Annotated in this window: 55 protein-coding genes (2 of these 55 running past the window's edge); 43 read left to right on the forward strand and 12 right to left on the reverse strand. The window is 63.3% G+C overall.

What is annotated here, in order from left to right; all coding sequences use genetic code 11:
- Positions 1 to 181, reverse strand: the 5' end (the start) of a protein-coding gene (locus B5V02_RS21490; RefSeq protein ID WP_111546115.1) for a hypothetical protein. 245 nt of this gene lie to the left of the window's left edge; 181 of the gene's 426 nt are visible here — the first part of the coding sequence; it begins with the start codon at positions 179 to 181; the stop codon falls past the left edge of the window.
- Between the two features lie 100 nt (positions 182 to 281).
- On the opposite strand from B5V02_RS21490, the gene B5V02_RS21495 reads away from it, so the two are divergent.
- From B5V02_RS21495 to B5V02_RS21530, 8 genes are all read left to right on the forward strand, one after another.
- A complete protein-coding gene (locus B5V02_RS21495; protein WP_111546116.1) occupies positions 282 to 1310 on the forward strand; it encodes a putative B6 ABC transporter substrate-binding protein in 1029 nt (342 codons plus the stop codon).
- 77 nt (positions 1311 to 1387) lie between these two features.
- A complete protein-coding gene (locus B5V02_RS21500; RefSeq protein WP_111546117.1) occupies positions 1388 to 2956 on the forward strand; it encodes a putative B6 ABC transporter ATP-binding protein in 1569 nt (522 codons plus the stop codon).
- Positions 2953 to 4050, forward strand: coding sequence for a putative B6 ABC transporter permease subunit 2 (locus B5V02_RS21505; RefSeq protein ID WP_111546118.1), 1098 nt, complete (start codon positions 2953 to 2955; stop codon positions 4048 to 4050). Before B5V02_RS21500 ends, B5V02_RS21505 begins: the two co-directional genes overlap by 4 nt.
- Positions 4051 to 4053: 3 nt before the next feature.
- Positions 4054 to 4989 (forward strand): putative B6 ABC transporter permease subunit 1, encoded by a 936-nt coding sequence (locus tag B5V02_RS21510; protein ID WP_111546119.1) that lies wholly within the window; start codon positions 4054 to 4056, stop codon positions 4987 to 4989.
- A gap of 45 nt (positions 4990 to 5034) precedes the next feature.
- Positions 5035 to 5841: a 4-pyridoxolactonase gene (gene pldA, locus B5V02_RS21515; protein WP_111546120.1), complete on the forward strand. Its 807-nt coding sequence runs from the start codon at positions 5035 to 5037 to the stop codon at positions 5839 to 5841.
- Between the two features lie 25 nt (positions 5842 to 5866).
- A complete protein-coding gene (gene ppaT / locus B5V02_RS21520; protein ID WP_111546121.1) occupies positions 5867 to 7045 on the forward strand; it encodes a pyridoxamine--pyruvate transaminase in 1179 nt (392 codons plus the stop codon).
- A 38-nt stretch (positions 7046 to 7083) separates the two neighbouring features.
- Complete coding sequence (gene pldH, locus B5V02_RS21525; protein ID WP_111546122.1) at positions 7084 to 7830, forward strand: pyridoxal 4-dehydrogenase, SDR-type; 747 nt, start codon at positions 7084 to 7086, stop codon at positions 7828 to 7830.
- A 207-nt stretch (positions 7831 to 8037) separates the two neighbouring features.
- Positions 8038 to 8877, forward strand: coding sequence for a sulfite exporter TauE/SafE family protein (locus B5V02_RS21530; RefSeq protein ID WP_208647120.1), 840 nt, complete (start codon positions 8038 to 8040; stop codon positions 8875 to 8877).
- Positions 8878 to 8989: 112 nt separating this feature from the next.
- Here B5V02_RS21530 and B5V02_RS21535 read toward each other — a convergent pair whose 3' ends face one another.
- Entirely contained in the window at positions 8990 to 9736 is a 747-nt protein-coding gene (locus B5V02_RS21535) for an SDR family NAD(P)-dependent oxidoreductase (RefSeq protein WP_111546123.1), read from the reverse strand.
- 57 nt (positions 9737 to 9793) lie between these two features.
- Between B5V02_RS21535 and B5V02_RS21540 the strand changes: the two genes are divergently transcribed.
- The 3 genes from B5V02_RS21540 to B5V02_RS21550 all read left to right on the forward strand — a co-directional run bounded on the left by B5V02_RS21540 (position 9794) and on the right by B5V02_RS21550 (position 11793).
- A complete protein-coding gene (locus tag B5V02_RS21540; protein ID WP_146606122.1) occupies positions 9794 to 10003 on the forward strand; it encodes a hypothetical protein in 210 nt (69 codons plus the stop codon).
- Positions 10004 to 10246: 243 nt separating this feature from the next.
- Complete coding sequence (locus B5V02_RS21545; protein WP_146606123.1) at positions 10247 to 10480, forward strand: hypothetical protein; 234 nt, start codon at positions 10247 to 10249, stop codon at positions 10478 to 10480.
- 50 nt (positions 10481 to 10530) lie between these two features.
- Positions 10531 to 11793, forward strand: a complete 1263-nt coding sequence (locus B5V02_RS21550) for a DUF763 domain-containing protein (protein ID WP_111546126.1) — start codon at positions 10531 to 10533, stop codon at positions 11791 to 11793.
- A gap of 424 nt (positions 11794 to 12217) precedes the next feature.
- Here the strand turns inward: B5V02_RS21550 and B5V02_RS21560 are convergent, their stop codons facing one another.
- The gene (locus B5V02_RS21560) at positions 12218 to 13291 is read right to left on the reverse strand and encodes a branched-chain amino acid ABC transporter substrate-binding protein (protein ID WP_245446094.1); all 1074 of its coding nucleotides are present in this window, start codon (positions 13289 to 13291) and stop codon (positions 12218 to 12220) included.
- Positions 13292 to 13354: 63 nt separating this feature from the next.
- On the opposite strand from B5V02_RS21560, the gene B5V02_RS21565 reads away from it, so the two are divergent.
- Positions 13355 to 13591 (forward strand): hypothetical protein, encoded by a 237-nt coding sequence (locus B5V02_RS21565; RefSeq protein ID WP_245446095.1) that lies wholly within the window; start codon positions 13355 to 13357, stop codon positions 13589 to 13591.
- Between the two features lie 52 nt (positions 13592 to 13643).
- Here the strand turns inward: B5V02_RS21565 and B5V02_RS21570 are convergent, their stop codons facing one another.
- Genes B5V02_RS21570 through B5V02_RS21585 form a run of 4 tightly spaced genes read right to left on the reverse strand, consistent with a single transcriptional unit; the run spans position 13644 to position 16974 of the window.
- Positions 13644 to 14339 (reverse strand): RraA family protein, encoded by a 696-nt coding sequence (locus B5V02_RS21570; RefSeq protein ID WP_111546128.1) that lies wholly within the window; start codon positions 14337 to 14339, stop codon positions 13644 to 13646.
- Complete coding sequence (locus B5V02_RS21575; protein ID WP_111546129.1) at positions 14336 to 15454, reverse strand: mannonate dehydratase; 1119 nt, start codon at positions 15452 to 15454, stop codon at positions 14336 to 14338. The genes B5V02_RS21570 and B5V02_RS21575 overlap by 4 nt, the downstream gene beginning before the upstream one ends.
- Positions 15455 to 15458: 4 nt before the next feature.
- Positions 15459 to 16244: an SDR family NAD(P)-dependent oxidoreductase gene (locus B5V02_RS21580; RefSeq protein WP_111546130.1), complete on the reverse strand. Its 786-nt coding sequence runs from the start codon at positions 16242 to 16244 to the stop codon at positions 15459 to 15461.
- 13 nt (positions 16245 to 16257) lie between these two features.
- Positions 16258 to 16974: a FadR/GntR family transcriptional regulator gene (locus tag B5V02_RS21585; protein ID WP_111546131.1), complete on the reverse strand. Its 717-nt coding sequence runs from the start codon at positions 16972 to 16974 to the stop codon at positions 16258 to 16260.
- A 222-nt stretch (positions 16975 to 17196) separates the two neighbouring features.
- On the opposite strand from B5V02_RS21585, the gene uxuA reads away from it, so the two are divergent.
- The 24 genes from uxuA (at position 17197) to B5V02_RS21710 (ending at position 44493) form a co-directional block, all read left to right on the forward strand.
- Complete coding sequence (gene uxuA / locus B5V02_RS21590; protein ID WP_111546132.1) at positions 17197 to 18381, forward strand: mannonate dehydratase; 1185 nt, start codon at positions 17197 to 17199, stop codon at positions 18379 to 18381.
- A 112-nt stretch (positions 18382 to 18493) separates the two neighbouring features.
- Positions 18494 to 19642 carry an ABC transporter substrate-binding protein gene (locus tag B5V02_RS21595; RefSeq protein WP_111546133.1) on the forward strand — a complete coding sequence of 383 codons (1149 nt, stop codon included), beginning with the start codon at positions 18494 to 18496 and terminating at the stop codon, positions 19640 to 19642.
- Positions 19642 to 20493: an IclR family transcriptional regulator gene (locus tag B5V02_RS21600; protein ID WP_111546134.1), complete on the forward strand. Its 852-nt coding sequence runs from the start codon at positions 19642 to 19644 to the stop codon at positions 20491 to 20493. Before B5V02_RS21595 ends, B5V02_RS21600 begins: the two co-directional genes overlap by 1 nt.
- 28 nt (positions 20494 to 20521) lie before the next feature.
- Entirely contained in the window at positions 20522 to 21553 is a 1032-nt protein-coding gene (locus B5V02_RS21605; RefSeq protein WP_111546135.1) for a sugar ABC transporter substrate-binding protein, read from the forward strand.
- Positions 21554 to 21667: 114 nt separating this feature from the next.
- Complete coding sequence (locus tag B5V02_RS21610) at positions 21668 to 22651, forward strand: ABC transporter permease (protein ID WP_111546171.1); 984 nt, start codon at positions 21668 to 21670, stop codon at positions 22649 to 22651.
- A complete protein-coding gene (locus B5V02_RS21615; protein ID WP_111546136.1) occupies positions 22641 to 24173 on the forward strand; it encodes a sugar ABC transporter ATP-binding protein in 1533 nt (510 codons plus the stop codon). The genes B5V02_RS21610 and B5V02_RS21615 overlap by 11 nt, the downstream gene beginning before the upstream one ends.
- A gap of 63 nt (positions 24174 to 24236) precedes the next feature.
- Positions 24237 to 25232, forward strand: a complete 996-nt coding sequence (locus tag B5V02_RS21620) for an ABC transporter permease (protein WP_111546137.1) — start codon at positions 24237 to 24239, stop codon at positions 25230 to 25232.
- 1 nt (position 25233) lies between these two features.
- Complete coding sequence (locus B5V02_RS21625) at positions 25234 to 26019, forward strand: SDR family NAD(P)-dependent oxidoreductase (protein WP_111546138.1); 786 nt, start codon at positions 25234 to 25236, stop codon at positions 26017 to 26019.
- Positions 26020 to 26040: 21 nt separating this feature from the next.
- Positions 26041 to 27246, forward strand: a complete 1206-nt coding sequence (locus B5V02_RS21630) for a CaiB/BaiF CoA transferase family protein (protein ID WP_111546139.1) — start codon at positions 26041 to 26043, stop codon at positions 27244 to 27246.
- Positions 27247 to 27248: 2 nt separating this feature from the next.
- Positions 27249 to 28037, forward strand: coding sequence for an enoyl-CoA hydratase/isomerase family protein (locus B5V02_RS21635; protein WP_111546140.1), 789 nt, complete (start codon positions 27249 to 27251; stop codon positions 28035 to 28037).
- Complete coding sequence (locus B5V02_RS21640) at positions 28034 to 29050, forward strand: aldose epimerase family protein (RefSeq protein WP_111546141.1); 1017 nt, start codon at positions 28034 to 28036, stop codon at positions 29048 to 29050. Before B5V02_RS21635 ends, B5V02_RS21640 begins: the two co-directional genes overlap by 4 nt.
- Positions 29051 to 29064: 14 nt before the next feature.
- On the forward strand, positions 29065 to 30834 hold the full coding sequence (locus B5V02_RS21645) for a CoA-transferase (RefSeq protein ID WP_111546142.1): 1770 nt from the start codon (positions 29065 to 29067) through the stop codon (positions 30832 to 30834).
- A gap of 3 nt (positions 30835 to 30837) precedes the next feature.
- Positions 30838 to 31683, forward strand: a complete 846-nt coding sequence (locus tag B5V02_RS21650; RefSeq protein WP_111546143.1) for an SMP-30/gluconolactonase/LRE family protein — start codon at positions 30838 to 30840, stop codon at positions 31681 to 31683.
- A 114-nt stretch (positions 31684 to 31797) separates the two neighbouring features.
- Positions 31798 to 32805: a LacI family DNA-binding transcriptional regulator gene (locus B5V02_RS21655; RefSeq protein ID WP_167458599.1), complete on the forward strand. Its 1008-nt coding sequence runs from the start codon at positions 31798 to 31800 to the stop codon at positions 32803 to 32805.
- Between the two features lie 32 nt (positions 32806 to 32837).
- A complete protein-coding gene (locus tag B5V02_RS21660; RefSeq protein ID WP_111546145.1) occupies positions 32838 to 34157 on the forward strand; it encodes an ABC transporter substrate-binding protein in 1320 nt (439 codons plus the stop codon).
- Positions 34158 to 34241: 84 nt separating this feature from the next.
- Positions 34242 to 35087 (forward strand): carbohydrate ABC transporter permease, encoded by an 846-nt coding sequence (locus B5V02_RS21665; protein ID WP_111546146.1) that lies wholly within the window; start codon positions 34242 to 34244, stop codon positions 35085 to 35087.
- A complete protein-coding gene (locus B5V02_RS21670) occupies positions 35084 to 35917 on the forward strand; it encodes a carbohydrate ABC transporter permease (protein WP_111546147.1) in 834 nt (277 codons plus the stop codon). The genes B5V02_RS21665 and B5V02_RS21670 overlap by 4 nt, the downstream gene beginning before the upstream one ends.
- Before the next feature lie 26 nt (positions 35918 to 35943).
- Entirely contained in the window at positions 35944 to 38052 is a 2109-nt protein-coding gene (locus tag B5V02_RS21675) for an ADP-ribosylglycohydrolase family protein (protein ID WP_111546172.1), read from the forward strand.
- Positions 38053 to 38086: 34 nt separating this feature from the next.
- Positions 38087 to 39163 (forward strand): ABC transporter ATP-binding protein, encoded by a 1077-nt coding sequence (locus B5V02_RS21680; protein WP_111546148.1) that lies wholly within the window; start codon positions 38087 to 38089, stop codon positions 39161 to 39163.
- Positions 39164 to 39223: 60 nt separating this feature from the next.
- Positions 39224 to 40210: a methyltransferase gene (locus B5V02_RS21685; protein ID WP_111546149.1), complete on the forward strand. Its 987-nt coding sequence runs from the start codon at positions 39224 to 39226 to the stop codon at positions 40208 to 40210.
- Between the two features lie 67 nt (positions 40211 to 40277).
- The gene (locus tag B5V02_RS21690; RefSeq protein ID WP_208647121.1) at positions 40278 to 40442 is read left to right on the forward strand and encodes a hypothetical protein; all 165 of its coding nucleotides are present in this window, start codon (positions 40278 to 40280) and stop codon (positions 40440 to 40442) included.
- Between the two features lie 250 nt (positions 40443 to 40692).
- Positions 40693 to 41712, forward strand: a complete 1020-nt coding sequence (locus B5V02_RS21695; RefSeq protein WP_111546150.1) for an isopenicillin N synthase family dioxygenase — start codon at positions 40693 to 40695, stop codon at positions 41710 to 41712.
- A gap of 407 nt (positions 41713 to 42119) precedes the next feature.
- Positions 42120 to 43442, forward strand: coding sequence for an LLM class flavin-dependent oxidoreductase (locus B5V02_RS21705; RefSeq protein ID WP_111546151.1), 1323 nt, complete (start codon positions 42120 to 42122; stop codon positions 43440 to 43442).
- 25 nt (positions 43443 to 43467) lie between these two features.
- Positions 43468 to 44493 (forward strand): NADP-dependent oxidoreductase, encoded by a 1026-nt coding sequence (locus B5V02_RS21710; RefSeq protein ID WP_111546152.1) that lies wholly within the window; start codon positions 43468 to 43470, stop codon positions 44491 to 44493.
- Between the two features lie 53 nt (positions 44494 to 44546).
- On the opposite strand, the gene B5V02_RS21715 is transcribed toward B5V02_RS21710, so the two are convergent.
- From B5V02_RS21715 to B5V02_RS21735, 5 genes are all read right to left on the reverse strand, one after another.
- Positions 44547 to 45212, reverse strand: coding sequence for a YjbE family putative metal transport protein (locus tag B5V02_RS21715; protein ID WP_111546153.1), 666 nt, complete (start codon positions 45210 to 45212; stop codon positions 44547 to 44549).
- 208 nt (positions 45213 to 45420) lie between these two features.
- Complete coding sequence (locus B5V02_RS21720) at positions 45421 to 46542, reverse strand: alcohol dehydrogenase family protein (RefSeq protein ID WP_111546154.1); 1122 nt, start codon at positions 46540 to 46542, stop codon at positions 45421 to 45423.
- Positions 46543 to 46550: 8 nt separating this feature from the next.
- Positions 46551 to 47930 carry an aspartate aminotransferase family protein gene (locus B5V02_RS21725; RefSeq protein ID WP_111546155.1) on the reverse strand — a complete coding sequence of 460 codons (1380 nt, stop codon included), beginning with the start codon at positions 47928 to 47930 and terminating at the stop codon, positions 46551 to 46553.
- A gap of 86 nt (positions 47931 to 48016) precedes the next feature.
- A complete protein-coding gene (locus tag B5V02_RS21730) occupies positions 48017 to 49510 on the reverse strand; it encodes an NAD-dependent succinate-semialdehyde dehydrogenase (protein WP_111546156.1) in 1494 nt (497 codons plus the stop codon).
- A 130-nt stretch (positions 49511 to 49640) separates the two neighbouring features.
- Positions 49641 to 50132 carry an Lrp/AsnC family transcriptional regulator gene (locus B5V02_RS21735; protein ID WP_111546173.1) on the reverse strand — a complete coding sequence of 164 codons (492 nt, stop codon included), beginning with the start codon at positions 50130 to 50132 and terminating at the stop codon, positions 49641 to 49643.
- Between the two features lie 83 nt (positions 50133 to 50215).
- Between B5V02_RS21735 and ehuR the strand changes: the two genes are divergently transcribed.
- The 7 genes from ehuR to eutB form a co-directional block, all read left to right on the forward strand.
- Positions 50216 to 51601, forward strand: coding sequence for a MocR-like ectoine utilization transcription factor EhuR (gene ehuR / locus B5V02_RS21740; protein ID WP_111546157.1), 1386 nt, complete (start codon positions 50216 to 50218; stop codon positions 51599 to 51601).
- Between the two features lie 181 nt (positions 51602 to 51782).
- Positions 51783 to 52574, forward strand: coding sequence for an ectoine/hydroxyectoine ABC transporter ATP-binding protein EhuA (ehuA, locus tag B5V02_RS21745; RefSeq protein ID WP_111546158.1), 792 nt, complete (start codon positions 51783 to 51785; stop codon positions 52572 to 52574).
- A 160-nt stretch (positions 52575 to 52734) separates the two neighbouring features.
- Positions 52735 to 53586: an ectoine/hydroxyectoine ABC transporter substrate-binding protein EhuB gene (ehuB, locus tag B5V02_RS21750; RefSeq protein ID WP_111546174.1), complete on the forward strand. Its 852-nt coding sequence runs from the start codon at positions 52735 to 52737 to the stop codon at positions 53584 to 53586.
- 169 nt (positions 53587 to 53755) lie between these two features.
- Positions 53756 to 54415 (forward strand): ectoine/hydroxyectoine ABC transporter permease subunit EhuC, encoded by a 660-nt coding sequence (gene ehuC, locus B5V02_RS21755; RefSeq protein WP_111546159.1) that lies wholly within the window; start codon positions 53756 to 53758, stop codon positions 54413 to 54415.
- A gap of 16 nt (positions 54416 to 54431) precedes the next feature.
- Positions 54432 to 55091: an ectoine/hydroxyectoine ABC transporter permease subunit EhuD gene (gene ehuD, locus B5V02_RS21760; protein WP_111546160.1), complete on the forward strand. Its 660-nt coding sequence runs from the start codon at positions 54432 to 54434 to the stop codon at positions 55089 to 55091.
- A 3-nt stretch (positions 55092 to 55094) separates the two neighbouring features.
- Entirely contained in the window at positions 55095 to 55874 is a 780-nt protein-coding gene (gene eutA / locus B5V02_RS21765) for an ectoine utilization protein EutA (RefSeq protein WP_111546161.1), read from the forward strand.
- Positions 55874 to 56661 carry the 5' portion of a hydroxyectoine utilization dehydratase EutB gene (gene eutB, locus B5V02_RS21770; protein WP_111546162.1) on the forward strand. Its footprint extends 211 nt past the window's final position, so only the first 788 of its 999 coding nucleotides appear in the window; its start codon is at positions 55874 to 55876; its stop codon lies beyond the right edge, outside the window. Before eutA ends, eutB begins: the two co-directional genes overlap by 1 nt.

Genomic DNA, 56661 nt, shown 5'->3' on the forward strand with positions numbered 1-56661 from the left:
CTGAATACCAGTGGGCGAAGTCGGCGTTGCAGGACAGGCCTTCGCTGCCCGCATTCGAAATCGTCAGCGGCACCATGTCGAGCCCGTCGGTGCCGGTGCGGACAGTGACATGGTGCAACTCAACCGCGTTGGCGAAGGAGGAGAACGCCAGCGCCACTGGAAGGACATAACGGATCTTCACTCTGCCTGAACTCCATATGTAATTTGCCTACGCAGTCTATCTCGCTTTCGCGCAATAACAATAAGAATATTGATTGGTAAATCAAAACAGAGAGGGTAACATGTTAAAGGTTCTGAAGAGCAGTGTAAGTGCAGCTATATTAAGTGGCCTCCTGATGAGCGGCGCGCTTGCCGCCGAGGTCAAGTCGATTGCCATTCTGACGCCCGAAGAAGGCACGGATTATGGCTGGAACCAGCAAGGCATCGATGCCGCCAAGGCGGCAGGCAAAGCCGCCGGCGTCGAAGTGGTCGTGGCCCAGGGCCTCGGCTATGGCGACGTCCGTCCGACATTGCGGGAACTTGCGTCCGACGGCGCCAGCCTGCTGATCGCCCACGCCAGCGGCTACAACACCTCGGCTCCCGAGATCGCCAAGGAATTGAAAGTTCCGGTGGCGATCGTCGACACGCCGAACGGCCTGGAGAAGGGCCTCGTCGCCGACTACACGCTGAGCGGCCACCAGGGCGCCTATCTCGCCGGCCGCCTCGCCGCCAAGATGTCACGCGCGAAGTCGGTCGGCATCGTGGTATCGGGCGAACCGCCATCGTGGAATTCGCAGTCGGCGGCGTTCGCGCAAGGTGTGAAGGCGGAGAACGCTGACGTCAAGATCACCTATGCGGTGATCGGCCCGGCCGCCTATAGCGATGCGGCCGGCGGCAAGCGCGTCACCGAAAGCGTGATCGCGTCGGGCGCGGACATCATCTTCGGCCAGGGCAACGGCTCAAGCTTCGGCATGCTGCAGGCGGTCGAGACGACCAAGGCCGCCGATGGTGGCAAGGTCTATTTCATCGACGTCATCGGCGACAAATCGCCGATCGACAAGGGCTTCCTGCTGTCGTCGGTGGTGTGGAACATCGAGCCGGTCTATGCGGCGATGATTGCCGACCTGAAGGCCGACACGTTCGGCACCAAACACTATACGATCGGCCTCCAGGACGACTCGGTCAAGCTGTTGAAAACCGCGGCGATCCCGGACAATGTCTGGGCTGAAATCCAGGCGCTGCGCGAAGACGTCATTTCCGGCAAGATCAAGGTTGATCCGGTCTATGACGCGGCCGCCGTCAGGGCGCTGATGACAAGCGTCGCCCAGTAAGGCGATCAAGGTCGGCTGCCGGAGGGGTGATCCATTCACCCCTCCGGACGATTTCCATTTTCTGGTGCTGGGCTTTCATGAGCAGTCTTTCTTCATCGTCTGTTGCCGAGCGCGACATCGTCGCGCTGGAAGGCGTGACCAAACGGTTCCCCGGCATCGTCGCCAATGACGGCATCGACCTGGCGATCCGTCCGGGCGAGGTGCATGTGCTGCTCGGCGAGAACGGCGCCGGAAAGTCCACATTGATCGGCATGCTTTCCGGCCTGCAGCAGCCGGACGAGGGACGCATATTGGTCGACGGCAAACCGACCCCGATCACCTCGCCGCGCCATGCCTTGTCGCTCGGCATTGGCACCGTATTCCAGCACATGATGTTGGTGCCGACGCTGACCGTGGCCGAGAACCTGTTGCTTGGCGGGCCCTGGTGGCAGCGGCCCAGGATCGACGAACTGGCGGCGCGCGTCGCCGAGATCACCAGCACGCTTGGTATCACGGTGAAGCTGCATGCCAAGGTGTCGGAGCTTTCCCTTGGCGAACAGCAACAGGTCGAAATCCTGCGCGCGATGGTCCGCAACAGCCGGTTGCTCATTCTTGACGAGTCCACCTCCATGCTGACGCCGAAAGGCATCGACGAACTGGGCGCGCTGATGCGTCGCCTCGTCGAGCAGGGCCTGGCAATCGTCTTCATCACCCACAAGCTCAAGGAGGCGGCAGCCTTCGGCGACCGCATCTCGGTGCTAAAGCTCGGCCGCAAGGTCGGCGAGATCCCGCCCGAGCGGTTTCGCGCGCTTGGCGAACAGGAGATCATCTCGGAGATCGTGGAATTGATGTTCGGCAAGCAGAAGGACGATCCGGAAGCTGTCGAACGTCCGGTCCGCACTGTTCGCGCCGACGCGGCCCCGCTGCTTCAGGTCGCGGATCTGGCGGTCGCGCCGACGGACAACGCGCCGGGCCTGTCGTCGATCTCCTTCGACATCCGCCCTGGCGAGATCCTGGGCATAGCCGGCATCGACGGCAACGGCCAGAAGCAGTTGGCGGAGGCACTGGCCGGCCAGCGCGCGGCGACTGGCGGTTCGGTGAGGCTGGACGGCGTTGCCATCGAGACGCTGAGCGTCGGCGAACGCCGCCAGCGCGGTCTACGCTACCTGACCGACGACCGGCTGGGCGAGGGCACTGTCGGAACCTTCCCGGTTTCGATCAACTTCTTTCTCAAGCAGGTCGGCGCGGCCCCGTTCTGGCGCAACGGCATCGAGCAGCGCGCGGAGATCGACAGGCGCGCCGCCCAGCTCGTGCGCGACTACGATGTGCGTACGCCAAGCCTGAAGACGCCCGTCGCGCGGCTGTCCGGCGGCAACATCCAGAAGGTGCTTCTGGCGCGGGAACTGGCGGAAGGCGCCAAGGTGGTGATCTTCAACAAGCCGACCTATGGGCTCGATCTCGCCAACACACTGGCGTCGCGCCAGCGCATCCGCGACACGGCGGCGCGTGGCCTTGCCGTGCTGCTGATCTCCACCGACCTCGAGGAATTGCTGAGCATGTGCGACCGCATCGCCGTCATCGCAAACGGAGCGCTGGTCGGCACCGTCGGGAACGCCGACGATGCCCGCACCAAGGTCGGTCGCCTGATGATCGGACTTGCCGCATGAGCATCGACACCGCACCCACGGTCAGTGCTACCGCGCTCGATGCCACGAGCGGGGCGGCGACGCGCCATGACATCCTGCATCGGCTGCTGATGACGCTCGGCCCGATCCTCGCCGCTCTCGTCATAGCCGGATGTATCCTGCTTGCCGTCGGTGTCGATCCACTCGCCTATTATGGCTACGTGCTGGAGAAAGGTCTGTTCTCGCCGCTCGGCATCCAGCAGACGCTGACGCGCATGGCGCCGCTGCTTTTTCTTGCCGCCGGCCTGATCGTGGCCTTTCGCGCGGGCATGTGGAATCTCGGCGGCGACGGCCAGTTCCTGCTCGGCGCGGTGACGGCGGCGGCCAGCGCTCCCGTGTTCATTCAGATCATGCCGTCCTGGCTGGCGCTGATCTGCTCGTTCCTCATTGCCATGGTGGTGGCGATGATCTGGTCGCTGGTGCCGGCCCTGCTGCGTGCTTATCAGGGCGTCAACGAGATCATCACCACGCTGATGATGACGTTCCTCGGGACGTCGCTTGCCAATGTGCTGGTCAAGCTGGTGTTTCGCGATCCAGGCACGACCGTGCCGCAGACCCGTACGCTGCCGGTGGAAGACCGGCTGCCGCGCCTGTTCGAAACGACCATCACCAGCGGCCTGCTGCTTGGGCTGGCGGCGATCATCATCGTGCATCTGGTGATGACGCGCACGGCGTTCGGGCTGAAGCTGAGGATCGTCGGCGCCAATCCGCGCGCGGCTGTTCACTCGGGGCTCGGCGTGCCCGGCCTGACCATCGCCGTCTTCGCCATTTCGGCCGGGCTGGCCGGCCTTGCCGGCGCCGTCGACATCATCGGCGTCCAGGGCAATGTCCGCGCCGACTGGAATCCCGCCTACGGGCTTGCCGTAATTCCCGCGGTGTTTCTTGCCCGCATGAACGGCTTTGCAGCCATCGGTTTCGTGTTCCTGCTTTCGGTGCTTTCGATCGGTGGCGAGAGTGCGGCACGGCGGCTCGGCGTACCCAATCATTTCACGCTGGTGCTGGTCTCCATCGTGCTGATCGTGCTGGCGCTCGCTGAATATTTCGATCACCGCTACAGCCAGTCGCGGAGGGCTTAGGGCATGACCGGGCTCTTCAGCGAAGTCTTTCTCAGCGCGCTCCTGTTCGGCGCCGTCACCGCGGCGATCCCCCTGCTGCTTGCCGGGCTCGGCGAGCAGATGTCCGAGAAGGCGGGCGTGCTCAATATCGGCATCGAAGGCATGATGCTGGCCGGCGCCTATCTCGGCTTTGTCGGCGCCTTCTATTCCGGGTCGCTGTGGCTGGGCTTTCTCACCGGTGCCGCCGGCGGCGTCGCGGTGGCGCTTGTCATGGCCCTGCTTTGCGTGCGCATCGGGCTGAACCAGATCGTCATTGGTATCGCGCTGACCCTGGGACTGGAAGGTCTGACGGCACTGCTCCACCATTTCCAGTTTTCGCGCAGCTATCCGCGCCTGCCGGCGGCGGACGCGACGGTCATTCCGCTGCTTTCGGACATTCCGGTCATCGGCCCTGCATTCTTCAAACAGCATCTGATCGTCTATCTGGCGGTCGCGCTGGTTTTCGGCATGGGCTACGTCTACCGGCGCACGCAGCTTGGCCTCAACCTGCAGGCTGCGGGCGACAAGCCGGCAGCGCTCGATGTCGCCGGCATCGACGTGGTGCGAACCCGCACTATCGCCGTGTTGACGACCGGAGCGCTGGCCGGGCTTGGCGGCGCCTATCTCGCCAATGTCGGGGCCGGGCTGTTCATTCCTTTCATCACCAATGGCGCGGGCTTTCTCGGCATCGTGCTGGCCATGCTGGCGCGCGGTCGTCCGATCTGGGTGCTGTTCGGCGCGTTGCTGTTCGGTATCTGCCTGTCGCTGACCACGGCCATGCAGGTGGCCGGCATCAACATACCGACCGACATCATCCAGATGCTGCCGTTCCTGGCGGTGATGATCATGCTGGTGCTGTTCGGCCGGCGCGCCAGTCTGCCGGCAGCGCTCGGCATTCCATACGAGCGCGGCGCGCGCTGATCACAATCAAGCGCGGACGGGACCCGCGCCAAACAGGAGGCAAGAATGTCGGATACCAAGGTCTACCTGCTCGACGGCGGCTCGCTCGTTCTCGACGGATATCATGTGTTCTGGAACCGAGGCCCTGGCGGCGAAGTGCGCTTCCCCGTCTATTCGATCCTGATCGAGCATGCCGAGGGCCGGTTTCTCATCGACACCGGCTACGACTACGATCACGTGATGAAGGTGCTGCCGTTCGAAAAGCCGATCCAGGAAAAGCACCAGACCATCCCCGGCGCCCTGGCGCTACTCGGCCTCGAGCCGAAGGACATCGACGTCGTCGTCAATTCGCATTTCCATTTCGACCATTGTGGCGGCAACAAGTATTTTCCGCATGCCAAGAAGATCTGTCACCGGACCGAGGTTCCGCAGGCATGCAATCCCCAGCCTTTCGAACAACTCGGCTATTCCGATCTGAGCTTCTCGGCGGAAGCGGCGGAGGCGCGCGGCGCGACCGCGCAGTTGCTGGAGGGGACGACGCGCGCCAACTCGACCTTCGAGGGCATCGACGGCGACGTCGACCTTGCAAGGGGCGTCAAGCTGATCGCGACGCCTGGCCACTCGATCGGCCACTACAGCCTCCTGGTGGAGTTCCCCAAGCGCAAGCCTATCATGTTCACGATCGATGCCGCCTATACGCAGAAGAGCCTTGAAACATTGTGTCAGGCGGCCTTTCACATCGATCCGGTGGCGGGCGTCAATTCGATGCGCAAGGTGAAGAAGCTGGCCGAGGACCATGGCGCCGATTTGATGTATTCGCACGACATGGACAACTTCAAGACCTACAGGACCGGCACGCAATTCTACAGCTGACCGTCACCAATGCGGAGACAAGACCATGCGCTATTTTGACCATGCCGAACCGGTCATCACACTCACCGCGGGGCCGGTGAACGCCTATCCTGATGTGCTGCGCGGCCTCGGCCGCACGGTGCTCTACGACTACGACCCGGCGTTCCAGCTCTTTTACGAGAAGGTGGTCGACAAGGCGCAGAAGGCGATGCGGCTGTCGAACAAGCCGGTCATTCTGCATGGCGAGCCGGTGCTGGGCCTCGAGGCCGCCGCGGCCTCCCTGATCGCGCCCGACGATGTCGTGCTCAACCTTGCCTCCGGCGTTTACGGCAAGGGGTTTGGCTATTGGGCGAAGCGCTATTCGCCCCATCTGCTCGAGATCGAGGTGCCTTACAACGAGGCGATCGACCCGCAGGCGGTTGCGGCGATGCTGAAAGCGCATCCGGAAATCACCATCGTTTCCGTCTGCCACCACGACACGCCGTCTGGCACCATCAATCCCATCGACGCCATCGGCGCGCTGGTTTCGACGCATGGCGGTTATCTCATCGTCGACGCTGTCTCCTCCTTTGGCGGCATGAAGACGCATCCGCAGGATTGCAAGGCCGATATCTATGTCACCGGCCCGAACAAATGCTTGGGCGCGCCTCCCGGGCTCACGATGATGGGTGTCAGCGAGCGGGCCTGGGCCAAGATGAAGGCAAATCCCCTGGCGCCGCGCGCTTCGATGCTGAGCATCGTCGACTGGGAAAATGCGTGGTCGCGGGACGAGCCGTTTCCGTTCACGCCGTCCGTCTCCGAGATGAGCGGGCTCGACGTCGCGCTCGACCTCTACCTTGGTGAGGGACCGGAGGCGGTGTGGGCGCGCCACGCGCTCACGGCCAAGGCCATGCGCGCCGGCGTCGCCGCGATGGGCCTGTCGATCTGGGCCGCCAGCGACAAGATCGCATCGCCGACCACGACCGCTGTCCGCACGCCCGAAGGCGTCGACGAGAAGGCGCTTCGCCAGGCCGCGCGCGCCCGCTACGGTGTGGTGTTTTCGTCGGGCCGCGGTGAAACATTAGGGAAGCTGACACGTATCGGCCACATGGGTCCGACCGCCCAGCCGATCTACGCGATCGCGGCGCTGACGGCACTTGGCGGTGCCATGAACGCGGCCGGCCAGAAGCTGATGGTCGGCAAGGGTATCGACGCGGCGCTGGCCGTGATCGATGCCGATGCATGAACAGACATCACCAGATCACGGATTGAGGGAGCATTTTCATGACTGAACGGCTTGCAGGAAAAACGGCATTGGTTACGGGCGCCGCGCAGGGTATCGGCAAGGCGATCGCAGTGCGGTTGGCCGTCGACGGCGCGACCGTCATCGTCAGCGACATCAACGCGGAAGGCGCCAAGCTGGTGGCGGCGTCGATCGGTGGAAAGGCGAAGGCGATTGCCGCCGACATTTCCGATCCGGCATCCGTCAAGGCGCTCTTCGCTGAAATCCAGGCCCTGACCGGGGGCATCGATATCCTGGTCAACAATGCCAGCATCGTGCCGTTCGTCGCCTGGGATGATGTCGATCTCGACCATTGGCGCAAGATCATCGACGTCAATCTGACAGGTACCTTCATCGTCAGCCGCGCCGGCACGGACCAGATGCGTGCCGCAGGCAAGGCCGGACGGGTGATCAGCATCGCATCCAACACCTTCTTTGCCGGCACACCGAACATGGCGGCCTATGTCGCCGCCAAGGGCGGCGTCATCGGCTTCACCAGGGCGCTCGCCACGGAGCTCGGCAAATACAACATCACCGCCAATGCGGTAACGCCTGGCCTGATCGAGAGCGACGGCGTCAAGTCGAGCCCGCATAACGAGGCGTTCGGCTTCGTCGAGATGCTTCAGGCGATGAAAGGCAAGGGTCAGCCGGAACATATCGCCGATGTGGTTTCGTTCCTGGCCTCCGACGATGCGCGCTGGATCACCGGCCAGACGCTCAATGTCGACGCCGGAATGGTGCGCCACTAGAGCAATTCCAGGAAAAGTGTGAAACGGTTTTCCCGGGAAAAGCGCATAGCGCTTTCCCTTGGGGAATTGCGTCAAAACAAAGAAATAGCCCGTCGCGTCCCAAAACCACTGCACACTTGGGCGCCTTGCATCGGGTCGCAACAGCGGACGGGCGCGGCCAAAAGTGCCCGCCAGGCTGTGTCATGGACGGCCATTCAAGGGGAAATCATGGTGAACTTCGGATTCGACACGTCGATATTCGACGGGCTGACGGTTGCAATGCTGGTCGCCGGTCTGGCCATCACCGGCGTGGCGTCCGGTGTGCTGGCCGGCCTGCTGGGGGTCGGCGGTGGAATCGTCATCGTCCCGGTGCTGTTCTGGGTGCTTGCGCTGTTTCACTTTTCGCCGGCCGTGACCAGCCATCTGGCAGTCGCGACGTCGCTTGCGGTCATTATTCCGACCTCGATCTCATCGATGCGGTCGCACAACAAGCGCGGCAATGTCGATCGATCCCTGCTCAATCTCTGGGGACCGGCTATTTTCGTCAGTGCCCTGATCGGCGGCATCATGTCGAAATTCATTCCGGGCGCCGGCTTGCGGCTGGTTTTCGGCGTCGTCGGCCTGCTGGTGGCCGTCAACATGGCGATGCCCAGGAATCTCGTGATCTCCGATCACCTACCGCGAAGCGGCTGGATCAACCGTGCGATTGCCGCTGTCATCGGCTTTGTCTCTTCGCTCATGGGAATTGGCGGCGGCACGCTGTCGGTACCGACGCTTTCCAGCTTTTCCTTTCCGGTCCATCGGGCCGTCGGCACGTCGTCGGCGCTTGGCCTTCTTATCGCGCTTCCGGCGGTGGCAGGCTTCATCTGGTCGGGTCTCGAGGTTGCTGGCAGGCCTCCGCTTAGTCTGGGTTACGTCAGCCTGCCGGCCGTTGCCGTCATAGCGCCCATAAGCTTTCTGTTCGCACCCTTGGGCGCAAGGCTCGCACACGCGCTCAACCCGCGTTATCTGAAACTTGCCTTTGCGTTCTTCCTGGCGATCACTGCCGGGAGAATGTTGCTTTCCTGAATCCCGGCTGTCGATCAACTCGTTCACCAACCGAAGAATATTGCGGTGGCCGCATTCGCCCCATAACCGCCGTGAGCCCGGCGCGGGTTTGGCGAATTCTCGTGGTTTGGGATCAGTAGGTGGCGCGGCCGCCGGAGAGATCGAACACCGACGCGGTGGTGAAGCTGTTTTCCTTCGAGACCAGCCAGGCGACCATGTTTGCCGCCTCGTCGACTTCCAGGAACCGCGCGCGCGGGATCTTGGCCAGCATGTAGTCGATATGTTCCTGTTTCATCTGGTCGAAGATCGGCGTGCGCGCCGCGGCCGGCGTGATGCAGTTGACCGCTATGTCGTAGCCGGCAAGCTCCTTGCCCAGCGACTTTGTCAGCCCGATGACGCCTGCCTTGGAAGCTGAGTAGGCCGAAGCGTTGGGATTGCCTTCCTTGCCGGCAATCGAGGCGATGTTGACAATGCGGCCATAGTTGCGCGCCTTCATGGCAGGCACGACAGCGCGGTTGACGTGAAAGGTACCGTTGAGATTGATATCGATGACGCGCCGCCAGGCATCGAGCGGATACTCGTCGAGCGTATGATTGGGGCCGGCTATCCCCGCCGAATTGACCAGGATCGAGACGGCCCCGCTCTCGTTTTCGGTGCGGGCATGCGCTGCAAGCACCGCCTCGGCATCGGTGATGTCGACCAAGACTCCCTTGGCTGCATTACCGAGGCCGGCAACCGCCGCCTCCAGCCCTGCCTCGTTCATGTCCCACAGGCTCACCCTTGCGCCCGATGCGATCATCCGCTTGGCAAAGGCCAGGCCCAGTCCTTGCGCTCCGCCAGTAACGACGGCGACCTGTCCTTCAAGATCGATTTTGTTCATTCCGTTCAATCCTTGGCGATAGCTATGCAGCCACACGGCGGCACGACTGGTCTCGGCATGGAAATCGCCGATCGGGCACTGCTGAAACCCGTCGTCTGGCGTTGCGGCCTGACGCTTGTTTTGTGCGGGCGGGCAGTATCGACATCTTCAGGCAGCCGAGCCCAGCGTCAATGGTGTCGGCGAGAGGAATTGCAGGAATTCGATGCGTTGATCGCTGTCGCAGCCGACGGGGCGAAGCGGAAAATACAGCGGCTGCGCGAGACCTAATTTATCTCTGCGCCGATCGCGCCCATCAGCTGAGCGTACTCCGACTCGGCTTTGCCATAGCCCCGTCGGCCATTCCAATCAGTCCATCGCGATCGCGAATGGTGATTTCGCCGCGTCTCGATTTGATCAATCCACGCCCTTCGAGACGCGACCAATGTACAAAATCGTACATCCACGAGATCGATCTCGACTCTGAGCTTGCCTTCAAGGAAACTAAGCCGGGGAGGAAGCTCGATGCGGCCATTGCCACGCAACGTCGATGCCGATGCGGTGCTGGCGATCGGCGCCTACCTTGACGATCAGGCACATTCCGTCCCGATATCCATTCGCGGCAGCATTGACGAGGTTCGCAAGCGAACCGGTACAAGTTTGTCCGACCATCAATTGGAAGAGCTCATCATCGAAAGCGCCGCAGCCAGGCATCTCTCGCTATTGCTTGACGTCCGCCAGGCCAAGGGCGACAGCAGGCTTCCCTGACAGGTTCGCAACACCTATCTCTACCCAACGAGCAACACGGGCCGCACAATTTGGCGCAACGATCGGGAAGTGCTGATCTCCCACTGCATGGCGGTCGCGTGCCCAAATGGCTCGGTGATCGCATGACGCGCCTTGGCGCGGTGATGTGCGAGGCGATCATCCATCACTATGGTCGAACCGAATTGCTGCGCCGCCTGGCACACCCGTTCTGGTTCCAGTCTTTCGGCGCGGTCATGGGAATGGACTGGCATTCCTCCGGCATCACGACAAGCGTTGTCGGCGCCCTGAAACGTGGCCTGTCGCCACTCTCCGGCGAACTCGGTATTCATGTCTGCGGCGGGCGTGGCACGCACTCGCGCAAGACCCCGCACGAACTGGCATTGATCGGCGAGCGTGTCGGGTTCGACGGAACCGGCCTGGCCAACGCCAGTCGGCTGGTCGCCAAGGTCGATAGCGCCGCCGTCCAGGACGGCTTCGATCTCTACCTTCATGGTTTCATCGTCACCGACGATGGCGACTGGGTAGTGGTGCAACAAGGCATGAATGGCGACAGCAAGGTGGCGCGTCGCTACCACTGGCTGTCCGAGGGGCTGACGAGCTTTGTCGACCAGCCGCATGCCGCGATCGAAGGCGCCAATCAGGGCGAGATCGTCAATCTGACCGACCGGCGCGCCGATGCTTCGCGTCACGGCCAACTGGAGCTGCTGCGGGATCTGGGACCCGATCGCATCGTGAAAGAGTTCGCCTTGCTGGAGCATGGCTCGCCACCCGCTCCCGCGCAGCCCCTGCTGCCGCATCTGATCATGCCGGCCCATCATGACGTCCGCGAAAGCGACGTCGTCATGCGCCGCCTTCACGGCAATATCGCTGCTGCCGTCGAACGCGGCCCTGCCGATTTCCCGGAGCTGCTCATGGTGCCCGGCGTCGGTGCCCGCACCGTGCGTGCACTGGCGATGGTGGCCGAGGTCGTGCATGGAGCGCCATGCCGGTTCTCGGACCCCGGCCGGTTCTCGCTGGCGCATGGCGGCAAGGACAGACACCCGTTCCCCGTGCCGCTGAAAGTCTATGACGAGACGATCGGCGTGCTGAAATCGGCCGTTCACAAGGCCAGGCTCGGCCGCACCGAGGAAATCGATGCATTGAGGCGGCTGGACGACCAGTCACGCCAAGTCGAGTGCTATGTCACCGGTCCCAGCCTGAAGGAAATCGTGGCAGGGGAGTTCGACCAGTCGCACATGCTGGGCGGACGCAGTGTTTTTGGATGGGAGCCACCGCCGCAAGCGCAGCCGGTTCGAGCCGGCAACAAGGAATGAACTGGGCCGAAGACCTCTATCCCTCGGCTTTTAAATTCTTTGCGAAGGCTCCAACAAAATGCCGAAGCCTTCGCGTTTTACGGGATTTCAATAGAAGCGGATCCAGTAGGATTGGCGCCGGGGCGAGCTACGGTGACCATGGCCGCCGCGCCTGCCAATCCCAGCATTCCACTCAGAAATAATCGCCGATCCATGCCAATCTCCATCGTTGATCAATGCAACAATGGGGGAATAGAGCAGTTGGTCGAGGCGCCTAGATGCCGAGCTAATCTGTTCAAAACCAAAAAATTGACTTTAGTCGGGGTGCGCGGTGGCCGGCCTCATCATTCATGGTCTGGGCGCTCCGCCAAGAATTTGCGAGCCCGGCGATGAAGGATATGATTTCAACGCCGCGCACCAAGAGTGCGCGGCATTGATCAGGTGGTTACATCTTCTCCCATTTGCCGTTGCGGACAACGAACATGTCGATCTCGATGGCCATGTTCGTCTGTCCGTTCGCGTCGAACGAGACATCTCCCAGAATGCCGTCGTGATGGATGTCACGAATGGCTTTGCTCAGCGCCTCCTTGTCGTCGATGCCCTTTTCCTTGATGACCTCGAGCAGGATCTGCGTGGCCTCGTAGGCATATTTGGCGTAGGAGCCGGCAGGATCGGGATAGGCCTTGGTTTCATAGGCCTTGTTGAATTCCTCGAGCTTCGGGTTGGACTGTACGGCCGGGGTTCCCGCAATGGTGCCCTCGGCGGCTGCCCCCGCGATCTCGATGAACTTCGGATCGTAGATGCCCGAAATTCCGTACATCGGCAGATTGCCCATTCCAAGGTCGGCCATTTGGCTGCGCACCAGCGCCGCTTCAGTAACGACGCCGCCGAAATAGACCGCGTCAGGGGACGCTGCCTTCGCCGTGGTCAACATGGCGCGGAAATCGGTCGTGCCGACGGCCGCGGCGTCCGAGGAAACGATCTCACCGCCGGCAGCCTTGAAGAAATCTCCGAACCATTTGGTGTTGGCCGCGCCGTAGTCGGTGGTGTCGGAGATGATCGCGATCTTCTTGATCTTACCCTGCTTGGCGATGGCTTCGGCCAGAGGCTTGTTCTCGTTGACCAGCGTCGGCGTCACGCGGGTCACGTTCGGGAAATTCTGCTCGGTGATCTTCGGGCTGACCGCGCCCCAGACGATGAACGGCATCTGCGCGCGATTGAAGACCGGGATGGTCGCCAATGCGACCGAGCTGTTCCAATGCCCGGTTGCCGCAATCACCGACGGATCGTTGACCAGCTTCTGGGCCGCCGAAACGCCGACGGCCGGATCGGAGGCGTCGTCGAGAACGACGCCTTCCACCTGGTGCGGGTAGCCGCTGGCATTGGCCTGCTCGATGGCGAGCAGGAAGCCGTTACGGGCGCCGAGGCCCTGTTGGGCGTTGCCGCCGGAGAGCGGTCCAATGAAGCCGAGCTTGATCTGGTCGGCCTGAGCCTGGGCAGCGCCCAGTGCGATGGCCAACAGAGGCCCGGCCAGAATTGACGATACGCGGATACCCAACGTGACATCGCCGCGGACGCCGTCGTGCTGGTGACGTCGCGCCAACAGGACGACGGCGTCTGGCACGAACTGAAGACGCGGCGGGATGCGTGGGCTGACAGCGGCATTCGCTCGATCAAGGTCATCGGCGATGCCGAGGCGCCGGGACCGATCGCCTGGGCAACTTACGCCGGCCACCGCTTCGCTCGCGAGCTGGATGAAGCCGATATTGGCGATGCACTGCCCTTCCGTCGCGAGATCACGGCGTTGGCCGTGGAATAGCGTCAAGGGGCGATCATTTCGAGCCATCTCGCTTCTTGAGGGCGTCCCGCTGTCACATGATGCCGAAGGTCCTGTAGGCTTCCACCGCGCTCATGCCCTCGCGGATCGCCTTGGCGACGAGCCTTTCGCCGCGTACCTTTTCTAGGGCCAGCCGAACCACCTCTTCTTCCGCTTGCCGCGGGATGACGAGCACACCTTCCTTGTCGCCAAACAGCAGCGTCCCCGGCTCGATCCGCACGCCACCGATTTCGAGGGCGCAGCGATAGTCCATGACCTTGCCGCGCACGCCCTGATCCTGTGCGTAGCAACCGGTGCAGAAGCAGGGGAAGTCCAGCGCCTTGATGCCGTTCGTATCGCGAGCGAAGCCGTTGATAAGGGCGCCATGCGCGCCGAGGATCTTCGCGCGGGTCGACATGAGCTCGCCCCACAGCGCGTAGCGGGGCGAGGCACCGCTGGCGACGTAAATCTCGCCGGGCTTCAGATCGTCCAGCGCTTCGAACATCAGCCCGAACGGCTTGGTCATCAGCGGATTGCGCGTCGGCTCGTCGGAGGGAAAGATGTCGGATTCGAGCACCGGCATCGCCCGGCCGAGCAAACGTGTCTTCTCGTCGACCGGTTTGAACACGGGCGGCAGGAACTGATGCTGCAGCCCCAGCGTATCCATGACGTCGCCGACCACCGCGACGAAGAGTTCCTTCTCGAACAGGCGATACATCTCAGCGTCGTCGGCATAGAGGCGCGTCGTCATGAGGATTGTATCCGGCTGCTCGTGGATTGGGTGGTACGGGAAGGCCCCAGGCCCGCCGAGTTCTGGATCAGCGCGCGCATATAGCCCAGGGCAAAAGCCTTTCCGGCATGCCAGGGCGCGTCGCAGGACATTTCCGGCGTATGGTCGGGGATGAGGACGCCTTCATAGTGTTCGTCACGCAGGATGCGGACGATCTCGGCCATGTCGATGTCGCCGTCGTCGACGAAGGTCTCGTGATAGTTCGGCACCTTGCCGCGCACGTTGCGGAAGTGGACGTAGCCGATACGCTTGCGGTGGGCGAAGCGCCTGACATGTCCGTAAATGTCGTCGGTACCAGGCATTTCCTGCAACGAGCCGAGGCAGAGCTCCAGCCCATTGGACGGCGAGTCGACGATGTCCATCAACCGGTCGTATTTCTGCGGCCGGTTGACGAGCCGCGCGGCCCCGCGCAGCGCCTCGGCCGGCGGATCGTCGGGGTGTGCCGCCAGCACGACACCGGCCTCTTCGGCCACTGGCACGAGCTCGTGCAGGAAGACGCCGAGCCGCTGCCAAAGCTCCTCGCTGCTGACGGTCACCGGTTCGGCATCCGGCCGGCCGGCACGGTAGCGCATGTTCCAGACGACGCCGTCGGGGAGGGGCAGGTCGGCATCAATGGCTGAGAGGTCGAGCCCCACCGACATCGCCTCGCCGCGTGCGAACGGGCCGCGCGACCAACCCCAGACGCCGGCGATGGAGAAGTTGTAGCCGATGCACGGAATGCCGGCGCGTCCGGCATCACGGACAAGGCGCTTCAACCCCTCGATCTGCTTTGCTCGATCGGGGCCGCCGAGCAGCACGTCGGACCAGAAGCGAGGCGAAAGATTCTCGATCGCGGCGATCTCCAATCCGTTGTCGCGCACGGTCTTCACCAGGCCGGAAAAATCCTCGTAGTCCCAAAGCGCGTCGGTGGAGCAATCGCCCCAGCCTTCCGTTTCGCTGCCGGCCGAGAGCGAAGGGTCGCGGCCGCGAAAATAGTTGGTGAGGTGGGCGACGATGTGGGTGGCGCCTGCCTGACGGGCAAAGCGGAAATTGTCTGAAGTCAGCGACTCCCGGTAGAGGCCAAGACCGATCTTCATGGCTCTATTTCACGCCAATGCCGGCGGTCAGGCCGCCATCTATTCTGTAGTCCGCGCCGGTGCAGAACCCGGCTTTCGACGAGCACAGAAAGGCGATGAGTTCCGCCACCTCCTCCGGCTCGCCGATGCGCCCGATAGGGTGCGCTTCGCCGAAGCGCTTGTAGGCGGCCTCGACATCGGCATCGGTGCCGTTGTCGCCGCGTGCTGCCTTTTCCAGGATCGGGGTGCGGATCGAGCCCGGGCTTACCGAATTCACGCGGATACCGGAGCGCGCGTAGTCGAGCGCCAGCGAGCGCGTCAGCGTATGGATCGCCCCCTTTGTCGTCGCATAGGCGGCGACATTCTGCTGGCAAGTGTGACCCTGTACCGAGGCGACGTTGACGATGGCGCCGCCGCCCCGACGGATCATTTCCGGGATGCCGAAATGCGCGGTCAGGTAGATCGAGCCGACATTGACCGACATCGCCTTGTTCCAGGTCTCGAAATCGGTGCTGGTAGCGGTTCCGTATGGATGGACCGCCGCCGAATTGACGATGATATCGAGGCCGCCGAACCGCTCGACACCGGCCGCGACCGCGTCGCGAACCTGATCCGGCACGGAGACGTCGGCGCCTATGACCAGCACGCCTGCTCCGGAGCTTTCCAGTTCCGCCTTCATCGCTGCGTTAGCGGTACGGTCGATGCCGCAGGCGATGATGGCAGCACCACCTGCCGCAAGGCGTCTGGCGGTTGCGAGGCCAATCCCGGTGGTGCCGGTCACCAAGGCGACCTTGCCGTCGAAATCCTTCATTGCGGGAACTCCATCATTGACTGTCGGAAGCCGGCTCTTCCGGCAGGAATCGCAAGGCGAAATCGAGATGGCGGCTGATAAGGTAGGCGTAGGCCAGCCTGTCGCGCGCGCGCAGCGCCGCAACGATCTCGCCATGGGCGGTGCGGGTGTCTGCCAGCACCGGGCGCATTTCCTTTCCGATGGTCATGATCCGCAGGATCACCGGGGACAGGAAGGAATACATGTCCGTCAGCATGCGGTTGTCCGCCAGCTTGATCAGCGCCATGTGGAAATTGAAATCGTTCTCGGCGGCCTCTTCGATCGAGCGGCTCGTAATGATCTGGGCGTTGATTTCGTCGAGTGCCTCGATCTGTTCGTTCGAGGCATTGAGCACAATATGGTCGCCGATGCCGACTTCGATGATGCGCCGGTAGCCTTGTATGTCGGCGAAGGATGAGCGCGAGATGTCCATGTGGGCGGCGAAAAAATTCTGGATGGCGATGCTCTGCCCGTTGGCCAGGACCGCGCCGACGCGGGGTTTTGGATCGATAAGCCCGTAGGTGCGGATGGTGCGCAACGCTTCGCGCACGGTGTTGCGGCTGGCGCCGGTCAACTCGCTGAGCTCACGCTCGGTCGGCAGCACGTCGCCGACATTCAACTGCCGCACACGGATGAGATCAAGAATCCGCCCGGCCGTCGTATCGACCGCCGACCGGCCGCTGATGCGCCGCTCGGCGGCGTTCTCGCGCATGGCTTGAGAGTTCTCCAACGTCGAGCCTTCCTCTGAATTGTTGGACGAATTGTTGGACCAACATACCGTAGACTTTGGCGAAAACAATTAGTTTTTGGACTGCGACCTGTGGATTTAGATGGAAACCGCACGAAGGAGCTCCGGAAATCAGCCAAAATTTTTAGTTTGACTCCCATTGTGGTCCAACAATAGGTTGGGCCTCTCTCGCAGAAGGAAGCGGCTATGGAACAGTGCTGGCGCTGGTATGGACCGGACGACCCGGTGACTCTCGATCATGTCAGGCAGGCAGGTGCGACGGGCATCGTATCGGCCCTGCACGACATCTATGACGGGCGCGCCTGGCCGCTCGAGAACATTCTGGAGCGCAAGCGGATCATCGAGGCGGCAGGGCTGACCTGGTCGGTCGTCGAAAGCATCCCCGTTCACAACTCGATCAAGATCGGTGCGGCGGAGAGGCTCCGTTACGTCGGCTGGTACAAGGACACGATCCGCGCGCTTGCCAGGGCCGGCATTGCCACGGTCTGCTACAATTTCATGCCCGTGGTCGACTGGACCCGCACGGATCTGGCCTATCGGCTGCCGACGACCGGCTATGCCTTGCGTTTCGATGCGATCGATTTCGCGGCTTACGACCTGTTCGTGCTGAAGCGCCGGAATGCCGAGGCCGGCTACAGTGCCGCCCGCATTGCCGAGGCGGAATCGCGACTCAGGGAATTGAGCGACGAGAAGATCGACAGGATCGAGCGCAACCTGATCGCCGGCCTGCCGGCGACCGAGCGCAGCTACAACCGGGACAGTTTTCGCGACGCGTTGGCGGAATACGATGCGATCGGGCCGAAGGAATTGCGCGACAACCTTGCCTGGTTCCTGCGCGAGATCATTCCCGTGGCGGAGCAGGAGGGGGTGCGCATGTGCATCCATCCTGATGATCCGCCCTTCTCGCTCTATGGCCTGCCACGCATCGTTTCGACCGCCGAGGACGCGCGTTTCATCCTTAGCGCGGTCGACAGCCCGGCCAATGGCCTGACGTTCTGCACCGGCTCCTACGGAACGCGGGCCGACAACGACATCGTCGCTATGGTCAAGGAATTCGCCGACCGCATCCATTTCGCCCATCTGCGCAACATTACCATCGAGGAGGACGGCTCGTTCTACGAGGCCGAACATCTCGAGGGTGGCACCGACATGGCGCATGTCATCCTCGCCCTGATGCAGGAGGAGGCGCGCCGTAGCAGGGAAGGCCGCGCCGACTGGCGCATTCCGATGCGCCCCGATCACGGCCATCTGCTCGCCGACGATATCGGTAAGACCAGGATCAATCCCGGCTACTCGCTGATCGGCAGGCTGAAAGGCCTCGCCGAACTGCGCGGCATCATGCGCGCCGTGGAGAAGTTCGGGCTGGCCTGAGGCGATCAAGTGATCGCTGTTTGCATATGTAAAAGTTACTTGTCTATGTGAAAATACCTGCTAGGAGTCGGCGGGCCGGGCGCATGCGCGGTTCAGGGAGGAATTGCCGGATATGACAAGACTGCGCGGTCTTGCGTGGGATCATCGACGCTGCTGGGGTCCGCTCGACGCCAGCGTCGGGCCGTATTGCGCTGGCAATCCCGGCCTGGAAATCGAATGGGACCGCCGCAGCCTCTATGAATTCGGCGAGGGCGCGCTCGGTCCAGTGCTCGGCATTTACGATCTGGTCGTGTTCGACCATCCCTTCATCGGCGACATCGCGCAGGATGAACTGATGGTGCCGTTCGACGCCCATCTGTCGGCGGAGCAGATCCGCTTCTTCGAACAGGATTCAGTGGGTTCGTCCTGGCGCTCTTACGAAAAGAACGGGCGCCAGTGGGCATTGCCGATCGATGCCGCTTGCCAGGTCGCCTCCTACCGCCCGGATCTATTGGAGCGCTACGGACCGGTGCCGCGCAGCCATGACGAGGTGCTGGAACTCGGCCGGCAAGCGCGCAAGGACGGGAAGTGGCTCGGCTTTCCCTCCGTGCCGACGGATGCCATGTGCATGCTTTTGACGCTCGGCCATCCACAGGAAGACGGCGAGCAATTCATGGCAAGGGAGGCGGTTGAGCAGGCCGTTGCGCAGTTGCGCCAGCTTGCGGCGCTGTCGCATCCAGACTCCTCGAAATGGAATCCGATCCGCTGCTACGACCACATGATCGCGCATGACGATGTTGTCTATGTGCCGTTCGCCTTCGGCTATGTGAACTACGCCGCGAAAACCGACGAGCCGTATCTGCGCTTTGCCGACGTGCCGACGCCGCGCTCCGCCGGCGCCTTGCTCGGCGGTGCCGGCATCGGCGTCAGCGCGCAGTCGAAGCACAAGCAGGCCGCGATCGACTACGCGCTGTTCCTGTGCTCGCCCGACTATCAGCGGGGCGACTATGTCAGGGCAGGCGGACAGCCGGGATCGCTGGCCGCCTGGAAGGACGCCGAGGTCAACGATTTTTCCGAGGATTTCTTCAGCTCGACGCTGCAGACGATCGCCTCGTCCTATCTGCGTCCGACACATCCGGGCTTTATCGCCTTCTTCCGTGAATGCGCGCCGCATGCGGCGGCGGCCATCGCCGGCGACATGTCGGCAGCCGAACTCGCCGACCGCGTCAATCGCCTCTACCGCGACACCAGGCAAGGCCAACCGCAACGGAGCGTTGCGTGATGGCCACCAGCGTTGCCGAGACGTTCGACGAGGGCGAAGGCGGCCGCAGCGGCTATCGCGTGCCGGCGGTGGAGAAGGCGCTCGACGTTCTGGAGTTCATGGCCTCCAGCGCCGAAACGCTGACCCAGACCGAGATCGCGACGGGTCTCGGACGCTCCATTCACGAAATCTACCGCATCCTGCTTCTGCTGGAAAAGCGCGGCTACATCTTCCGCACGCAATCGGACCGCTTCCGGCTGTCGCTGAAGCTGTTCGAACTGGCGCACATGCATCCGCCGGTAAACAGGCTGGTCGAATGCGCGCTGCCGGTGATGCGCGAATTGACCGCCAATGCGGATCAAAGCTGTCACCTTGTGGTGCGCGAAGGACAGAATGCGCTGGTGGTGCTGCAGATCGATTCACCGCTGCCGATGCGCTATTCGGTTGCGCTGGGGTCGCATTTTCCGATCCTTGAAACCAGTTCCGGAGCGGTGCTGCTTGCCCATTCGAACCGGGCCGAACGCGACCGCATCGTCGAGCGGATCGTGGTCGCCGGCGAAGGCCAGGGCACACGGGTAGAGATTGAAGCGCGGCTGAACGAGGTTGCCAGGCTCGGCTACGAGATGCGCGCCTCATTGGCTGTCGAGGCCTGCACCAACATCTCGATGCCGGTGCGTGATCACACCGGCGCCGTCATCGCCGCGCTCACGGTTCCGCTGCTGCCGCAGAAGGCGGCGCGCTTCGACCGCGAAACGGTTTTCGAACGGAGCCGGGCCGCCGCCGAAAAAATATCGGCGGCACTTGGCTGGGGCGAGTCCACCACCTCTTCACGTGCCGACCCGGAACGGCGGGACTACCCGTTCAGCGATTAACAAAAGCGATAAACCTGGGAGAAGAAACATGCACTGGTCCAAGTCAATCCTGTTTGCATCCGCGGCCGTGCTGGCCTTGAGCACAGCAGCCGCGCATGCCGAGAACATGCCCAAGCACATCGGCTATGTCACCAACTACGCCACCCATGAATGGTATCAGAATGTCATCAAGGGCATGAAGGCTCACGGCAAGGAACTCGGCATCGAGGTCGAGGTGCAGGACGCTAATCTCGACATATCCAAGCAGGTCGCCGCGGCCGAAGACTTCATCGCCAAGGGCGTCGATGTGCTGATTATCACCCCGGTGAATGAAGAAGGTGTGGTGCCGCTGCTGCGTCAAGCCAAAGCTGCCAACATCCCCGTGGTGCTTGAAGGCAACCCGGTCAAGGGCATGACCACGATGGTTGCCATCTGCGACTATGACACCGGCTATTTCTCCGGCGTCGAGGCCGGCAAATATGCCAAGGAAAAGCTCGGCGGCGTTGCCAAGGTGATGAATGTCGGGCTGCCGCTGCTTTCCGCCACGGTATTGCGCTCGCACGGCTTCATGGACGGGCTGAAGACTATCATCCCCGAGGCTGTCATGGTCCACGACCTTGACGGCGGTGGCAATCCCGACCGCGCTCTCGAAGTGTCTTCGGCGGCACTGGCGAAGAACGCCGACATCAACATCATCTATGGCATCAACGATTCATCCTCGCTGGGCGGCCTGCAGGCCTGGAAGGCGGCGGGCAAATCGCAGGATGGCCTGTTGACGGTCGGCACCGGCGGCGAGGGGCTTGCCTTCATCAACGCGATGCAGAACGAACCGTCCTACAGGATCGAAGCCGCGATGTTCCCGGAAAAGGAAGGCTTCACCGCCATCGATGCCGCGGTAAAACTCTTCAACAATGAGGAAGTGCCGGAGCATATCGTCAGCCCCACCGCGCCGATGAACGGCGAGGACTGGAAGAAGTTCTACGATTATGATGGCACAACCCGCACCATCAAATGGGATGCCGTCAACGCACTGCAGCCACCGGCAAAGTGCATGAAGACTTCGGCCGACCTGAAGAAATAAGGCTGGTCGACATTGCCCTTCCCGCGTCGCGGGAAGGGCCTGCGCCAGGTGCTGCTGGCGGGCATAAACAGGGCGTCGGGATCCGGCGCCTGACGCAGCTCGGGAATGGATGAAATGAGCGAGCTTACACACGCTTCCGCGCCCAGGCGTTTTATCGGCGGCCAGCTTCTGGGCAGCAGCCAGCTCGTGCTGGGTGTCATCCTGGCCGTGCTGTGCATCGCCATATCGATCGCGGCGCCGCAGTTCTATTCGGAGGCCAACATCATCGCCATCCTGCGCCAATGCGCGCTGGTGTTGATCGTCGCCTCGGGCATGACCATGCTCATCATTACCGCCGAGGTCGATCTGTCGGTCGGCGCGTCGCTCGCCTTTGTCGGTTGCATCGGCATGGCCGTGCTCAATTCGACGCATAGCCTCGCGCTCGGCATGCTGGCGGCACTTGCCTTTGCTGGCGGGGTTGGCCTGTTCAACGGGCTGGTCGTCACCAGGCTGAGGGTGAACTCGCTGATCGCCACCATCGGCACGATGATGATGCTGCAGGGCGGCGTCTATCTGTTCACACGCGAGGCGGTGCAGAACCACAACCAGCTGACCAGCTTCACCGATCTCGGTGCCGGCTATGTTGGCGCGGTGCCGGTGCCCGTCATCCTGGCAGCGCTGATTTTCACGGTTGCCTATGTGACGCTGCGCTTCACCACGCTGGGCCGTTACCTCTATGCGGTCGGCGCCAACGAAAAGGCGGTGAGGCTGTCTGGCGTGCGCTCCGAACGCCTCAAGCTGTTTGCCTTCATCCTCACCGGCCTGTGTGTCGGCGTCGCCGGCATGATCCTGTCGTCGCTGATGAATGCCGGCCAGCCGACCGCCGGACGCGGCTTCGAACTGACGGTGATCGCCGCGGTCATCCTCGGCGGCACCAGCCTGCTCGGCGGCCGCGGCTCGCTGTTCGGCACTTTGCTAGGTGTGCTGGTCCTGAAGGTGATCGACAACGGCATCATCATTCTCGGCTGGAACCAGGACCTGCAGATGGTGGTCCCGGGCGTCGTCATCATCCTGGCAACCTATCTCGACATCATCCGGAACAGAGCCAATGTCCGTTGATTTCCTTCATCCCGGCGAAGGCGCGGCCATCGACACGGACGTGCCGGCGCTGGAACTGCGTGGCATCGACAAGCGCTTTCCGGGCGTCGTGGCGCTGGACAATGTCGACTTCACCCTGGAGCCCGGCAAGATCCATGCCTTGATGGGCGAGAACGGCGCCGGCAAGTCGACGCTGATCAAGATCATGGCCGGTGTCTACGGCAAGGATGCCGGCACCATCCGCATGCGTGGCCGCGAGGTCGACATCAAGTCGCCGCGCGACAGCCTGAAAGAGGGCATCAAGGTCGTGTTCCAGGAGATCGCGCTGATCTCCGAATTCACCGTCGCCGAGAACATCTTCCTCGAAGGCTATCCGACCGGCAAGGCCGGCTCGATCGACTGGAAGAAGATCCGCGCCGATTCAGCAGCACTTTTTAACCGCATCGGCTTCAACGTCGATCCGGCGGCGCGGACGGGCTCGCTGCCGGTCAGCCAGCAGCAGATGGTCGAGATCGCCCGTGCGCTCGCCCACGAAGCCCGCGTCGTGGTGATGGACGAGCCGACGTCCTCGCTGACGCCCAACGAGGTTTCGCTGCTGTTCACGGTCATCCGCCGGCTGGCCGCGCTCGGTATCGCGGTGGTCTATGTCAGCCACAAGCTCGACGAGGTGTTCGAGATCGCCGACACGGTGACGGTCCTGCGCGACGGTCGCCACATCTCGACCAAGCCGATCGGCGAGCACACCAACGACACGCTGATCCAGGACATGATCGGCCGGCGCATCGACAATCTGTTTCCCCGCAAGCGCGGTGAGCCGGGCAGCAAGGTCGCCCTGTCCGTGGAAAAGCTCAACACGGCGAGGAAGCTCAATGACGTGTCCTTCGAGGCACGCGCCGGCGAGGTTCTCGGCTTCTTCGGATTGATGGGTGCGGGCCGAACCGAGCTCGCAAAATCGATCGTCGGTTACGACCCGATCACTTCCGGCACGATTGTCGTCGACGGTAGCCGCCTCGTGCCGCACGACACGCGTACCGGCGTCAGACTCGGCATCGGCCTGCTCACCGAGGACCGCAAGAGCGAAGGCCTGATGGGCGAACTGCCTGTCTACCAGAATGCCAGCCTCGCCTCGCTGGGCGCCTTCGCCCGCATGGGGTTCATCGACAAGGCGAGAGAACACCGAGCGGTGCAGGATTATGTCGACCGCTTCCGCATCAAGACCCCCAGCCTGTTCCAGCAGGTGAAGAACCTATCCGGCGGCAATCAGCAAAAGGTGCTGATCTCGCGCTGGCTGATGCGCGGCCTGAAGGTGATCGTCGTCGACGAGCCGACCCGCGGCATCGATGTCGGCGCCAAGTCGGAGATATTCGCGCTGATCGACCGGCTCGCCGGCGAAGGCCTGGCGGTCGTCATGATGACGTCCGAGATGCCGGAACTGCTTGGTCTTTCCGACCGGATTGCGGTGATGTGCGAAGGCCGGCTCACCGCGATCATGTCGCGCGACGAAGCCACCCAGGAGAAAATCCTCAATGCGGCGATCGGCTAAGACCATGACGCTTCGTGGCAGCATCCCCGGCGACCCGGCCCACCTCTTCGAAGGGAGCAGGCGATGAGCCTAGCCAGCACCGCTTCCGTGAAAGCCCCGCCATCCGTGCTGGCGCGGCTCTTCGCCCGGCAGGAACTGGCGCTGATCGTCTGCCTCATCCTGGTGATCGTGTTTTTTTCCGTCACGGCGGAGAATTTCTTCTCCGTGCGTAATATGACCAACGTGCTCGGGCAGGCTTCGCTGGCGCTCACCGCCGGGATCGGCTGCGCCATCGTCTTCATTTCCGGCGAAGTCGATATCTCGATCGGATCGTTGCTGGCGACCATCGCCCTGCCGCTGATCATCATCATGAACGACACCAACTCGCTGCTGCTCGGCGTCAGCGGCGCGCTGCTGTTCGGCCTGATCATCGGTGTGGTGAACGGCTATCTCACCGCCTATGCCGGCATCAACTCGCTGATCGTGACCTTGGGCACGATGTTCATCATGCGTGGCGGCGTCTATCTCTACACCGGCCAGCGCGCGATCCCGGACGATGCCAGCCTCGACAGCTTCATCGCCCTGTCGGATGGCCGGCTGTTCAACATCATCCCGTATTCGGCGGTCATCGCGATCGTGCTGCTCCTCGGCTTCGCCTATATGATGCGGCATCGGCCGTTCGGGCGGCAGATCTATGCCGTCGGCGGCAATCCGGAAGTGGCGCGGCTGGCGGGCTACGATGTGCGGCGCGTCAAATTCATCTGTTTCATCATCAGCTCGCTACTGGCGACGGTTGCCGGCATCATCCTGGCCGCCCGCGTCGGCTCGGCGCAGCATACGGCTGGGCTGAATTTCGAATTCCAGGTCGTCGCCGCGACGGTGCTTGGCGGGGTGAGCCTTGCCGGCGGCATCGGCAGCCTGACCGGTATGGCGCTCGGCGTGCTGATCCTGCAGTTCCTGTCCAATGGCCTGCGCGGACTTGGGCTGCCGACCGAATGGCAGCTGGTCATCACCGGCATGATCATCATCGCCGCGGTCGCCTTCGACGAAGCAAAGCGCCGGCGCGCGATTGGAGGCTGACATGGCTCGTCTTGAAAGAAAAATCGCCGTCATCACCGGCGCCGCGGACGGCATCGGCCATGCGATCGCCGAGGCGATGGCGCGGGAAGGCGCGCATGTCTTCCTCGGCGACATCGCAGACAGCGCGGGCGAGGAGTTCGCTGCGGCGCTGCGCGCGGCGGGCTACCGTGCCGACTATGTGCATTGCGACGTGTCGCAGAAGGCCGACATCATCGGCCTCATCGACAGCGCCGTCAAAAAGACCGGACGGCTCGACGTGATGGTCAACAACGCCGCCATCGCCATTGGCGGCATGCCGGTGCACGAAATGACCGACGAGCAGTGGCACCGGCTGATCGCGGTCAACCTGACCAGCGTGTTTCGCGGCTGCAAATATGCACTGCCGCACATGATCGCGCAAAAGTCGGGTTCGATCATCAACATGGCCTCGGCGCAGGGCCATATCGGCCTCGATGGCTGGACTGCCTATGCCGGCGCCAAGGGCGCGGTGATGGCGATGACGCGCCAGATGGCGGTCGAGTTCGGCCCGATGAACATCCGCGTCAATTCGATCTCGCCGGGCACCATCAACACGCCGATGAACGACAGGCTGATCAAGGAGATCGGCGGCAATCTCGCCAGGGCCTGGGTCAAGATGCATCCGCTCGGCCGCATCGGCGAGCCTTCCGAAGTGGCCGAGGCCGCCGTCTATCTCGCCTCCGACGCCGCAGGCTTCACCACCGGCACCGACCTGCGCGTCGACGGCGGGCTGACCGCAGCACCCCGCTACGTTCCTGAACTGCTTTGACAACACGAAACGAGACATGAAATGAACAAGGCCCTCGAAGGCGTCCGCATCCTCGATTTCAGCCATCTGCTGCAGGGGCCGTTCGCCACGCAGCTGCTCGGCGACATGGGCGCCGACGTCATCAAGGTCGAGCGCGCCGGCGCCGGCGACATGTTCCGTGGCATGACCTTTTTTGCCAAATGGGTGGGCGGCTCGGAGAGCCCGAATTTCCTCGCCTGGAACCGCAACAAGCGCTCCATCGCGCTTAACCTGAAGAGCCGCAAGGTGCACGCCATCCTCATGGAGATGGCCAAGAGCGCCGACGTGGTGGTGCAGAATTTCCGTCCCGGCGTGCTGGCCAAGCTCGGCTATGGCTATGAGGACTTTAGGACTGTCAATCCGCGCATCATCTACTGCTCGGGTTCCGGCTATGGCGAGGAAGGCCCCTATGTCGAGCGCCCCGGCCAGGACATGCTGATCCAGGGGCTTGCCGGACTTATCGCCAACACCGGTCGCGGCGACCAGGCTCCGGTTCCCGCCGGCGCCGGCCTCGCCGACCAGATCGGTGCCATGAACATGGTCTACGGCATCCTGTCGGCGCTCTACTATCGCGAGAAGACCGGCAAGGGCCAGAAGATCGAGGTCAATCTGCTGGCCGGCCTGCTGGCGCATCTCAATCAGGAATATGTCGCCGTGCTCAACCTCGGCGAGGATTTTGTCCGGCCGAATTCCGGCATCGGCCACCCCGGCATGCAGGCGCCGTTCGGCATCTACGAGGCGAAGGACGGCGGCTATATCTCGATCGCCATGAGCCCGTTCAAGACGCTGTACGAGGTACTGGAGGCGCCGCAGCTTGCCGTCTACGACGACCTCAAGACCTTGTTCGACAAGCGCGACGAGGTGTTCGAGAAGGTCAATGCCGAGACCAAGAAATTCGCCACGCAGGACCTGTTGGCACGGCTGCTCGCGGTCGACATCTGGTGCGCCGAGGTCAAGGATATCCGCCGCGCGGCGGAAGACCCGCAGGTCAGGCATATGGGCATGATCACCAGCTATGATCATCCGCGCGGCGGCAAGGTTCGGGTGGTGGCACCGGCGGTCAAGATGAGCGAGACGCCCGCGACCATCGAACGGCCGGCGCCGCTGGTCGGCCAGCATGGCCGCGAGATCCTGGCCGAGTTCGGCCTCTCCAAGGAGGAGATCGCAGCACTCGAGGCGTCGGGCGACATGACCGTGGACGCGGCCTGACGATGACAGCCTACCAGACACTCACGGTCGAAATCTCGGGCCGCGTCGCGATCGTCACCTTCCGGCGCGCCGGTCAGCTCAACGCCATGAACCGGCTGATGCAAGGTGAGATCACCGAGGCCTTCGAGGCTCTGTCCGGCGACGCTGGCGTCGGTGCGATCGTGGTGACTGGCGAAGGGCGGGGTTTCATGGCCGGAGCCGATATCAAGGAATACGCCGCGCAGACCGCCTCCGAGTTCGACACGTTCCAGGCTGCCGGCACGCGCATGTATGCGGCGATCGAGAACAACCGTAAGCCGGTGATCGCGGCGGTCAACGGTTTCGCCTTGGGCGGCGGCATGGAGCTGGTGCTGTGCTGTGACATCGTGATCGCCAACCAGTTCGCGAAACTCGGCCTGCCGGAGATCAAGCTCGGGCTGATCCCGGGCGGCGGCGGCACACAGCGAAGCGTCGCCAAGCTCGGCCGCAACCGCGCCAATCTTCTGCTGATGACCGGCGCCATTGAGCCGGCCTCCGAATTCGTCGCTGCCGGCCTGGTCAACGAGATCGTCGATGTCGACAGGCTGATGCCACGCGCGCTGGAACTGGCTGAGATGATCGCTGCCGAGCCCGCCGATGCGATCGAAGGGTTGAAAGCCCTGACGGCGCATGCCGTGTCGGGCGATCTGGCCGAAGGTCTCGCCATGGAGCGTGACAAACTGGGCGGCCTCTATCGCAGCGAGATCGGCCAGCAGCGCGTCAAGGAGTTCGCCGACAGGAGCACGACGCGGGCGAAGAAGGCCGGCCCATGAAGGCCGGCGACGAGCATCGCGGACTGGGTTGGGCGCATGGCGCGCTGACCGTCCAGAGGCTCGGCGCGATGCTGGCGCCCGTCACGTTCCTGCTGGCGGACGGCCGGAAGGTCTCGCCGATGCATATCGCACCCTGGTCGAACGAGCCGGGGGCGGAAGCGCTGCCGGGCATCCTGCGCCGGTTGCGCGGCGAGTGGCCTTGCGTGCCGTTCGGCTATTCGGTGCCTGCCGACGGATGGCCTGAGGACTGGGCGGCCGTGATGGGGCCGCCGGAGCCGGACGAAGAAGTCCATGGCCATGGCTCCAATCATGACTGGACCTGGCGCGACACCGGTGGCGCGTCATTGTCGCTGGTGTTGGCCTATCCGCCCGGCAGCCCGGTCGAACGCGTTGAGCGGACGGTGAGGCCCGACCCATCGGCGCCGGCTATCGATATTGAATTCAAGATCGTCGTCCGCCGTGCCTGCCGATTGCCGATTGGCCTGCACCCGGTGTTCCGGCTGCCGGCAGAGACCGGCGCCGCCACGCTGGAACTCGGCTCCTTCGATGAGGGCCGCACCTATCCTCACGATGTCGAACCGGGAGCTGCGCTTTTTGCCAGGAATAAAGCGGTTTTCGAACTGATCGGCGTGCCGGCGCGCACCGGCGGTGTGATCAATGCCTCGCTGCTGCCTCTGGCGGCTGACACGGAGGAGTTGCTGCAGATCGAGGGCGTCGACGGTATGGCGGCGCTCGCCAACCACGAGGACGGCTACCGGGTAGAGCTCTCCTGGCAGAAAGAACATTTCCCCAGCCTTCTGCTCTGGTACTCCAATCGCGGCCGCAAGGCTGCACCCTGGAATGGGCGCCATGTCGCCATCGGCATCGAGCCGATCTGCTCGCCCTTCGGGCTCGGCCCGGCGACCGCACTGGCCGACAATCCCATCGCGCAATCCGGGATTGCGACGGCGCTGGAATTCTCGCCCGAAAGACCGTTCGTGACCCGCTACCGCATCGAGGCATCGGCGCTGTGAGAGATCGTGCGGCAATGTCTCTGGTCAAGCCGAACCGGCCGCGCTTCACCGATGTCGAGGGACTGGCCGCGATGGTCGGCCAAGGTGACTCCTTCGGTGTTGGCGGTCACCATTTCGCCCGGCTGCCGATCGCATTGCTGCGTGCGATCGCCCGGTCCGGCATCAAGGATTTGCGCTACGTCTGCTGGGCCGGTGGCTTGCCGCTCGAACTGCTGCTCGAAGCGGATGCGGTAGCCGAGATCGACCTTTGCTTTTCCAGCCTGGATATTTTTGGCCTTCCGCCGCGGTTCCGTGCCGCTGCCGAGACCAGGGCAATACCGGTTCGCGATTGGACCGCGCTGGCCATGATCCAGGCGCTGCGGGCGGCGCAGCAGAACCTGCCTTCCATGCCGTTCCAGCTTCCCCAGGGGTCCGACATGTTGGCGCGTGTGCCGACTGCGAGCGCCGCGCCCGATCCCATTGCCGGGACCGCTACCGGATTTATCCCGCCGCTGCGGCTCGACACCTTCGTCGTCCACGCCCAGCGCGCGGACGAAAGCGGCAATGTGCAGATCATCGGGCCGCGAGCGCTGGATTTCGCCATGGCCGGCGCGGCGCGGCAGGTGCTGGTCACGGTCGAGGAAATCGTCCCAGTTGGAGCGCTGCGGCATGATGGGCGCCAAAGCATCCTCACCCGCAATCAGGTCTCGGCCGTAGCGCTGGCGCCCGGCGGCGCCTATCCGGCCTCTTGCCTGCCATTCTATGTCACGGATTATCAGAGATTGTCGGCGGCGTTCGCGACCAGGGAAACGCCCTTGGTGGACAATCTGTGCCTGCCGTCCGAAGGCGTGCCGGAGCCGGTTCAAAAAGCCGCGGAGGTCCGCGCCGAAACGGTCCTCGCTATGCCTGCGCTCGCGCATGGCGAAACGAAAGCATCCGTCGACGAGATCATCGCCGCCCGCATCGCGGCCGAACTCGATAATGAGAGCTTTGCCAGTGCCGGCGCGGTGTCGCCGCTGGCCAATGTTGCCTATCGGCTGGCCAAGGCGACGCACGCGCCGGACATGATCATCGCGACGATGAGTTGCGGCCACCTCGATATCGCGCCGAGCCCGATGATCCTGTCGCTGATCGAAAGTCTCGACTGCGAAACGGCGGTGGCGCATGCTGGCGGCGACGACACCTACTCGACCTACTACCAGGCAGGCGCGGTGACGCATGAGATCGTCGGCGCAGCACAAGTCGATCGGCGCGGCCGCGTCAACACCATCGCGCTGCGCAAACCAAGCGGCGGCATCATCCGGTTGCCCGGACAGGGCGGCATGGCCGACGTTGCCAACATGCACCGCGACTATCTGCTCTACATCCCTCGCCATTCGGTCCAGTCACTGGTGGACGAGGTCGAGATCGTCAGTTCGGCCCGCGGGCTTTTGACGTCGGCGGAACGCGAGCCGATGGGCTATCGCACCGGCAAGGCGCTGGTCTTCACCGATCTCTGTGTCTTTCGGCTGGATCGAACATCCAGGGAATTGACCGTCATCGAAACCATGCCTGGCGTCACGCACCAGCAGATCCGTGATGCCACCGGATTTGCGGTGACGTTCGATGCCGGTTGCCGGCAGATATCGCGCCCTTCCAACGACACGCTCGCCGTCCTGCGAAACCGCATCGACCCACTCGGCCTGCGCCGTCTGGAATTCGTCAGCGCCAAGGAGCGCGGCGCGCTCATTGCCGAGATCCTCGCCGCCGACCGCACCATGGTCGAGCGCTGCATCGCCGCACAGCAGGACATCGCAAGGAGCTGATCCATGGCAAAGCCGTTGCTCGACATGTCCGCCGCGCGCGTCTTCTTCGACGGCATCTTCACCAGCCCGCGCGTCGCCCATCCGGAGGGCGTGGCCGTCCACCGCGATGGGTCGATCTGGTGCGGCACCGAGACCGGCGACCTCCTGCGGCTGGCCGCCGATGGCGGCTCGGTCGAGCGCATGGGCGGAACGGATGGTTTTCTGCTAGGCATCGCCTTCGACAGCGCAGGCAACTGTTTTGCCTGCGATCTCAGGCATGCCGCGATCTTTCGCTGGGATGCCGCGACAGCGCGCATGGAGCACTTCGCTTCGTCCGGCATTCGCGTGCCGAACTATCCGATCGTCGACGAGGAGAGGGGTTGGCTCTATGTGTCGGACAGCGTCGGCGAAGACAATCGCTCCGGCATTTTTCGCTACGACCTCAAGACGGGCGAGGGCGGCCTGTGGTGCAGGCAGCCCATGTCCTTCGCCAATGGCATGGCCATGGCGCCGGATGGCAACGGCCTCTACGTCGTCGAAAGCAACGCGCCCTGCATCAGCCATGTGCCGATCCTTGGCGACGGCACGGCAGGAGCCCGGCAGATCGTCGTCGAAGGCGTGCACAATGTTCCCGATGGCGTCGCCTTCGCGCCTGACGGCTCGCTGTTCATCTCATGCTACGAGCCAAGCCGGATCTATCGCTGGCGAAAGGACAGAAGTCTCGAAGTGCTGATCGAGGATCCGGCGGCGACCACGCTGGCGCACCCCACCAACATCGCCTTCAAGGGCGACAGACTCTACACCGCAAACCTTGGCCGTTGGCACATCACGGAGATTGATCTGGCGGCACTTTCAAACTCGAACGACTGAACCAGGCTGTAGGTTCGGCTTCGAGGGCCACTCTCGAAAATCGGAAAAGCCCTCTTGACTCCGCGCCCGTAAATCTTCCTTATACGTATTAATGATACGTATAAGGAAGTCGCCTTGAGGACCGGTCGGGCCACACAGAAAGACGTTGCGCGACTGGCTGGCGTGTCGCAAGCGAGCGTTTCCATGGTGATGAGCGGCGGCGGCTCGCCGGCCATATCGTCCGAGACCTGGGAGCGGATCACCAATGCGGCGGCGCAGCTTGGCTACATGCCAAATCGCTTCGCGCAAGCGCTCAAGACCAATCGGACCATGACGATAGCCTGCGTCGTGCCCGACATCACCAACCCTTTCTATCCGGCGTTGATGCGCGGCATCCAGTCCGTGGCCGAAAAGCTCGGCTACGACGTGATCGCGGTCAGTACCGACGGCTCCGCCGAGCGCGAGCAGCATTTTCTCGACTGGTCCCGGCAAGGACGGGTCGACGGTGTGATCGGCGTGTTCTTCACGCTGCGCGCCGGGGACTTCAAGCCGCTGGTCGATGCCGGCGTGCCGGTGGTGCGCATCGAGTCGAGCAAGAAACGCGGTGGCGACATCGCCATCGACGACATCTTTATCGACAGTTACGCCGCGGCCCTTGCGGTCACGCAATTTCTCATTGGCCGCGGCCATCACCGCATCGCCATGGTCGCCGGTCGGGGCGGCCCACAGGGCGTGCGCGTCGAGGGTTACCGTACCGCGCTCACCGAAGCCGGCGGCACGCCATATCTAGTCATCGACGAGGAATTCAGCGAAACCGGCGGCGCCCGGGCTGCCGAGACGGTGCTGGCCAGTGGCTACGCACCGACGGCGATCTTTGCCGCCAATGACCTCATGGCCATTGGGGTGATGCAGGCGCTGCGCGACCGCGGCATCGCCATTCCGGGCGAGATCGCCGTGGCCGGCTTCGATGACATTTCGGCCGCACGGCTGGTCACGCCGTCCCTGACCACCGTCTCGCAGTTCCAGGGCGATATCGGGGTCAAGGCAGCACAAATCCTGATGGAAAGGCTGCGCGGCTCCGAGCCGGGCGCGGGTACCGCGCTCGAAATGCCCTTCAGCCTGATCGAACGTGGCTCAACCTGAAACAAGAAACCAGAAACATCGGAGGAGAAAACATGCAACGCCGTACACTGCTTAAGACCGGCCTCGGCCTCGCCGCCCTGCCGTTGCTCCCACGCCTGGCCTTTGCCGACGACAAGAAGCCGGTCGGCTTCTGGTACGAATCCGCATCGCCGGAAAACCAGGACGAACTCAAGACCCTGCTGGTCGATCCGTTCAATGCGGCGCATCCGCAGGACGATCTTTCGATCGACTTCCGCGGCTCCGACCTCGACAAGCAATTGCGTATCGCCATGCTCTCGGGCAGTGGCCCCGATGTCGTCTTTACCGCCGGTCCGAGCTATGTCGCCTCGATGGCGGAAGCCGGGCAGTTGCTGCCGCTCGACGACTATGCCGCAAAACTCGGCTGGAACGATCGGCTGTTGCCGCTGTTCATGGAACTGGGCAAGTATGACGGCAAGCTCTATGCGCTGGCCAAGACCTATGAGACGCTCGGCCTGTTCTACAACAAGACGCTGTTCGACAAGAACGGCTGGAAGGCGCCCACCACCATCGCCGAGCTCGAGGCGCTTGCCGATGAGATGAAAGGCAAGGGCCTGGTCCCGTTCGGCTCCGGCAACGCCGACTGGCGGCCCGCCAACGAGCACCATGTCTCGATCGTGCTCAATTCGGTTGCCGGGCCCGAGAATGTCTACAAGGCGCTGACCGGCGCCATTCCGTGGACGGACCCATCCATCCTGGCAGCCATCGATAAGCTCGATGAATGGTGGCAGAAGGGCTATTTCGGCCCGAACTATTTCTCACTGACGCTGGAGCAGGCATTCGCTCAGGTGGCGACGGGCCAGGCCGGCATGGCGCCCTCCGGCACCTGGAGCTTCACCAACATCCCGACCTATTTTCCGACCAACAACGCGGAGGCGGCATTCGTCGGTTTTCCGAGCACCAATGGCCCGCCGGTCTATGCGCTCGGCATCGGCTCGACACTCTCGATCAACGCGAAATCCGAGAATGCCGACGGTGCGGCGGCGGTGCTCGATTATATGTTCTCCGACAAATTCTACAGCGCCATGAACTCGGTGTGGCAGGGCGAGTGGAACCTGCCTCTGAAGGATCTGTCGGCGGTGAAACTCTCCGACAAGGTGCTGCCGCTCTACACCGAGGCGATGAAGAACCTGTCGGCGGCCGTCGGCGCCGGCCAGTACGGCTACACGACGTGGACCTTTCTGCCGCCGGCGACCGATACGTATCTCGTCAGCGGCATGGAGGAAGTCTGGCTGAAGAAGCTCACCTCGAAGGACTACCTCAAGAAGCTCGACGACACGTTCAAGCAGGAAAAGGACGCCGGAAAAGTACCGGCGATTCCGAAGCGGGCCTAACCATCATAACGGATCCGCGAACCCTCTGAACGCAGCGATGGAGTGGCGCCAAACCGGCGCCCTCCCAACCCAGGGCAGTCGTCCATGCACCGGCTCTATCTCGTCCCGACGCTGATTATCAATTTTGTCATCGTCCTCGTTCCGGCATTGCTGACGGTCGTCTTGGCGTTCTGCAACTGGGACGGCATTTCGACGCCGACTTTCTCAGGACTGGATAATTTCCGGGCGCTGTTTGCCGACGGCGTCTTCTGGTCGGCGTTGACCAACAACATCATCTGGACCTGCATCTTCCTCGTCGTGCCGATCGCCATGGGGCTGCTGGCGGCCTCGATGCTGCTGCTCGTCAGGCGCGGTAGCAATTTCTTCCAGGTCGTCTATTTCCTGCCCGTCGTCATCGCCACCGTCATCACGGCGCGGGTCTGGCAAGGCATGATCTACAGCCCGGTCACCGGGCTTTTCGGCCTCCTGTCGCGCATGGGATTGCCGCTGGCCAATCCGCTGGCGCAGCCGTCGACGGCGCTGTTCGGGGTCGCGACGGTCGACCTCTGGCATTGGTGGGGCTTTCTCTGCGTGATTTTCTTCGCGGCACTGCGGCAGGTGCCGCAGGAACATATCGAAGCGGCGCGCATCGAGGGCGCCAACTACGGGCAGATGATGCGCTACGTGCTGCTGCCCGCGATCCGCCCGACCATCATGCTGATGATGATCATGACGGTGATCTGGAGCTTCCTTGCCTTCGACTTCGTCTACATCCTGACCCAGGGCGGACCGGCGTTTTCGAGCGAGGTGCTGTCGACGCTTGCCTACCGGCACGCCTTCTACGACCTCAATGTCGGCCAGGCGGCGGCAGCGGCGCTGGTCATCAGCCTGTTCGGCCTTGTCGGCACGTTCTTCTATGTCCGCCTGCAGACGCAGGAGGGCGAGCAATGAGAATGGTCGAAAGCCGGGCCACGCTCACGATCTCCTACATCGTGCTCGGCATCGGTGCGTTCATCGCGCTGTTTCCGATCGCCTTGCTGGTGCTCAATTCGCTGAAGCCGGCGGCCCTGATCGTGCAGAACCCGCTGGCGCTGCCAAACCCCATTCGTTGGGAGAATTTCGTCAACGCCTGGAACCATGCCAAGTTTTCGAAAACCTTCATCAACTCGCTGCTGCTGTCCGGCACGACGATTGTTCTCGTCTGCTCGACGTCCTCGCTGTCGGCCTACGTGCTGGCACGCAGGAAAATCGCATCGTGGAAAATCTGGACGTTCTATCTGCTGGCGACGACCACGGCGCCGATCCAGCTTTACATTTTCCCGCTCTATTTCGGCTTCGCCAAACTCGGGCTGATCAACAATGTCTTCGGCGTCGCGCTGATCTACACCGCCCTCTACAGCCCCTTCGCGGTGATGCTGTTGAGGACATATTTCATCGCCGTGCCGAAGGAACTCGAGGAAGCCGCGCTGATCGATGGCGCCACCCACTGGCAGGTGTTTTCCAAGGTCATGCTGCCCATCGTCTCACCGGGCATCCTGACGGTCGCGCTGATCATCGGGCTTAATTCCTGGAACGAATTCCTGATCGCGGCAACGTTCCTGCAGAAGGCGGACAAGGTCACTGCGGTGATCGGCTTCTACCTGCTCAGCGGGCAGTACAGTTCCGACTGGGGGGAGATCATGGCCGCCGCGCTGATCATCGTGGTGCCGGTGGTGGTGCTGTTCGTCGCCATGCAGAAGCGGTTCATCGAAGGCATGGCGGGCGGCTCGGTCAAGGGTTGAACTTTTTCGATTATCTGGAGCAGAACATGCAGATTCCAAACGACTATCTGGAACGGGTCTATGCCGGCGTGCTTGGCAAGCTGGTCGGTGTCTATCTCGGCCGGCCGTTCGAGGGTTGGACTTACCAGAAGATCATGAAGGAGCTCGGGCCGATCGACTATTACGTGCATGAGCGCCTGAACCAGCCGTTGGTGGTGACCGACGACGATGTCGCCGGCACCTTCACCTTCATCCGCGCGCTCGAGGATTACGGCATCTCGGCCGATTTGCCGGCCGAGGATATCGGCAAGGCCTGGCTCAACTACATCGTCGAGGAGCGCTCGATCCTGTGGTGGGGCGGCTCAGGCAATTCGACCGAGCACACGGCGTGGCTCAATCTCAAGAAGGGCATTCCGGCGCCGCATTCGGGCTCCACCGCCACCAACGGCCTGACCGTCGCCGAGCAGATCGGCGCGCAGATCTTCATCGATGGCTGGGCGATGGTGGCACCGGGCCAGCCGGAGCTGGCGGCTAAGCTTGCCGAGCAGGCCGGCAAAGTCTCACACGACGGAGAATCCGTCCATGCGGCCATGCTCTGGGCGGCAATGGAGGCCGAAGCCTTTGTGTCAGATGACATCGACCACCTCATCGATACCGGCCTGTCGGTCATCCCGCGCGACAGCCTGATTGCAAAACTCATCGCCGATATCCGCGGCTGGGTGAAACAACATCCCGACTGGCACGACACGCGTCAGAAGATCGAGGACAAATACGGCTACGACAAATATCCCGGCAACTGCCATGTCGTGCCGAACCACGCGTTGATGGTGATGGCCGTGCTCTATGCGCCCGACGATTTCCAGAAGGCGCAGATGATCGTCAACACCTCCGGCTGGGACACCGACTGCAACGCCGGCAATGTCGGCTGCCTGCTCGCCCTGATGCTCGGCCTCGACGGGATCGAGGCCGGCCCGGACTGGCGCGGACCGATCGCCGACCGCCTGCTGATCTCCTCGGCCGACGGCGGCAACTCGATCAACGACGCGGTGCGCACCGCCTATTACATCGCCAACCTCGGCATGGCGCTTGCCGGTGGAAATCCGCTCGATGCGCCGAAGGGCGGTGCGCAGTTTCACTTCTCGCTGTCGGGCAGCCAACAAGGCTTCCGGCCGGTGGAGGGTCATGGCTCCGCCAGCGGCGTTCGCATCGGCAATGTCGAATTCGAAAATGCCCGGGCGCTGACCGTGAACTACGAGGCGCTGGGTCCCGGCCAGAGTGCCGCGGTCACGACGCCAACATTCTCGCCGCGCGAGGTGCTGTCGATGCGCACCTACGATCTGATGGCGACGCCGCTGGTCTATCCCGGGCAAGTGGTCAAGGCACGCCTCGTTGCCGATCGTCACAACAAGGGTGCGGTGTCCGCCCAGTTGCGCATCCGCGCCTATGACGGCGATGATCGTCTGCGCGACATTGACGGCGATGCCGTCACTTTGAATGCAGGCGAGGACCGCGTGCTTTCGTGGCGCCTGCCGGATCTGGACGGCCAGCCGATTGCCGAGATCGGCATCGTGCTGACCAGCATCGGCAAGCGCGCCGACGGCCGTGTGCTGCTCGACTATCTGCGCTGGGACGGCGCGCCGGAACTCACGCTGCACCGCCCCGCCGGCGATTGCGATTTCTGGCGCATGGCCTGGGTCAATGGCGTCAGCTTCTTTTCCAAGCGCTATCCGCCGAGCTTCCGCATTTCGCAAAGCCGCGACGAGGGCATCGTCATCCACGGCACGCGACAGTGGACCGACTACAAGCTCTCCAGCGATATCGTCATTCACCTTGGCAATTACGGTGGCGTGTGCGCGCGGGTCCAGGGACTGCGGCGCTACTACGCCGTGCGCGCCACCCGCGATGGCAAGCTGCAGATCGTCCGCACAAGGGACGCCGACACGCTCGTTCTGGCGGAGACCAATTTCGATCTCCTCTTCGAAAAGACCATCCCGGTGACGCTGACCGTCAAGGGCAGTCGCATCAGCGCGCTTTTCGGCGGTGTGGTGCTTGAGGCGCAGGACACCAGCGCGGAGGCGTTCACGAATGGCGGCATCGGACTGCTGATCGCGGAAGGCGCCATGTCCACCGACAAGGTGCATGTGAGCGGGGCCTGACCGTCCCGCGTCGACAATCTCAGGAAAGATCCCGATGGCTTCAGTCGAAATCGCCAACGTCCTCAAATCCTACGCCGGGCACGCAGTGCTGCACGGCGTCTCGGTCAAGATTCCGGACGGTCAGTTTGTCGTGCTGGTCGGTCCGTCGGGCTGCGGCAAGTCCACGCTGCTGCGCATGATCGCTGGACTGGAGGACATTTCGGGCGGAACGATCAGCATTGGCGACAGGGTGGTCAACGACCTGCCGCCGAAGCAACGCGACATCTCCATGGTGTTCCAGAATTATGCGCTCTATCCGCATATGACGGTCGCCGAAAACATGGCGTTCTCGATGACGCTTGCCAAGGCGCCGAAGGCTGAAAAGGCCGAGCGGGTGGCGAAGGCCGCGGAAATCCTCGGCCTGACGCCGTTGCTCGATCGCTATCCGCGCCAGCTGTCGGGCGGCCAGCGCCAGCGCGTCGCCATGGGCCGCTCGATCGTGCGCAACCCACAGGTCTTCCTGTTTGACGAACCGCTGTCGAACCTGGACGCCAAATTGCGTGTGGCAATGCGCGCCGAGATCAAGGCGCTGCATCAGCGCCTGCGCACCACCACCGTCTATGTCACGCACGATCAGGTCGAAGCCATGACGATGGCCGACCAGATCGTCGTGCTGAACAACGGCCGGGTGGAGCAGATCGGCACGCCGCTCGATCTTTACGACCACCCGGTCAATCTGTTCGTCGCCACCTTCATCGGTTCGCCGTCGATGAACATCATCAACGGCGCGGTCGCACGCAACAACGGCACGCCGGTGGTGCGGGCAGGCGACGGAACATTGTTGCCGGTCGGTTCTGCCTTCAGCGTGGCGGACGGAAAGAAGGTCCAATACGGGTTCCGGCCAGAGCATTTGAGTGTCTGCGCGCCGGGCAAGGGTATCGCGGCCTTGGTTGGCGTGGTCGAGCCGATGGGTTCGGAGACCCAGGTTCATCTGACGATCGGCGGCGAACCGGTGGTCGCCGTGTTTCGCGACAGGATCAGCGCCCGTCCGGGAGAAACGCTTTTTGTCGAACCCGACGTTGCCAAGTTGAACCTGTTCGACGCCGAGACCGGCCGAGCGCTGGCAAGCTGATTTGACGATGTCGGCCGATCTGCTTCAAAGTCGGTCCTGGATCGCGGAACGGGATGTGACATGGTGGATTCTGATCGGATCGACAAGCTGATCGCAGCGGTGCCCCCCGCCTTGGCGCTTCGCGCCGGGCTGGACCTTGGCATCTTCACCCGGCTCGGTGGCAGCGCGGTGACCGCTGACAGCCTTGGGGCCGCGCTCAAAGTCGAGCCCGATCGTCTGTCGCGGCTTCTCTACGCGCTCGCCAGCATCGGTCTCCTCGAAGTCAAGGATGGTCAATTTCGCAACGGACCCGAAGCGTCGGCCTTCCTCGACGCGTCCAAGCCGACCTATCGCGGCGGCGACCATGCGCTCCTGCGCGAGCTCTGGGGAGCCGACCTGCTGACCGCAGAGTCGCTGCGACAGAACCGGCCGGCTGCGCTGCACGACTTTTCGGAAGCGGGGCCTGAGGCGGCGGCGGCCTTCAGCCGCATGCTCGCACCGGGCGGGGTGATTTTCGGCCGACATCTGGCCCGGGAGATGGACCTCTCGGCGATCGGTTCGGTGATCGACATCGGCGGGGGCCCCGGGACCATTCTCGTCGGACTTCGCGAGCGGCGGCCGCAGATTGCGGCGACGCTGATGGAACTCCCAACGGTCGCAGCGGTCGCGCCAGATATCCTGTCAGAATACGGTGCCGACGACGTGGTTGTCGAAGAGGGGGACATAACTGTCGCGCCATCGATAGGTCGGCACGATCTGGCGATCCTGAAGGCCGTCGTCCAGGTCCTTCCGCCGGATCAAGCGCGCAGTTCGATCCTGAACGCGGCGCGTTGCCTCACACCCGGAGGCGAGATCGCAATTGCGGGGTGGGGTGTCGTCGATGACGACCGCCTCGGCCCGTCTGAGGGTGTCTTTCTGAATCTCACCTTCTTGAACCTCTATCGCCACGGCGAATCGTACACTGAAGGTCAGTATCGCGCGTGGATGACCGAGGCTGGATTCCGGGATATCTCCAGGTCGCGCCTGACGGACGGCTGCACGTTGTTTCGTGCGCGCCTCACGGGCTGATCGTGGCTGAATGGTTGGTTTCGGACGCCAGGCTCCCCGAGGCGCCCCGACCCTATCCGGGCAGCCGATGGGCTCGGAGACCCAGGTTCATCTGACGATCGGCGGCGAACCGGCGGTCGCCGTGTTTCGCGAGAGGATCAGCGCCCGTCCTGGCGAAACGCTTTTTGTCGAACCCGACGTTGCCAAGTTGAACCTGTTCGACGCCGAGACCGGCCGATCTCTGGAGACGTGAGGGGAGCATCCGGCGGGCTCATCGAGTTGCACAGACACCCCGATTTGCGGGTATCCGTTGGGATTTTATTTGCCCGCAAGCCACGCTATGCAGCGCGGGCTTTCTTCTGTTCGGCCCAGATTGGAGTGCCCATTGCTTTGATCGGTAGGCTCTGCGTGTCACCTTGGATGCACCATCCATGCCCAGAGTGCTTGCCAATGGTCGCTTCTACTTCTCCTAGGCAAGGGCGGGGAAAAGAAGGAACCTGACCATGCCCAGAATTGTGCCGGTGCTTGATCTGAGCCGTCTCGAACAAGGAGCGTCCGAGCATCGCACCTTTCTCCTGGACCTGCGCACGGCGGCCCGGGACGTCGGCTTCTTCTATCTCAGCGGTCACGGAATTTCGGCCACGGAGACCGATGAAGTGCTCGATGCCTCGCGCCGGTTCTTCGCGTTGCCGGAGGCCGACAAGCTGGCGATCGAAATGGTCAAGTCCTCGCAGTTTCGCGGCTACACACGCGCCGGCGGAGAGCTGACCAGGGGCGCCGCCGACTGGCGTGAACAACTCGACATCGGCGTCGAGCGCCAGCCCATCCCGCAAGGGCCGGGAATTGCGCCTTGGACACGGCTGCAAGGACCGAACCAATGGCCCTCGGCACTGCCCGACCTCAAGCCGGCGCTGCTGGCATGGCAGACCAGGGCTACGGCGGTGGCGATCCGGCTGCTGAAAGCCTTCGCGCTTTCGCTTGATCAGCCCGAGGACGCCTTCGACGCGATCTATAGGGACTCGCCCAATCATCGCATGAAGATCGTGCGTTATCCCGGGCGTCACGCGACGGATGGCGACCAGGGTGTCGGCGCACACAAGGATGGCGGCTTCCTGACCCTGCTGCTGCAGGACGACAACAAGGGGCTGCAGGTTGAATATGACGGCAGCTGGGTGAATGTGGACCCGATCCCCGGAACGCTGGTCGTCAACATTGGCGAACTGCTCGAACTGGCATCGAATGGCTATCTGCGCGCAACCGTTCACCGCGTCGTGACGCCGCCTGCCGGCGTCGAGCGGATTTCCGTTCCCTTCTTCTTCAGCGCGCGGCTGGATGCGACCATACCGCTGCTGAACTTGCCGGAGGAACTGGCGGCGGAGGCACGCGGACCGGCAAGCGATCCGGACAACCCGTTGTTTCGCGATGTCGGCACCAATGTCCTGAAAAGTCGTCTGCGTTCACATCCCGACGTGGCGCGCCGCCACTATGCCGATCTTCTCCAGACCGCAGCGTTGCGGCCGTGAAGCCTTATGCATGTCGCCCAAAAGTGGTCCCGGTTTTGGGAGAACGACATGCATAAAAACAAAAAATTAGCGCAATGCCGAACAGATTTTCGCCGTTTTGCCCGTTCTTTGGAACGTCATTTGTCGCCAAGCCGCCGAAATAAGCTCAAACAGGTAAAATCGTTCGGCGGTCTCCTCCCATTCCGCTGAGCGGTGTTCCCCTCTGAAGGTTTGAACCTTCTTTTGGCCGGGCCGCATTCGTGCCCGGCCATTTTTTGTGCCGCGGTCTTGGATCGCAAGACGGAAATGCTGCAAAAGCCGGGCACCGCGCAACGGAATACCTTCCCGAGTTGGGCGGACGGTCCGATCCTAGAGGCCAGGAGTCGAGCGATGGTGCTCGATTGTACCGATCGGTCGGAACGACTTTCATGACACAGAAACAATTGCGGCTTGGCGCCTTCATGCGCCCCGTCAGCCTGCACACCGGCGCCTGGCGCTATCCGGGCGCCTATCCCGACGCCAATTTCAATTTCGCGCATCTGAAGCGCTTCGCCCAGACCCTGGAGGCGGCGAAGTTCGACGCCTTCTTCATGGCCGACCATCTTGCCGTTCTCAACATGCCGATCGAGGCGCTGCGGCGCAGCCATACGGTCACGTCGTTCGAGCCGTTCACGCTGCTGTCGGCGCTGGCCGCCGTCACCGATCATATCGGGCTGGTCGCAACCGCGTCGACGACGTTCGACGCGCCCTATCACATCGCGCGCCGCTTCGCCTCGCTGGACCATATCAGCGGCGGCCGCGCCGGCTGGAACATCGTCACCACGTCCAACCCGGATGCGGCGCTCAATTTCGGCCTCGACGAGCATGTCGAGCATGACGAGCGCTACCGGCGGGCGCGGGAATTCTACGATGTCGTCACTGGTCTGTGGGACAGCTTTGCCGACGATGCTTTTATCCGCGACGCCGAAAGCGGGTTCTATTTCGATCCGGCTAGGTTGCATGTGCTCGATCACAAGGGCGAGCACCTCTCGGTGCGCGGGCCGCTCAACATCGCCCGGCCAATCCAGGGCTGGCCGGTCATCGTCCAGGCCGGCGCGTCGGAGGCGGGGCGGCAACTGGCGGCGGAAACGGCGGAAGTGATTTTCGCCGCGCATGCCGATCTCGCGGCGGGCCAGCGTTTCTTTGCCGACGTCAAGGGTCGTGCGCAAAAGCTCGGCCGGTCGCGTGACGACATCAAGATCCTGCCCGGCGCCTTCGTCGTCGTCGGTGACAGCGTCGAGGACGCGCAGGAGAAGCGAGCGAAGCTCGACAGCCTCGTCTACTACGAGAGCGGCATTGCCTCGCTGTCGATCGCGATCGGGCATGACGCATCCGGTTTTGACCCTGACGCGCCGTTGCCCGAAATCCCCGAAACCAATGCCAGCAAAAGCGGCCGCGAGCGTGTCATCGAACTGGCGCGCAAGGAGAACCTGACCGTCAGGCAGCTTGCACAGAGGCTGGGCGGCTATTCAGGCCTTGCCTTCGTCGGCACGCCTGAAACAATCGCCGACGAGATGGAGGAATGGCTGATCACCGAGGGCTCAGACGGGTTCAACATCATGTTCCCCTATCTGCCCGCCGGGCTCGACGACTTTGTCGAGAAGGTCGTGCCTGAGTTGCAGCGGCGAGGGATCTTCAGGCGGCAATATGAGGGATCGACATTGCGCGAGAATCTCGGCCTGAAACGGCCGCCCAACCGGTTTTTCGAGTAGAGTGTTCTTCGCAGCGAGGTCTCCAATGTCGACCCAGGCAAACACCCGTATCGTGCTCGCGGCGCGGCCACAAGGCCGGCCGAAGCCCGGCGATTTTCGCATCGAGACCGTTGACGTCGTCCAGCCGGGTGAGGGCGAACTGCTGCTACAGATGCTCTATCTGTCACTTGATCCGTATATGCGCGGGCGCATGAACGCCACCAAATCCTATGCCAAGCCGGTCGAGATCGACGCTGTGATGGAAGGCGGCACCGTTGCGCGCGTCGTCAGATCCCGCCACCCGGAGTTTGCTGAAGGCGATATCGTCCTGTCCCACTCCGGATGGCAGAGTTTCGCGCTGTCCGACGGCGTCGGGCTGCGCAAGCTCGATCCCGCGGCAGCGCCCGTCACGACGGCACTCGGCGTGCTCGGCATGCCGGGCTTCACCGCCTATGCCGGTTTGCTCACCATCGGACAGCCAAAGCCGGGCGAAACGGTCGTCGTGGCGGCGGCCAGCGGCGCGGTCGGATCAGCGGTTGGCCAGATCGCCCGCATCAAGGGCGCGCGTGCGGTCGGCATTGCTGGCGGCGCCCAAAAATGCGCTTTCGTGCGAGACGAACTCGGCTTCGATGCGGTCGTCGATCACCGGGCAGATGATTTTGCCGAGCAGTTGCAGGCGGCCTGCCCCGATGGCATCGACATCTATTTCGAAAACGTTGGCGGTCCTGTCTGGGATGCGGTGTTTCCTTTGTTGAACGATTTTGCCCGCGTGCCGGTCTGTGGGCTGATCGCACAATACAACGTTATCGCGGATTCCGGCATCGACCGGTTGCCGACGCTGATGCAGCAAGTCCTCCGCCGCAGCCTGACGATCCGAGGGTTCATCCAGCGTGAATTTGTCGACCAGCGTCCGGCCTTCTACCGCGACATGGCCGACTGGATAGCATCCGGGCAGGTTCGATACCGGGAGGATATCGTCGATGGCATAGAGAACGCGCCGCAGGCCTTCCTTGGCCTTCTCGAGGGCAAGAATTTCGGCAAGCTCATCGTTCGGGTCGCCGGAATTCCTTGAGGGCGTTGCCCAGGAGGATGGGCTCCGCTCATTCCTTGGCCGGCACGGATACTCTAGTGCGACGCCCGCGAAAAAAGGCTTCCGTAGTCGACCGCTTTCAACTGCTCAACGCCATCCAGCACCATGCTGCCCGCAACATAGACAATGACCGCAAGGCCGAGCCAGCCGATCCAGCGATATCTGGCCAGCAGCGCCGCCACCAGCGTCGAGGCGACCGCCATCAGGACCACCGACAGGATGAGACCGAAGACCAGCGCATCCATATCGTCGCTGGCAGCACCCGCCACGGCGAGCACATTGTCCAGCGACATCGAAACGTCGGCGACGACGATCTGCAGGATCGCGGTGCGCAGCGCCTTGGCCGGTCGTTTCGCCGCAAGGGCAGCCGTGGCGGGATCGGCGTCTGCACCATCCCAGTCATCGGCATCGCCGGCGGATCGCAATTCCCCGAACATGTTCCAGCAGACCCAGAACAGCAGCAAGCCGCCGACAAGCATGATGCCTGGGATTTCCAGCAATTGCACCGCAACCACGGCAAAGACGATGCGGATGACAGAAGCTGCGGCGATGCCGGCGATGATCGCCTTCTGGCGCAGCGCCTCTGCCAGGCCGGCGGCGGCCATGCCGATCACCACGACATTGTCGCCCGACAGAACGAGATTGATGGTGATGACTTCCAGATAGGCGGTGATCGTCGCCTGGTCGATCCCAAAGGGCATCCGGTAGAGTCCCTGTCGTTCGCACTTTTCCTTGCCCCGGCAGGGCTCAGCAAGAGGGTGGATCGTACCATGGATATGGGGCTTCGCGTCCGGGAAGATAGGGGTGGGCCGTGGCCACCGAAGTGGACGCCAAACAGAGCGCGTTGACGCGACGATGGCAGCTCCAGGTCGATCTGGCAGGCAGCCATCGCCGTGATCGGCGCAATCCCTATCGGGCGCTCTCCGGCGCCGCCCCGTTCTTCCACATGGCGTCCGGCACCACCACCAGCTTGCCGACGAAATCCTTGGCGATGAAATCCGCCTGCGCATGGTGGAAATCGGAGAGCCTGTAGACGCCGCCGACCAGCGGCCGGATTTTTTTCGCCTCGATGTATCCGACGATGCGGCGGAAATCGGCGCGTGTGCCCTGGCTTGAGCCATGCAGCTGCAATTGCTTGAGATACATGGTCCTGAGATCGAGCTGCACGACCGGACCGGCGATGGCGCCGGCCGTGGTGTAGCGGCCTTCGGGTCTCAGGATGCGCAACAGGTCGTTGAAGACAGCGCCGCCGACGAGGTCGGCCACCACGTCGATCGGCCGGCCGCCGGTCACCTCGGCCACGGCTTGCGGCAAGTCGGCGACGCCGCGGGTGATGACAGCCTCGGCGCCGATGTCGCGCACCGCTTGCTCCTTGCCCTTGCCGACCACGGCATAGGGAATGGCGCCGCGCGCCCGTGCCAGTTGGACGATGCCTGAACCGACGCCGCCCGAGGCACCGGTGACCAGCACGCGCTCGCCGGCCCTGAGCGCGGCACGTTCCAGCATCTGCTCGCCGGTGAGGTAGGCGCAACAGAAGGTGGCGAGTTCGACGTCGCTCAAGGTCGTGTCGACGACATGCGCGTTCTCGGCCGGCACGGCCTGGTATTCCGCGTAACCGCCGTCGCGGCCGTGGCCCATATAGTCGATGTCTGCGAGGGAATCGTCGTCGCGGTTGTAGATGGAGAAATCGACCATCACCCGTTCGCCGATGCGGGCATCCGCTATGCCCTCGCCGACGGCAACGATGGTGCCGACCGTGTCGGTGCCCTGGATGCGCGGGAAGCTCAGCGTGTTGCCCTGGCGCCGCCAGGTCGACACCGCCGCCGCGTCCTCTTCCGTGCCATAGGCGCCCTGGCGGACCCAGACATCGGTGTTGTTCATGCCACACGCGCTGACCTTGACCAGCACTTCACCTGATGCAGGCGCGGGCACTTTCACATCGCTGCGATAGACGAGTTTTTCCGGTCCGCCGTGCCCTGTGAGCAGCACGGCGGCCATGGTGGCGGGGAGGGTTTTGGTCATGGCGTTCATCAGACTATTCAGAGATTGGCAAACACGCTCTTCACCGCATCCGCCGTCTTCGACACGACGATGTCGGCTTCCTCGCGCGTCAGGCAGAGCGGCGGCGCGAAACCGAGAATGTCGCCTTGCGGCATGGCGCGGCCGATGACGCCGCTTGCGGCAAGTGCTGTCGCCACTTGTGGCCCGATCTTCTGCGAGGCGTCGAAGAACACCCGGTCGTCCCTGTCGGCGACAAACTCGACAGCCGCCAGCATGCCATCGCCGCGCACGTCACCGACGTTCTTATGGCCGCCGACGGCCTTGGCCAGTTCGGCGCGGAAATAGGCGCCGGTCTCGCGGGCATTTGTCACCAGGTCCATCTCGTCGATCAGTTCGAGATTGGCCACACCGGCGGCAACGCAGATCGGATGCGCCGAATAGGTCCAGCCATGGCCGAGCGAGCCGAGCTTGTCGGAACCCTGCACCAGCACCTGCCACATCTTGTCGGCGACAATGACGCCCGACAGCGGCGCATAGGCCGAGGTCAGGCCCTTGGCGATGGTGATCAGGTCCGGCTTGATGCCGTAATGGTCGGAACCGAACATGGTGCCCAGCCGGCCAAAGCCCGTCACCACTTCGTCGGCGACCAGCAGCACGTCATATTTCTTCAGCACCGCCTGGATCTTCTCCCAATAGCCGGCGGGCGGCGGCACGATGCCGCCGGTGCCGAGGATCGGCTCGCCGATGAAAGCGGCGACGGTGTCCGGGCCTTCGGCCAGGATCATTTCCTCGAGCTTGTCGGCGCAATGCTGCGAGAACTGCTCCTCACTCATCGAACGGTCGGCGCGGCGGAAATAATAGGGCGCCTCGGTGTGCAGGATCGGTGCACGCGGCAGGTCGAACGCGTTGTGGAACAGGTCGAGCCCGGTCAGCGAACCGGTCATCACGCCCGAGCCGTGATAGCCGCGCCAGCGCGAGATGATCTTCTTCTTCTCCGGCCTGCCGAGCACATTGTTGTAGTACCAGATCAGCTTGATGTTGGTTTCGTTGGCATCGGAACCGGAGAGGCCGAAATAGACCCTCGACATGCCTTGCGGCGCGCGGTCGATGATCATCTTGGCAAGCCGGATCGACGCCTCGGTGCCGTGGCCGACATACGCGTGGTAATAGGCAAGGTTCTTCGCCTGGGCCGCGATGGCATCGGCGATCTTCTGGCGGCCATAGCCGACATTGACGCAATAGAGGCCGGCAAAGGCATCGATGCTCTTCTTGCCATTGTTGTCCCAGACGGTGACGCCTTCCCCGCCGGCCATGATGCGTGTCGGGCTCTCCCCGCGTGCGTGCGTGCCCATATGCGTCGAGGGATGGAAGAAGTGGTCGCGATCCCAGGCGGCGAGTTCGTTGGACTGGTCGAGCATTTTTCTACTCCTTGAGGAAAAGCGGATGCGACTTAAGGTGTGTCGAGATTCAGGTCAGGCCGGCATCACCTGAATATCGACACACCTTAAGCCACGTCCAGGCAGAGATATTTGAGATCGGTGAAGGCTTCGAGCCCGTGGCGCGAGCCTTCGCGGCCGATGCCGGACTGCTTGACGCCGCCGAACGGGATCGGCGCGCCGGTGATCTTGACGCGGTTGATGGCGACCATGCCGTAGTCGAGCGCGCGGCCCATGCGCATTTGCCGACCACCGTTCTCGGTCACGACATAGGCGACGAGCCCGTATTCGGTGGCGTTGGCGCGGGCGATCACCTCGTCCTCGCTGTCGAACGGCGTCACTGCGGCGACCGGACCGAAGGTTTCCTCGCGCATGATCAGCGCCTCGTCAGTGACATCGGCCAGCAGTGTCGGCTGGTAGAACAGGGGCCCGGCTTGATGCCGCGCGCCGCCGGCGAGGCAACGCGCGCCGTGGGCGAGCGCATCGGCGACCTGTTCCTCGATCTTCTTGACAGCCCGCTCATGCATCAGCGGCCCGATGTCGATTTCCTGAGCAAGGCCATTGCCGGTCCGCAATGCGGCGATGCGCTTGGTGAAAGCCGCGCAGAAGCGATCGTAGATCGGACGCTGGACATAGATGCGGTTGGCGGCGAGGCAGTCCTGGCCCGAGGTGGCGAATTTGGCATCGATGGCAATGCTCACCGCTCTGTCGAGATCGGCGTCGGCAAAGACGATCAGCGGCGCGTGACCGCCAAGCTCCATCACCAGCCGCTTCATCGTCGGCGCACTTTGCGCGGCAATCAGCCTGCCGATCTCGGTCGAGCCGGTGAAGCTCATGGCGCGGACGCGCGGGTCTTCGCACATTCGGCCGACGATGGTCGCTGCCTTGCCGGTGACGATGTTGAAGACGCCGGCGGGCAGGCCGGCGCGCTCGCCGAGTTCTGCCAGCGCCAGTGCCGACAGCGGAGTTTCCGAGGACGGATGTGCGACGATGGTGCAGCCGGCGGCAAGGGCTGCGGCCGCCTTGCGGGTTAGCATGGCCGACGGAAAATTCCACGGTGTGACCACACCGACGACACCGAGCGGCTCACGCCGCACCATCATTTCCGCACCCGGCAGATGGCTGGTGACGCTCTCGGCGTTCAGGCGTTTTGCTTCTTCCGCATACCACTCGACGAAGGAGGCGGCATAATCGATCTCGCCCTGCGACTCCTTGAGCGGCTTGCCCTGTTCCAGCGTCACCAGCAGAGCGAGATCGTCTTTGGCGGCGACGATCAGCTCGAACCACTTTCGCAGGATTCTTGCGCGCTCCTGCGGCAACAGCGCCCGCCAGGCCGGAAAGGTGCGCGCGGCGGCATCGATCGCTCTTGTCGTCTGCTTGCTATCGAGTGCGGCGACGAAGGCGACAGTGGTGCCGGTGGCCGGGTCGGTGACCTCGAAACTCTCGGCAGCCTCGCTCGCCGTCCAGTGGCCGTCGACATAGGCGAGCTCGCGCAGCAGCCGGCGGTCGGCGAGGCGATCGAGCGCTTCGTGGCGATGTGAGCGGGCGAAATGCGCGGACATGGTCGAGGCCTCCCGGTTCGGACTGATAGGGGAAGACTAGCCGCCCTATGCGGACAGAGAGGCTGTTTGGATGCCCGTCCGTAGAGAGACTCTCTCAATTGTGCCGCCCCGGAAGGCGATCTCTCCGGCTCTACGGCGACGCCGGCAACAGGTCGGCTATGGGCAGCGCAACGTCGTCCTTGACCGTCTTGATGACGATGTAGGTGAAGTAACGGTCGATGCCGATTTCACGGTCGAGCAAACCGTCGACCAGCCGCTGGTAGGCGTCGATGTCGCGCGCCATCACCTTCAGCACATAGTCGACACCGCCACCCACCGACCAGCAGGCGACGATCTCGGGAATGTCGCGGATGACACGCTCGAAGCGGTCGAAATCGGCCTGGCGGTGGCTGGCCAGCGTCACCTCCATCAGCACGGTGGCGACGGGTGCCACGACGCGCATGGCGATCCTGGCGTGATAGCCCGAGACGATGCCGGCTTTTTCCAGTTTGCGCAGCCGCATCCAGCACGGTGTCGGCGACAGCCCGACCCGTTCGGCCAGCGCCAGCTTGGTGATGCGTCCGTCGTGCTGGATGGCGTCGAGGATTTTCAGGTCGATCGGGTCGAGTTTCGCAGCGGTCATCAGCGTCCACTTTTTCGTCGACGTCACCATGACGGCGCATTATTTCGATTGTCAATTGCACTGATTTCGATCTCTAATAAGTCATGACATTGTGGCAACCCGATCCCGCGCTCATCCGGCGGCCGGCCTATCAGTCGCTGGCCGACCAGTTCGCGCGCGCCATCCATGATGGACGCCTGGCCAACGGCGCACGGCTGCCGACCCATCGCCGGCTGGCCGACGACCTCAAGCTTTCGGTGCAAACGGTCAGCCGCGCCTATGAGGAGCTGATCCGGCGCGGCCTGATTTCGGGCGAGATCGGTCGCGGCAGCTTCGTCCAGACGCAGCGCCGCGAGCCGGAACCGCCCTATTTGCCGGAGCGTCTGGGCGAGGTCATCGACCTCTCCATCCTGAAGCCGGTCTGCGAACCGATGCATCTGGAGCGGCTGAAACAGGCGCTGGGCTGGCTGGCCGAGAACCTGCCGTCGAGTTCGGCGCTGTCGTTCCGGCCCAACATGGTGTTTCCGCGCCATCGCGCGGTGGCTGTGGAATGGCTGAAACTGTGCGGACTCGAAACCTCCGCGCAAAACATCAGCCTGACCAATGGCGCCACCGCCGGCATGACGGTGGCGCTGATGAGCGTGGCGCCGCCCGGCTCGACCGTCGCCACCGAAGCCATCGGCCACCACACGCTGGTGCCGCTCGCCCGCTATCTCGGCTTCAATCTTGAAGGCCTGCCGATCGACGGCAACGGCCTGATTCCGGAAGCGTTGGACGAAGCCTGCCGGCTTTCCGACATCCGCGCCGTCTTCGTGCAGCCCTCGGTGATCAATCCGACGGCGACGCTGATGGATGCCGCACGCCGCGAGCAGATCGCGGCGGTGGCGCGCAAGCACGACATCGCCATCATCGAGAACGATGTGCTCGGTCCCCTCGTCGAGGATCGGCCGCCGCCGGTTGCTGCCTTTGCGCCGGAGCGCACGCTCTACGTCACATCCTTCACCAAGATCACCGTGCCCGGCCTGCGCATCGGTTATCTCGCCGCGCCCGACCGCTATGTCGCCGCCGTCGCCAATCGGCATCTGGTCTCGAATTGGATGGCGACGCCGCTGGTGGCGGAAATCGCCACCAAATGGGTCACCGACGGCACCGCGATGGAACTTGTCCGCTGGCAACGCGCGGCATTGCGGCGGCGGCAGGACATCGCGGCGCAAGTGCTGGCCGGGGTCGACTATCGCGCCCGGCGCGACGGGCTGCATGTCTGGCTGCAGCTGCCCGCCGACCGTGCCGAGGAAAGCTTTGTCGCCCAGGCCCGACTGCAAGGCGTGGCGATCGCGCCGGGCACCTCCTTCCGCATTTCCGACGCACCATGGCATCCGGCGGTGCGCATCTCGCTGGGCTCGACCACCGAGGGGGAACTGCGCGCCGGCCTCGGCGTTGTTACCAAGCTTTTGCTTGGCGACCCGGAGCATCTGCTGCTCGCGATATGAGCATGCCGCCCAAAAGTGCGAAGCGGTTTTGGGATAACGGCATGCACAAAAAGCCAGCCGGGAGTGCTCCCAAATTGTGCGGAATCATAAATATTGTCATGATATTATTTTCCCAATTGACATGATTTGGCGCGTTCCGCATCGTTAGGGGCACAGGCTTCTCCAGCACGGGGAAATTCATTTGTCCGCATCAGCGCCCATCATCAAGATCGACGGCATCTCGAAGAGCTTCGGCAGCTTCAAGGTGCTGGACGGCCTGTCGATGCAGGTCATGCCGCGCGAGAAGCTGGCGCTGATCGGCCCGTCCGGCTCGGGCAAGACGACGATCCTGCGCATCCTGATGACGCTCGAGCGCATCGATGCCGGCCACATCCAGGTCGATGGCGAGCAGCTCTACCACATGGAGCGCAATGGCCAGCTGTTGCCCGCCGACGAGCGGCATTTGGCCAGGATGCGCCAGAAGATCGGCATGGTCTTCCAGCTGTTCAACCTGTTTCCGCACAAGAGCGTCATCGACAACGTCACGCTGGCGCCGATGCTGACCAAGGGCATGCCGCGCGCCGCCGCCGAGAAGCGGGCGATGGAACTGCTCGACATGGTCGGCATGGCCGACAAGGCCAAGGCGATGCCGGCGCAGCTGTCCGGCGGCCAGAAGCAGCGCGTGGCGATCGCTCGCGCACTCGCCTTGCAGCCGAAAATCATGCTGTTCGACGAGGTGACGTCGGCGCTCGACCCGGAACTGGTCGAGGAGGTGCTCAACGTCTTGTGGCGGCTCTGCGCCGAGACCGACATGACCATGCTGCTGGTCACCCACGAGATGGGTTTTGCGCACGACTTCGCCGACCGGGTGCTGTTCTTCGATCGCGGCCGGATCGTCGAGGAAGGCAAGCCCGACGAGATATTCCGCCATCCCAAGCAGGAGCGCACGCAAGGCTTCCTGAAGAAGATCATCGCGGCCGGACATCGCGTCTGACAGTCATGCCCCCGGGGCGGCGAAGCCGTCCCGTGAGTAAACCAGAAACCGGCGGCAACGCCGTCCTCAAGGGTGGCGAAGCCGCCCTGCAATCAAACCAGAAATGGGTGGCAACGCCGCCCACAACAAAAGCAAGACAAGAAACAAGGAGTTGGGAACAATGAAGAAACTTGGCATTCTGGCTGGCGTCGCCGGCCTTGCACTGACGGCGGTGCTGGCCGCCTCGAGCGTCGGTTCGGCCGACGACAGCAAGCTCGAACAATTGAAGGCGCAAGGCTTCGCCCGCGTCGCCATCGCCAACGAGCCGCCCTATACGGCGGTCGCCGCCGACGGCAAGGTTTCGGGCGCGGCGCCCGACGTGGCGCGCGAGATCTTCAAGCGCCTCGGCGTCGCCGACATCGTCGCCTCGATCTCCGAATATGGCGCCATGATCCCCGGCCTGCAGGCCGGCCGCTTCGACGTCGTCACCGCCGGCCTGTTCATGAAGCCGGAGCGTTGCGCCGCCGTCGCCTATTCGGAGCCGGTTCTGTGTGACGCCGAGGCGATGCTGGTCAAGAAGGGCAATCCGAAAGGCTTCAAGAGCTATGAGGATGTCGCCAAGGACGCGACCGCCACGATCGGCGCACCGGGCGGCGGCACCGAGGAGAAACTGGCGCTCAATGCCGGCGTGCCGCGCGAACGCGTCATCGTCGTGCCGGATGGCCAGAGTGGCGTGAAGATGCTGCAGGACGGCCGCATCGACGCCTATTCGCTGCCGGTTCTGTCGATCAATGACCTGGTCAAGAAGGCCGCCGATCCGAACCTCGAAGTCATCGCTCCCGTACAGGGCGCACCGGTCTATTGCGACGGCGCCGCCTTCAAGAAAGGCGACGAGGCGCTGCGCGACGCCTTTGATGTCGAGCTGGCCAAGCTGAAGAAGTCCGGCGAGTTCGCCAAGATCATCGAGCCCTATGGTTTCTCGGCGGCGGCGGCGATGTCGACGACGCGCGACAAGCTCTGCGCAGCGAAGTAGGGCGCTCCTTTCCTTCTCCCCGTTCACGGGGAGAAGGTGGCCCGAAGGGCCGGATGAGGGGCAGCACCACACTTTGGTTGGTTCGCGCTGCCCCTCATCTGCCTGCCGGCATCTTCTCCCCGTGCACGGGGAGAAGATGCCTAAAACCAACGTTGGAACTTCGAATTTCATGACCCAGTGGTCCGGCTATTTCGGTCTGATATTGCAGGGAGCGCTTGTCACCATCGAGCTGACGCTGATGGGGTCGGTGCTTGCCCTGTTCATGGCCTTTCTCGCCGGCATGGGGCGGCTGTCGCGCTTCTTCGTGCTGCGGGCGCTGGCCACCGTCTATATCGAATTCTTCCGCGGCACCTCGATCTTCGTGCAGCTGTTCTTCGCCTATTTCGTGCTGCCCTTTGCCGGCATATCGCTGACGCCGTTGCAGGCCGGCGTGTTGGCACTTGGCTTGAATGTCGGTGCCTATGCCGCCGAAGTGGTGCGCGGCGCCATCCAGTCGATCGGCCGCGAGCAATACGAGGCCTGCACCGCGCTCAATCTCGGCCGCTTGCAAGGCATGCGCCATGTCATCCTGCCGCAGGCGCTGCTGGTGATGCTGCCGACGTTCGGCAACAATGCCATCGAACTGCTCAAGGCGACCGCCGTGGTGTCGCTGATCTCGCTCACCGACCTGACCTTCCAGGCACAGGTGGTGCGCGCGCAGACCGGCAACACCATGGTGCCGTTCACCACCATCCTGATCATCTACTTCATCCTCGCCTTGCTCATCTCGTGGGGCGTGCGCTCGCTGGAACGCCGCATGGCGCGCGGCCTCGACGGAGTGCGCGTCTGATGGCCGGAGCCTGCTGATGGAATGGGATTGGAACTTCGTCTGGGAAATCATGCCGACGCTGATCCAGGGGGTGAAGATCACCATCCTGGCAACGCTGCTCGGCTCGGTGCTGGCGGCAATCGTCGGGCTGGGCATCGCGCTGGCGCGCCGCTCGCCGAACCGGGCCTTGTCGCGCACCGTCGGCTTTCTCGCCGAGTTCATTCGCGGCACGCCGCTCCTGGTGCAGCTCTATTTCATCTTCTACGTGCTGCCCGACATCGGCATCCTTTTGCCGCCGCTGGTCGCCGGTGTCATCGGGCTCGGGTTGCACTACGGCACCTACACGGCCGAAGTCTATCGCGCCGGTATTGAGAATGTGCCGCGCGGACAATGGGAGGCCGCCAAGGCCTGCAATCTGAATGCCAGGCAGACCTGGACCCACATTATCATTCCGCAGGCCATCCCGCCGATGATCCCGGCGCTCGCCAACTATTTCATCGCCATGTTCAAGGAAACGCCGCTGCTGTCGGCGATCACCGTGCTGGAGCTGATGAATCAGGCGAAAAGCGTCGCCAACACCTACTATCGCTATATCGAGCCGATCACGCTGGTGGGTGCTTTCTTCCTTGCCATCAGTCTTTGTTCGGTCGTGCTGCTGCGCCGGCTGGAACGCCGCTACGGCAAGATCGAGAGGTAGTTCGTGAAACCCTTGCCCGAGATCAAGGTCTATCCTGAACGGCCGGTGCTCGACGGCCGCCCGCTGGAGCGGCGCGTCGGCCTGATCATCCTTGCCACCGACCACACGACCGAACCGGATTTTCGCCGCATGGTGGCGAGCGAGCGGATCGGCGTCTATGTCGCGCGCATTCCCTATGCCAACCCGACGACGCCGGAAAATCTGCGCAAGATGCAGCCGGCGCTGACGGCGGGTGCGGCTCTGATCCTGCCCGACGAGCCGCTCGACGCCATCTGCTATTCCTGCACTTCGGCCTCGGTGGTGATCGGCGATGCCGAGATCGAGGCGGCGATCCAGGCCGCCAAGCCCGGTGTGCCGGTCGTCACGCCGCCAATGGCCGGCGTGCGCGGGCTGCGTGCGCTGGGCGTAAGCAAGATCAGCATTCTCACCCCCTATACGGTCGAGACCAGCCGGCCGATGGCGGCCTATTTCGCAGCACATGGGTTCGACATCGCCAGCGTCACCTGCCTCGGCTTCGACGACGATCGCGAGATGGCGCGCATCGCACCGGCAGCGCTTGTCGATCTCGCGCGCGAGGCGACACACGCGAGTGCCGATGCGCTGTTCGTGTCCTGCACGGCGCTTCGCGGTGCGCTCGCGGTCACCGGAATGGAACAGACGATCGGCCGTCCCGTTATCACCAGCAACCAGGCGACCGCCTGGAACTGCTTGCGGCTTTGCGGCGACGAGACAGCCCGTCCCGAATTCGGCCGCCTGATGACGCTGCCCTTGCCGCGCGATTGATGATCATGACACAGGTTAGCCCTCAGCACATTCGCGCCGCGCGTGAGCGTATTGCCGGCAAGGTCGAGCGTACGCCGACCGTGCTCTCGCAAAACCTGTCCGAACGCTTCGGCGTTCCCGTCCACCTCAAGCTCGAACACCGGCAGACCACTGGCAGCTTCAAATTGCGCGGCGCCTCAAATGCTGTCGCTTCGCTGAACGCAGCGGAGAAGGCACGTGGCGTGATCGCGGCGTCGACCGGCAATCATGGCCGGGCACTTGCCCATGCGGCGAAACTCGAAGGCATGCGCGCGGTGATCTGCATGTCGCATCTGGTGCCCGGCAACAAGCTCGACGAGATCCGCCGGCTTGGCGCCGAAATCCGCATTGTCGGCAACAGCCAGGACGATGCGCAACAGGAAGTCGATCGGCTGGTGGCACAAGAGGGGCTGGTCATGCTGCCGCCCTTCGACCATCCCGATATCATCGCCGGGCAAGGCACGCTCGGGCTGGAGATGATCGAGCAGGTCCCGGATGCTGCGCTGATGCTGGTGCCGCTGTCCGGCGGTGGGCTGGCGGCGGGTGTTACCGCAGCCGTCAAGGGCGTCAGTCCCAGGACAAAAATCGTCGGCGTTTCGATGGCGCGCGGTGCGGCGATGAAGGCAAGCCTCGACGCCGGCCGCCCGGTACCGGTGGAGGAACTGCCGACGCTGGCGGATTCGCTCGGCGGCGGCATCGGCCTCGACAACCGGCTGACCTTCGCCATGTGCCGCGACCTGCTCGACGATGTCATTTTGCTTAGCGAGGA

The sequence above is a fragment of the Mesorhizobium kowhaii genome, from assembly GCF_003253745.1.
Taxonomy (GTDB): Bacteria; Pseudomonadota; Alphaproteobacteria; order Rhizobiales; family Rhizobiaceae; genus Mesorhizobium; species Mesorhizobium kowhaii.

Excerpts from the sequence above, each read along its gene's own strand:
- B5V02_RS21495 (WP_111546116.1), top strand. The coding sequence starts at position 282 with ATGTTAAAGGTTCTGAAGAGCAGTGTAAGTGCAGCTATATTAAGTGGC.
- B5V02_RS21500 (WP_111546117.1), top strand. The coding sequence starts at position 1,388 with ATGAGCAGTCTTTCTTCATCGTCTGTTGCCGAGCGCGACATCGTCGCG.
- B5V02_RS21505 (WP_111546118.1), top strand. The coding sequence starts at position 2,953 with ATGAGCATCGACACCGCACCCACGGTCAGTGCTACCGCGCTCGATGCC.
- B5V02_RS21510 (WP_111546119.1), top strand. The coding sequence starts at position 4,054 with ATGACCGGGCTCTTCAGCGAAGTCTTTCTCAGCGCGCTCCTGTTCGGC.
- pldA (WP_111546120.1), top strand. The coding sequence starts at position 5,035 with ATGTCGGATACCAAGGTCTACCTGCTCGACGGCGGCTCGCTCGTTCTC.
- ppaT (WP_111546121.1), top strand. The coding sequence starts at position 5,867 with ATGCGCTATTTTGACCATGCCGAACCGGTCATCACACTCACCGCGGGG.
- pldH (WP_111546122.1), top strand. The coding sequence starts at position 7,084 with ATGACTGAACGGCTTGCAGGAAAAACGGCATTGGTTACGGGCGCCGCG.
- B5V02_RS21530 (WP_208647120.1), top strand. The coding sequence starts at position 8,038 with ATGGTGAACTTCGGATTCGACACGTCGATATTCGACGGGCTGACGGTT.
- B5V02_RS21535 (WP_111546123.1), bottom strand. The coding sequence starts at position 9,736 with ATGAACAAAATCGATCTTGAAGGACAGGTCGCCGTCGTTACTGGCGGA.
- B5V02_RS21540 (WP_146606122.1), top strand. The coding sequence starts at position 9,794 with ATGGAAATCGCCGATCGGGCACTGCTGAAACCCGTCGTCTGGCGTTGC.
- B5V02_RS21570 (WP_111546128.1), bottom strand. The coding sequence starts at position 14,339 with ATGACGACGCGCCTCTATGCCGACGACGCTGAGATGTATCGCCTGTTC.
- B5V02_RS21575 (WP_111546129.1), bottom strand. The coding sequence starts at position 15,454 with ATGAAGATCGGTCTTGGCCTCTACCGGGAGTCGCTGACTTCAGACAAT.
- B5V02_RS21580 (WP_111546130.1), bottom strand. The coding sequence starts at position 16,244 with ATGAAGGATTTCGACGGCAAGGTCGCCTTGGTGACCGGCACCACCGGG.
- B5V02_RS21585 (WP_111546131.1), bottom strand. The coding sequence starts at position 16,974 with ATGCGCGAGAACGCCGCCGAGCGGCGCATCAGCGGCCGGTCGGCGGTC.
- uxuA (WP_111546132.1), top strand. The coding sequence starts at position 17,197 with ATGGAACAGTGCTGGCGCTGGTATGGACCGGACGACCCGGTGACTCTC.
- B5V02_RS21595 (WP_111546133.1), top strand. The coding sequence starts at position 18,494 with ATGACAAGACTGCGCGGTCTTGCGTGGGATCATCGACGCTGCTGGGGT.
- B5V02_RS21600 (WP_111546134.1), top strand. The coding sequence starts at position 19,642 with ATGGCCACCAGCGTTGCCGAGACGTTCGACGAGGGCGAAGGCGGCCGC.
- B5V02_RS21605 (WP_111546135.1), top strand. The coding sequence starts at position 20,522 with ATGCACTGGTCCAAGTCAATCCTGTTTGCATCCGCGGCCGTGCTGGCC.
- B5V02_RS21610 (WP_111546171.1), top strand. The coding sequence starts at position 21,668 with ATGAGCGAGCTTACACACGCTTCCGCGCCCAGGCGTTTTATCGGCGGC.
- B5V02_RS21615 (WP_111546136.1), top strand. The coding sequence starts at position 22,641 with ATGTCCGTTGATTTCCTTCATCCCGGCGAAGGCGCGGCCATCGACACG.
- B5V02_RS21620 (WP_111546137.1), top strand. The coding sequence starts at position 24,237 with ATGAGCCTAGCCAGCACCGCTTCCGTGAAAGCCCCGCCATCCGTGCTG.
- B5V02_RS21625 (WP_111546138.1), top strand. The coding sequence starts at position 25,234 with ATGGCTCGTCTTGAAAGAAAAATCGCCGTCATCACCGGCGCCGCGGAC.
- B5V02_RS21630 (WP_111546139.1), top strand. The coding sequence starts at position 26,041 with ATGAACAAGGCCCTCGAAGGCGTCCGCATCCTCGATTTCAGCCATCTG.
- B5V02_RS21635 (WP_111546140.1), top strand. The coding sequence starts at position 27,249 with ATGACAGCCTACCAGACACTCACGGTCGAAATCTCGGGCCGCGTCGCG.
- B5V02_RS21640 (WP_111546141.1), top strand. The coding sequence starts at position 28,034 with ATGAAGGCCGGCGACGAGCATCGCGGACTGGGTTGGGCGCATGGCGCG.
- B5V02_RS21645 (WP_111546142.1), top strand. The coding sequence starts at position 29,065 with ATGTCTCTGGTCAAGCCGAACCGGCCGCGCTTCACCGATGTCGAGGGA.
- B5V02_RS21650 (WP_111546143.1), top strand. The coding sequence starts at position 30,838 with ATGGCAAAGCCGTTGCTCGACATGTCCGCCGCGCGCGTCTTCTTCGAC.
- B5V02_RS21660 (WP_111546145.1), top strand. The coding sequence starts at position 32,838 with ATGCAACGCCGTACACTGCTTAAGACCGGCCTCGGCCTCGCCGCCCTG.
- B5V02_RS21665 (WP_111546146.1), top strand. The coding sequence starts at position 34,242 with ATGCACCGGCTCTATCTCGTCCCGACGCTGATTATCAATTTTGTCATC.
- B5V02_RS21670 (WP_111546147.1), top strand. The coding sequence starts at position 35,084 with ATGAGAATGGTCGAAAGCCGGGCCACGCTCACGATCTCCTACATCGTG.
- B5V02_RS21675 (WP_111546172.1), top strand. The coding sequence starts at position 35,944 with ATGCAGATTCCAAACGACTATCTGGAACGGGTCTATGCCGGCGTGCTT.
- B5V02_RS21680 (WP_111546148.1), top strand. The coding sequence starts at position 38,087 with ATGGCTTCAGTCGAAATCGCCAACGTCCTCAAATCCTACGCCGGGCAC.
- B5V02_RS21685 (WP_111546149.1), top strand. The coding sequence starts at position 39,224 with ATGGTGGATTCTGATCGGATCGACAAGCTGATCGCAGCGGTGCCCCCC.
- B5V02_RS21690 (WP_208647121.1), top strand. The coding sequence starts at position 40,278 with ATGGGCTCGGAGACCCAGGTTCATCTGACGATCGGCGGCGAACCGGCG.
- B5V02_RS21695 (WP_111546150.1), top strand. The coding sequence starts at position 40,693 with ATGCCCAGAATTGTGCCGGTGCTTGATCTGAGCCGTCTCGAACAAGGA.
- B5V02_RS21705 (WP_111546151.1), top strand. The coding sequence starts at position 42,120 with ATGACACAGAAACAATTGCGGCTTGGCGCCTTCATGCGCCCCGTCAGC.
- B5V02_RS21710 (WP_111546152.1), top strand. The coding sequence starts at position 43,468 with ATGTCGACCCAGGCAAACACCCGTATCGTGCTCGCGGCGCGGCCACAA.
- B5V02_RS21715 (WP_111546153.1), bottom strand. The coding sequence starts at position 45,212 with ATGCCCTTTGGGATCGACCAGGCGACGATCACCGCCTATCTGGAAGTC.
- B5V02_RS21720 (WP_111546154.1), bottom strand. The coding sequence starts at position 46,542 with ATGAACGCCATGACCAAAACCCTCCCCGCCACCATGGCCGCCGTGCTG.
- B5V02_RS21725 (WP_111546155.1), bottom strand. The coding sequence starts at position 47,930 with ATGCTCGACCAGTCCAACGAACTCGCCGCCTGGGATCGCGACCACTTC.
- B5V02_RS21730 (WP_111546156.1), bottom strand. The coding sequence starts at position 49,510 with ATGTCCGCGCATTTCGCCCGCTCACATCGCCACGAAGCGCTCGATCGC.
- B5V02_RS21735 (WP_111546173.1), bottom strand. The coding sequence starts at position 50,132 with ATGACCGCTGCGAAACTCGACCCGATCGACCTGAAAATCCTCGACGCC.
- ehuR (WP_111546157.1), top strand. The coding sequence starts at position 50,216 with ATGACATTGTGGCAACCCGATCCCGCGCTCATCCGGCGGCCGGCCTAT.
- ehuB (WP_111546174.1), top strand. The coding sequence starts at position 52,735 with ATGAAGAAACTTGGCATTCTGGCTGGCGTCGCCGGCCTTGCACTGACG.
- ehuC (WP_111546159.1), top strand. The coding sequence starts at position 53,756 with ATGACCCAGTGGTCCGGCTATTTCGGTCTGATATTGCAGGGAGCGCTT.
- ehuD (WP_111546160.1), top strand. The coding sequence starts at position 54,432 with ATGGAATGGGATTGGAACTTCGTCTGGGAAATCATGCCGACGCTGATC.